Annotated in this window: 60 protein-coding genes (1 of these 60 running past the window's edge); 21 read left to right on the plus strand and 39 right to left on the minus strand. The window is 63.1% G+C overall.

Features of this window, described 5'->3' with window-relative positions; all coding sequences use genetic code 11:
• Both D9R08_RS17600 and D9R08_RS17605 read right to left on the minus strand, forming a co-directional pair.
• On the minus strand, window positions 1-123 hold a 123-nt coding region (locus D9R08_RS17600; RefSeq protein ID WP_233557566.1), incomplete at its 3' end, for a GTP-binding protein.
• A 91-nt stretch (window positions 124-214) separates the two neighbouring features.
• Window positions 215-913: a hypothetical protein gene (locus D9R08_RS17605; RefSeq protein ID WP_233557562.1), complete on the minus strand. Its 699-nt coding sequence runs from the start codon at window positions 911-913 to the stop codon at window positions 215-217.
• Between the two features lie 120 nt (window positions 914-1033).
• Between D9R08_RS17605 and D9R08_RS17610 the strand changes: the two genes are divergently transcribed.
• Complete coding sequence (locus D9R08_RS17610) at window positions 1034-2386, plus strand: cytochrome P450 (RefSeq protein WP_121899440.1); 1353 nt, start codon at window positions 1034-1036, stop codon at window positions 2384-2386.
• Between the two features lie 50 nt (window positions 2387-2436).
• Here D9R08_RS17610 and D9R08_RS17615 read toward each other — a convergent pair whose 3' ends face one another.
• From D9R08_RS17615 to D9R08_RS17625, 3 genes are read right to left on the minus strand one after another with little or no spacing between them, the layout of a single operon-like run.
• The gene (locus D9R08_RS17615) at window positions 2437-3609 is read right to left on the minus strand and encodes a M48 family metallopeptidase (RefSeq protein ID WP_121899443.1); all 1173 of its coding nucleotides are present in this window, start codon (window positions 3607-3609) and stop codon (window positions 2437-2439) included.
• Window positions 3609-4847, minus strand: coding sequence for a DUF898 family protein (locus D9R08_RS17620; RefSeq protein WP_121899445.1), 1239 nt, complete (start codon window positions 4845-4847; stop codon window positions 3609-3611). The genes D9R08_RS17615 and D9R08_RS17620 overlap by 1 nt, the downstream gene beginning before the upstream one ends.
• Window positions 4848-4856: 9 nt before the next feature.
• Entirely contained in the window at window positions 4857-7160 is a 2304-nt protein-coding gene (locus D9R08_RS17625) for a DNA topoisomerase IV subunit A (RefSeq protein WP_121899447.1), read from the minus strand.
• Window positions 7161-7304: 144 nt separating this feature from the next.
• Here D9R08_RS17625 and D9R08_RS17630 point away from each other — a divergent pair, with 144 nt between their 5' ends.
• From D9R08_RS17630 to D9R08_RS17660, 7 genes are all read left to right on the plus strand, one after another.
• Window positions 7305-7949 carry an SH3 domain-containing protein gene (locus tag D9R08_RS17630; RefSeq protein ID WP_121899449.1) on the plus strand — a complete coding sequence of 215 codons (645 nt, stop codon included), beginning with the start codon at window positions 7305-7307 and terminating at the stop codon, window positions 7947-7949.
• Between the two features lie 59 nt (window positions 7950-8008).
• The gene (locus tag D9R08_RS17635) at window positions 8009-8839 is read left to right on the plus strand and encodes an SDR family NAD(P)-dependent oxidoreductase (RefSeq protein WP_121899451.1); all 831 of its coding nucleotides are present in this window, start codon (window positions 8009-8011) and stop codon (window positions 8837-8839) included.
• A 52-nt stretch (window positions 8840-8891) separates the two neighbouring features.
• Window positions 8892-9101, plus strand: a complete 210-nt coding sequence (locus D9R08_RS17640; RefSeq protein ID WP_121899453.1) for a twin transmembrane helix small protein — start codon at window positions 8892-8894, stop codon at window positions 9099-9101.
• 5 nt (window positions 9102-9106) lie between these two features.
• The gene (locus D9R08_RS17645; protein WP_121899454.1) at window positions 9107-9679 is read left to right on the plus strand and encodes a cob(I)yrinic acid a,c-diamide adenosyltransferase; all 573 of its coding nucleotides are present in this window, start codon (window positions 9107-9109) and stop codon (window positions 9677-9679) included.
• Window positions 9680-10204: 525 nt separating this feature from the next.
• A complete protein-coding gene (trhA, locus tag D9R08_RS17650) occupies window positions 10205-10864 on the plus strand; it encodes a PAQR family membrane homeostasis protein TrhA (protein ID WP_121899455.1) in 660 nt (219 codons plus the stop codon).
• Between the two features lie 151 nt (window positions 10865-11015).
• Complete coding sequence (locus tag D9R08_RS17655; protein ID WP_121899456.1) at window positions 11016-11777, plus strand: electron transfer flavoprotein subunit beta/FixA family protein; 762 nt, start codon at window positions 11016-11018, stop codon at window positions 11775-11777.
• Window positions 11777-12706: an electron transfer flavoprotein subunit alpha/FixB family protein gene (locus tag D9R08_RS17660; protein WP_121899457.1), complete on the plus strand. Its 930-nt coding sequence runs from the start codon at window positions 11777-11779 to the stop codon at window positions 12704-12706. Before D9R08_RS17655 ends, D9R08_RS17660 begins: the two co-directional genes overlap by 1 nt.
• Before the next feature lie 58 nt (window positions 12707-12764).
• On the opposite strand, the gene D9R08_RS17665 is transcribed toward D9R08_RS17660, so the two are convergent.
• Window positions 12765-13829: a DUF6473 family protein gene (locus D9R08_RS17665; RefSeq protein ID WP_325048905.1), complete on the minus strand. Its 1065-nt coding sequence runs from the start codon at window positions 13827-13829 to the stop codon at window positions 12765-12767.
• Here D9R08_RS17665 and D9R08_RS17670 point away from each other — a divergent pair.
• Window positions 13770-14645, plus strand: a complete 876-nt coding sequence (locus tag D9R08_RS17670; protein WP_121899507.1) for a 3-hydroxybutyryl-CoA dehydrogenase — start codon at window positions 13770-13772, stop codon at window positions 14643-14645. The two genes, D9R08_RS17665 and D9R08_RS17670, sit on opposite strands and share 60 nt — an antisense overlap.
• A 57-nt stretch (window positions 14646-14702) precedes the next feature.
• Here D9R08_RS17670 and D9R08_RS17675 read toward each other — a convergent pair whose 3' ends face one another.
• From D9R08_RS17675 to D9R08_RS17705, 7 genes are all read right to left on the minus strand, one after another.
• Window positions 14703-15593 (minus strand): lysophospholipid acyltransferase family protein, encoded by an 891-nt coding sequence (locus D9R08_RS17675; protein WP_233557567.1) that lies wholly within the window; start codon window positions 15591-15593, stop codon window positions 14703-14705.
• Window positions 15594-15638: 45 nt separating this feature from the next.
• A complete protein-coding gene (locus D9R08_RS17680) occupies window positions 15639-15917 on the minus strand; it encodes an HPr family phosphocarrier protein (RefSeq protein ID WP_121899459.1) in 279 nt (92 codons plus the stop codon).
• Entirely contained in the window at window positions 15914-16306 is a 393-nt protein-coding gene (locus tag D9R08_RS17685) for a PTS sugar transporter subunit IIA (protein ID WP_121899460.1), read from the minus strand. The genes D9R08_RS17680 and D9R08_RS17685 overlap by 4 nt, the downstream gene beginning before the upstream one ends.
• 17 nt (window positions 16307-16323) lie before the next feature.
• The gene (gene rapZ / locus D9R08_RS17690; RefSeq protein ID WP_121899461.1) at window positions 16324-17205 is read right to left on the minus strand and encodes an RNase adapter RapZ; all 882 of its coding nucleotides are present in this window, start codon (window positions 17203-17205) and stop codon (window positions 16324-16326) included.
• 76 nt (window positions 17206-17281) lie between these two features.
• Window positions 17282-17761: an HPr kinase/phosphorylase gene (locus D9R08_RS17695; protein WP_121899462.1), complete on the minus strand. Its 480-nt coding sequence runs from the start codon at window positions 17759-17761 to the stop codon at window positions 17282-17284.
• Between the two features lie 4 nt (window positions 17762-17765).
• Complete coding sequence (locus D9R08_RS17700; protein ID WP_199709428.1) at window positions 17766-19475, minus strand: sensor N-terminal transmembrane domain-containing protein; 1710 nt, start codon at window positions 19473-19475, stop codon at window positions 17766-17768.
• A gap of 24 nt (window positions 19476-19499) precedes the next feature.
• Window positions 19500-20201, minus strand: coding sequence for a response regulator transcription factor (locus tag D9R08_RS17705; protein WP_121899464.1), 702 nt, complete (start codon window positions 20199-20201; stop codon window positions 19500-19502).
• A gap of 299 nt (window positions 20202-20500) precedes the next feature.
• Here D9R08_RS17705 and D9R08_RS17710 point away from each other — a divergent pair, with 299 nt between their 5' ends.
• Window positions 20501-22099, plus strand: a complete 1599-nt coding sequence (locus tag D9R08_RS17710) for a phosphoenolpyruvate carboxykinase (protein ID WP_121899465.1) — start codon at window positions 20501-20503, stop codon at window positions 22097-22099.
• 279 nt (window positions 22100-22378) lie between these two features.
• Here the strand turns inward: D9R08_RS17710 and D9R08_RS17715 are convergent, their stop codons facing one another.
• Window positions 22379-23149 (minus strand): sulfite exporter TauE/SafE family protein, encoded by a 771-nt coding sequence (locus tag D9R08_RS17715; RefSeq protein WP_121899466.1) that lies wholly within the window; start codon window positions 23147-23149, stop codon window positions 22379-22381.
• Between the two features lie 156 nt (window positions 23150-23305).
• On the opposite strand from D9R08_RS17715, the gene D9R08_RS17720 reads away from it, so the two are divergent.
• Window positions 23306-24997, plus strand: coding sequence for an acyl-CoA dehydrogenase family protein (locus tag D9R08_RS17720; protein ID WP_121899467.1), 1692 nt, complete (start codon window positions 23306-23308; stop codon window positions 24995-24997).
• A 138-nt stretch (window positions 24998-25135) separates the two neighbouring features.
• On the plus strand, window positions 25136-26254 hold the full coding sequence (locus D9R08_RS17725) for an ATP-binding protein (RefSeq protein WP_121899468.1): 1119 nt from the start codon (window positions 25136-25138) through the stop codon (window positions 26252-26254).
• Between the two features lie 106 nt (window positions 26255-26360).
• On the opposite strand, the gene recO is transcribed toward D9R08_RS17725, so the two are convergent.
• Window positions 26361-27089: a DNA repair protein RecO gene (gene recO, locus D9R08_RS17730; protein WP_121899509.1), complete on the minus strand. Its 729-nt coding sequence runs from the start codon at window positions 27087-27089 to the stop codon at window positions 26361-26363.
• Window positions 27090-27153: 64 nt separating this feature from the next.
• Between recO and D9R08_RS17735 the strand changes: the two genes are divergently transcribed.
• Window positions 27154-27768, plus strand: coding sequence for a Pr6Pr family membrane protein (locus tag D9R08_RS17735; RefSeq protein WP_121899469.1), 615 nt, complete (start codon window positions 27154-27156; stop codon window positions 27766-27768).
• Here D9R08_RS17735 and D9R08_RS17740 read toward each other — a convergent pair.
• The 12 genes from D9R08_RS17740 to folK all read right to left on the minus strand — a co-directional run bounded on the left by D9R08_RS17740 (window position 27765) and on the right by folK (window position 36939).
• Window positions 27765-28097, minus strand: coding sequence for a DUF1491 family protein (locus D9R08_RS17740; protein WP_121899470.1), 333 nt, complete (start codon window positions 28095-28097; stop codon window positions 27765-27767). The genes D9R08_RS17735 and D9R08_RS17740 overlap by 4 nt on opposite strands.
• Entirely contained in the window at window positions 28094-28999 is a 906-nt protein-coding gene (era, locus tag D9R08_RS17745; RefSeq protein WP_121899471.1) for a GTPase Era, read from the minus strand. The genes D9R08_RS17740 and era overlap by 4 nt, the downstream gene beginning before the upstream one ends.
• A gap of 47 nt (window positions 29000-29046) precedes the next feature.
• Window positions 29047-29730 (minus strand): ribonuclease III, encoded by a 684-nt coding sequence (gene rnc, locus D9R08_RS17750; RefSeq protein ID WP_121899472.1) that lies wholly within the window; start codon window positions 29728-29730, stop codon window positions 29047-29049.
• A complete protein-coding gene (gene lepB / locus D9R08_RS17755; RefSeq protein WP_121899473.1) occupies window positions 29727-30512 on the minus strand; it encodes a signal peptidase I in 786 nt (261 codons plus the stop codon). Before lepB ends, rnc begins: the two co-directional genes overlap by 4 nt.
• Before the next feature lie 61 nt (window positions 30513-30573).
• Window positions 30574-31023 (minus strand): holo-ACP synthase, encoded by a 450-nt coding sequence (gene acpS / locus D9R08_RS17760; RefSeq protein ID WP_121899474.1) that lies wholly within the window; start codon window positions 31021-31023, stop codon window positions 30574-30576.
• Window positions 31020-31652, minus strand: coding sequence for a LysE family transporter (locus D9R08_RS17765; protein WP_121899475.1), 633 nt, complete (start codon window positions 31650-31652; stop codon window positions 31020-31022). Before D9R08_RS17765 ends, acpS begins: the two co-directional genes overlap by 4 nt.
• Window positions 31649-32275, minus strand: coding sequence for a LysE family translocator (locus tag D9R08_RS17770; RefSeq protein ID WP_121899476.1), 627 nt, complete (start codon window positions 32273-32275; stop codon window positions 31649-31651). Before D9R08_RS17770 ends, D9R08_RS17765 begins: the two co-directional genes overlap by 4 nt.
• An 85-nt stretch (window positions 32276-32360) precedes the next feature.
• On the minus strand, window positions 32361-33107 hold the full coding sequence (locus D9R08_RS17775; RefSeq protein WP_121899477.1) for a pyridoxine 5'-phosphate synthase: 747 nt from the start codon (window positions 33105-33107) through the stop codon (window positions 32361-32363).
• A 39-nt stretch (window positions 33108-33146) separates the two neighbouring features.
• Window positions 33147-33776, minus strand: coding sequence for a DUF2062 domain-containing protein (locus D9R08_RS17780; RefSeq protein ID WP_121899478.1), 630 nt, complete (start codon window positions 33774-33776; stop codon window positions 33147-33149).
• A 31-nt stretch (window positions 33777-33807) separates the two neighbouring features.
• The gene (locus tag D9R08_RS17785; protein WP_121899479.1) at window positions 33808-35931 is read right to left on the minus strand and encodes a RelA/SpoT family protein; all 2124 of its coding nucleotides are present in this window, start codon (window positions 35929-35931) and stop codon (window positions 33808-33810) included.
• 28 nt (window positions 35932-35959) lie between these two features.
• The gene (rpoZ, locus tag D9R08_RS17790) at window positions 35960-36313 is read right to left on the minus strand and encodes a DNA-directed RNA polymerase subunit omega (protein WP_121899480.1); all 354 of its coding nucleotides are present in this window, start codon (window positions 36311-36313) and stop codon (window positions 35960-35962) included.
• Between the two features lie 44 nt (window positions 36314-36357).
• Entirely contained in the window at window positions 36358-36939 is a 582-nt protein-coding gene (gene folK, locus D9R08_RS17795) for a 2-amino-4-hydroxy-6-hydroxymethyldihydropteridine diphosphokinase (protein WP_121899481.1), read from the minus strand.
• Window positions 36940-37094: 155 nt separating this feature from the next.
• Between folK and D9R08_RS17800 the strand changes: the two genes are divergently transcribed.
• Window positions 37095-37670: a LabA-like NYN domain-containing protein gene (locus D9R08_RS17800; RefSeq protein WP_121899482.1), complete on the plus strand. Its 576-nt coding sequence runs from the start codon at window positions 37095-37097 to the stop codon at window positions 37668-37670.
• A gap of 122 nt (window positions 37671-37792) precedes the next feature.
• On the opposite strand, the gene D9R08_RS17805 is transcribed toward D9R08_RS17800, so the two are convergent.
• Together D9R08_RS17805 and D9R08_RS17810 are read right to left on the minus strand one after the other, a co-directional pair.
• A complete protein-coding gene (locus D9R08_RS17805) occupies window positions 37793-38257 on the minus strand; it encodes a c-type cytochrome (protein WP_199709429.1) in 465 nt (154 codons plus the stop codon).
• Window positions 38258-38344: 87 nt separating this feature from the next.
• On the minus strand, window positions 38345-38881 hold the full coding sequence (locus tag D9R08_RS17810; RefSeq protein ID WP_121899483.1) for a peroxiredoxin-like family protein: 537 nt from the start codon (window positions 38879-38881) through the stop codon (window positions 38345-38347).
• A 255-nt stretch (window positions 38882-39136) separates the two neighbouring features.
• On the opposite strand from D9R08_RS17810, the gene ispH reads away from it, so the two are divergent.
• Window positions 39137-40087 (plus strand): 4-hydroxy-3-methylbut-2-enyl diphosphate reductase, encoded by a 951-nt coding sequence (ispH, locus tag D9R08_RS17815; RefSeq protein WP_121899511.1) that lies wholly within the window; start codon window positions 39137-39139, stop codon window positions 40085-40087.
• A 251-nt stretch (window positions 40088-40338) separates the two neighbouring features.
• Here ispH and D9R08_RS17820 read toward each other — a convergent pair whose 3' ends face one another.
• Window positions 40339-40593: an excalibur calcium-binding domain-containing protein gene (locus D9R08_RS17820; RefSeq protein ID WP_121899484.1), complete on the minus strand. Its 255-nt coding sequence runs from the start codon at window positions 40591-40593 to the stop codon at window positions 40339-40341.
• A 147-nt stretch (window positions 40594-40740) separates the two neighbouring features.
• Here D9R08_RS17820 and D9R08_RS17825 point away from each other — a divergent pair, with 147 nt between their 5' ends.
• Genes D9R08_RS17825 through D9R08_RS17840 form a run of 4 tightly spaced genes read left to right on the plus strand, consistent with a single transcriptional unit; the run spans window position 40741 to window position 43335 of the window.
• Window positions 40741-41385 carry a lysophospholipid acyltransferase family protein gene (locus tag D9R08_RS17825; protein WP_121899485.1) on the plus strand — a complete coding sequence of 215 codons (645 nt, stop codon included), beginning with the start codon at window positions 40741-40743 and terminating at the stop codon, window positions 41383-41385.
• Window positions 41382-42332, plus strand: a complete 951-nt coding sequence (locus D9R08_RS17830) for a phosphatidate cytidylyltransferase (protein ID WP_121899486.1) — start codon at window positions 41382-41384, stop codon at window positions 42330-42332. Before D9R08_RS17825 ends, D9R08_RS17830 begins: the two co-directional genes overlap by 4 nt.
• Window positions 42332-42703 (plus strand): hypothetical protein, encoded by a 372-nt coding sequence (locus D9R08_RS17835; RefSeq protein ID WP_121899487.1) that lies wholly within the window; start codon window positions 42332-42334, stop codon window positions 42701-42703. The genes D9R08_RS17830 and D9R08_RS17835 overlap by 1 nt, the downstream gene beginning before the upstream one ends.
• Window positions 42700-43335: a CDP-alcohol phosphatidyltransferase family protein gene (locus tag D9R08_RS17840; RefSeq protein ID WP_121899488.1), complete on the plus strand. Its 636-nt coding sequence runs from the start codon at window positions 42700-42702 to the stop codon at window positions 43333-43335. Before D9R08_RS17835 ends, D9R08_RS17840 begins: the two co-directional genes overlap by 4 nt.
• A 15-nt stretch (window positions 43336-43350) precedes the next feature.
• Here D9R08_RS17840 and ccoS read toward each other — a convergent pair whose 3' ends face one another.
• The 8 genes from ccoS to ccoN all read right to left on the minus strand — a co-directional run bounded on the left by ccoS (window position 43351) and on the right by ccoN (window position 51672).
• Window positions 43351-43509 (minus strand): cbb3-type cytochrome oxidase assembly protein CcoS, encoded by a 159-nt coding sequence (gene ccoS, locus D9R08_RS17845; RefSeq protein WP_121899489.1) that lies wholly within the window; start codon window positions 43507-43509, stop codon window positions 43351-43353.
• Between the two features lie 8 nt (window positions 43510-43517).
• Window positions 43518-45701 (minus strand): heavy metal translocating P-type ATPase, encoded by a 2184-nt coding sequence (locus tag D9R08_RS17850; RefSeq protein ID WP_121899490.1) that lies wholly within the window; start codon window positions 45699-45701, stop codon window positions 43518-43520.
• 8 nt (window positions 45702-45709) lie between these two features.
• Window positions 45710-46186 (minus strand): FixH family protein, encoded by a 477-nt coding sequence (locus D9R08_RS17855; RefSeq protein WP_121899491.1) that lies wholly within the window; start codon window positions 46184-46186, stop codon window positions 45710-45712.
• On the minus strand, window positions 46183-47613 hold the full coding sequence (gene ccoG, locus D9R08_RS17860) for a cytochrome c oxidase accessory protein CcoG (RefSeq protein WP_121899492.1): 1431 nt from the start codon (window positions 47611-47613) through the stop codon (window positions 46183-46185). The genes D9R08_RS17855 and ccoG overlap by 4 nt, the downstream gene beginning before the upstream one ends.
• Window positions 47614-48194: 581 nt before the next feature.
• The gene (gene ccoP / locus D9R08_RS17865; RefSeq protein ID WP_121899493.1) at window positions 48195-49109 is read right to left on the minus strand and encodes a cytochrome-c oxidase, cbb3-type subunit III; all 915 of its coding nucleotides are present in this window, start codon (window positions 49107-49109) and stop codon (window positions 48195-48197) included.
• Complete coding sequence (locus tag D9R08_RS17870) at window positions 49106-49318, minus strand: cbb3-type cytochrome oxidase subunit 3 (protein WP_121899494.1); 213 nt, start codon at window positions 49316-49318, stop codon at window positions 49106-49108. Before D9R08_RS17870 ends, ccoP begins: the two co-directional genes overlap by 4 nt.
• 13 nt (window positions 49319-49331) lie before the next feature.
• Entirely contained in the window at window positions 49332-50054 is a 723-nt protein-coding gene (gene ccoO, locus D9R08_RS17875; protein ID WP_121899495.1) for a cytochrome-c oxidase, cbb3-type subunit II, read from the minus strand.
• A gap of 13 nt (window positions 50055-50067) precedes the next feature.
• Window positions 50068-51672, minus strand: coding sequence for a cytochrome-c oxidase, cbb3-type subunit I (gene ccoN / locus D9R08_RS17880; RefSeq protein ID WP_121899496.1), 1605 nt, complete (start codon window positions 51670-51672; stop codon window positions 50068-50070).
• A 203-nt stretch (window positions 51673-51875) separates the two neighbouring features.
• Here ccoN and D9R08_RS17885 point away from each other — a divergent pair, with 203 nt between their 5' ends.
• The gene (locus D9R08_RS17885; RefSeq protein ID WP_121899497.1) at window positions 51876-52715 is read left to right on the plus strand and encodes a universal stress protein; all 840 of its coding nucleotides are present in this window, start codon (window positions 51876-51878) and stop codon (window positions 52713-52715) included.
• An 805-nt stretch (window positions 52716-53520) separates the two neighbouring features.
• On the opposite strand, the gene fnrL is transcribed toward D9R08_RS17885, so the two are convergent.
• Window positions 53521-54267 (minus strand): transcriptional regulator FnrL, encoded by a 747-nt coding sequence (gene fnrL / locus D9R08_RS17895; RefSeq protein ID WP_121899498.1) that lies wholly within the window; start codon window positions 54265-54267, stop codon window positions 53521-53523.
• 83 nt (window positions 54268-54350) lie between these two features.
• On the opposite strand from fnrL, the gene hemN reads away from it, so the two are divergent.
• On the plus strand, window positions 54351-54422 hold the 5' end (the start) of the coding sequence (hemN, locus tag D9R08_RS17900) for an oxygen-independent coproporphyrinogen III oxidase (protein WP_121899499.1). Its footprint extends 1284 nt past the window's final position; 72 of the gene's 1356 nt are visible here — the first part of the coding sequence; it begins with the start codon at window positions 54351-54353; the stop codon falls past the right edge of the window.

Genomic DNA, 54422 nt, shown 5'->3' on the forward strand with positions numbered 1-54422 from the left:
ATCCTGAAAATCGCCGAACTGCTTCGTGATCGCCGCCGTCAGCGTCGTCTTGCCGTGGTCAACATGACCAATCGTCCCGATGTTCACATGCGGTTTCGAACGCTCAAACTTTTCCTTCGCCATACCCCTGACGCCTCATGATCTAGGGGGCCGTTTCGACCCCGGTTCCGTATCCGCGCGCTCGTTACCCGAGATGCGGGGGGAAAATCAAGCGTCAGTTGCTGACTGGTACCGGGCAGGGCGTGGTGTCGGTCGGAACGCAGTCTTCAGGCACACCCTCGGCGGCAGAGGCTTCGGCGACCGCCTCCGCCGGATCGGTCTCCGCCGCTTCGGCGATCGCGGCGATCTCGGCAGCATCGGCGGCCGCGGCATCGGGATCGATATTGAACCAGTCGGGGTTTTCAAGCATCCAGAGCTGGACCCGGCGGGCCGCATTCCGGGCAAGGATCTGCATCTGCTGCTCCCGCGTACGGGTAAGACCGGATCCGATGATCGACTGCGCGCTCGTGCCTTCGAAAACGGTGATCTGGTTCGGCTCTTCATGCAGCTTCGCCTCGGCCGCGTCGTCCCAGACATTGGCGGAAATCACCAGAACGGATTTCGGCGACAACAGCACCGGAATCCCGGGTATCGCCAGTGCATAGCCATCCACGTTGATCGCGATATGATAAAGCCGGTCCCCTTCATAGGCGCCGAAACGGCGGTCGATCTCGGCCTGCAGCACCGCTTCCCATTCCTCCGGCGTCGCGTTCCGGGACGGGGGAACCTGCTGCATGTTGTCGGCAACGACGATGTTGAAGGCGAGCCGGAAGTCGCCCATGTCGGGCAGATCTTCCTCCAGCGGATCGGGCGCGGCACAGGCCGACAGCAAACCAGCCAGGCCAATGGCGGCGATACGGGTCATCAGACGCATGAGGGCTCCCCCGGAAAACAGCAGCGGCCCAGCCATACCGCAGCGCGCCCCGGCACGCAACGACACCAGCGATTGACGCAGGCCGAGCCCGGCATAGATGACGGGTGAAGGAGTGTTGCGATGCCCGATCCGGTTTCGGTTCCCCTGACCACACGGCCTCTGGGTGTGCTTGAGAGTTACCGTGCCGCGCGGCGCAATATTCTGGAGATCATCCCGCTTGCGGCACTGCACCAGCCGATGATCTCGGGCCGGACAGGGCCGCAGCGCTGGCACATGCTGATGGCGCCCGCGGCGATCCGTCGGGTGCTGCTGGAAGCGGTGGAGAACTATCCCAAATCCGAGGCGACCAAATCGATCCTGAAACCTGCCATCGGCAACAGCCTGTTCATTGCCGAAGGGGCCGACTGGCGCTGGCAGCGCCGGGCGGTGGCGCCTGCGTTTTCCGCCCGGAACGTGGCCGCCCTGACCCCGGTCATGACCCGCGCCGCCGAGGCCTCCGCCAGGCGGATCGCGCAACTGGCAAGACCCGGGCGGGCGGTCAACCTGCTCGACCAGATGGTCGCAGCGACCTTTGATGTCATTTCAGAGGTCTGTTTCGGCGCCGATGGCGGGCTTGGTCAGGCTGAGGTTCACGGCGCGCTGGAGGCTTATATCGATCAGGCCGCGCGGGTCAGTGTTCTGGATGTGCTGGGGCTGCCGAACTGGCTGCCGCGGCCGGCGCGGGTTGGCGCCGCGCGCAGCCTGGCCCGGATGCAGGCGGATGCAGATGCCGCCATCACCCGCCGCCGCAAGCAAGGGCCGGGCACCGACACGAACCTTCTGGATCTGTTGCTGGACGCAGCCGACCCGGAGACGGGCCGCGCAATGACGACCGAGGAGTTGCGCGAAAACCTGCTGACCTTCATCGTGGCGGGCCATGAAACCACCGCGCTGACCCTGTCATGGGCGCTCTATCTATGCGCTTTCGACCCCGAGATACAGAACGCCGCGCGCGGTGAGGCGCAGGAGGTTCTGGGCGCCCGTCCCGCCGGGGCCGGGGATGTCGCGGCGCTTCCCCTGACCCGGCAGATCATCGAGGAGACGCTACGACTCTACCCCGCCGGAGGGTTCCTGTCGCGCACCGCCAGAGCCACCGACCGGCTTGGCGATAATGAAATCCGGCCCGGCGACACGGTGATGATCCCGGTCTACGCGCTGCATCGCCATCGCGACCTCTGGGACAGGCCGGACGCCTTCCACCCTGCCCGTTTCGATGGCCGCAGCAAGATCGACCGCTACCAGTTTCTGCCGTTCAGCGACGGTCCGCGGATCTGCATCGGGGCCAGTTTCGCGATGCAGGAAGCGGTGGTGATCCTGGCGACGCTGCTCACCCGGTTTCACTTTGCTGCCATCAGGGGGCGTGCGCCGAAGCCGGTGATGATCCTCACGCTAAGGCCCGAGGGCGGCGTGTGGCTGGAAGTGACGCCTGTCTGAGACCCCCCGCAGCGCGGGGCGCGGGCCGCGGCATTCCGGACCTTCGCCGCCTAGCCTTTGACCCCGCCCGCCAAAGGCGCAGCCACACCGCAGATGTTCTGCAATGCGGCCCATTCCTCTTGGGTCAGGATCGGCCCCGCCTCCACAAACCCGACACTGGCGGCGGCTGCAGAGGCCTCGATCCGGCTCAGAAGCTCGGGATGGGTGTTCAGATGCTGGAAGACGCCCAGTTCGATATCCAGGCCCTGATCACGCAGCCGTTCGAAAAAGACGCCGAGCGAACCGGGCGAAACACCGGCATTTGCCAGAAGCTCGTGGGCATAGGCATCGGCCCGCGCCTCCGCATCGCGGCTGTAGGACGAGGTGATCAGTTGCTGGGTCACGACTGCGGCGGCCGAACCGCCCAGAAAATCGCCATAGAGCAACCCGATGATCCCGAAGGATCCCATGCCCTGCAACACAGCCCGCATCCCGTCACGATGGGCCACATGGCCGATCTCGTGGGCGAGCACGGCGGCGACCTCCTCCGGGCTCTCCGCGGCTTCGATCAGGCCGCGGTGAAGTGTGACATGTCCGCCCGGAAGCGCGGTTGCATTCAAGGACGGATCGGACACGACGCGCGTACGCAGCGGGAAGGGCAGCACGACCCCCTGGGTCAGCCGGGCCTGCATCGCCGCCAGCGCGGCATCGCCCGCCGGGCTGCTGCATTCATGGGCGCCTCGGGCGGGATAGATCTGGTTGAAGTAGGTCTGACCCAGAGCGATCTCGGTCTGGGGAGGGATCATCTCGGCCCCCCGGTCAGCCATGAAGGGAACCAGACCGAACAGGATCGCGCCGAAGGCCGCCGCCGCGGCGCCGATCATGCCCAGAACCTTCAGCAGAGAGCCGCTCGCGGGACGCAGCGGCCTGAGTTCCGGAATTGCCAGTACCAGAACGCGCAGCGCCTCGGCCTCGCGGATCACCAGACGCGCCGGATCGGTGTCGTCGGGCGTGAAGATAAATGCATCTTCCCGCGCCTGATCTGGCACCTGCCGCATATCGGCAAGAGACCAGCGCTGCACGGTATGGGTTTCGACATCCCTCAGCTCCAGCACCGCTTCGGGCCCCTCACCCGATACCCGCAGGCTGACGCGCCTTTGTACCGGGCTGATCCCGTCATAAAGCTCGGCATAACTCATCGCGGTTTTCGCGGCGAAATCGGAGTTGCCAATGGACTGCAGCATCAGAAGGCAGCTCCCACGTCGAGCGCGTCCGCAAAGCCGCCGGCGTCGCGCGTGTCCTCGCGGTCGCGCTGGCGGATCGTCTCCAGAAGCTCGGGTTCATGAATTTCCAGCGTCTCGGCGACATGGCGGACCATGGGAAAGGTCAGGAAAAGCTGGCGGAACACGTTGTAGAATACCAGGATCAGCATCACCGCCATCGCGGAGGTCAGCACGATCAGCGTCACCGGCGGATTTTCGGCCAGATCGCTGGATGTGACCCCGACTGCGGCCATAACGCCGAACGCCAGGGCCAGGATGAGAGCGGCGGCAAGACCGCTGGCCACGCCGGTCAGGATACCGCCCAGGATATGGATCCGCACAAGGCTCCGCGTGCGGGGGTGGATATCGAATTCCAGCCCGTCGCCAAGGGTCTTCATCGACGCCATGATCCGGAAGGACGCGACCCGGTAATAAGCGGCGAAGAGAAGGATCAGAAGCCCGGCGGGATAGATCGCCAGAAACGGCCAGGTGGTGCCCGAGACATCAAAAAGCGGCATCCCGTTCGGATCCGTTCCGATCTGCCTCCAGTTGGAGTTGAGAACGCCGTAGACCATCATAGCGACGGTACCGTAAAGGCAGAGCAGAAACGGGATGACCGGGCCGTAAAGCTGCCCGAAATGGCCGAACTGCGTAAAACGCGCGGTGCCGAACCAGCTTCGGTCAGTCAGGTATTTTTCGAGCTGAAAGGTCCTGAGCGGCAGCAGCAGCCCGAAGGACAGAAGTACCAGAAGCCCGTAGAGGCAGGCGCGCCATGCATAGCCCCAGGCCCCGGGCGACATCGCGAACCGGATACCGCGCCAGCGTGAGCGCGACAGGATGTAGCGTCGCGCCCGGTAACGCGCCACGAAGATGATCGGGATCAGCGACAATGGCGCAAGCGTCAACCCGTAGATCAGAAAGGCGGACGCGCCCTGCGACGTGAAGATCGCGGCCAGCATGGCCAGGGCATTGAACAGCGCCAGATAGATCGCCAGAAGGATGATCGCGAAAAGGAATCCGATCAGCTTTTCCTGACCGGTGCCGGTATATTCCATCGGCGTACCGCCGGGGCGGACCGAGGACCAGTACCAGCGCCGGAAGCGGGTGGTCTGCCAGAAGCGGTAAAGCCCGAATGTGACGACTGTCAGCAGTCCGGTCCTGAACGCCAGTTGAAACAGGTCGCCCCTGTCTCCCGCAAACTCCGTCTTAAGTGCCGACATGGCGTCCCTTTACGTAAACCGATTATCCCGGGGAAAGCCGCGCGGGGCCATCCGGCCCGCGCTGGCGCGCTTGCCCGTCCATTCGGTCAAATCGGCCTCCGTCCGGGTGCGGCCGGCCGGATCGGACCAGCTCAGACCTTCGGACAGAGCAAAGGCGCGGGCGTCAGACAGGCCCCCGTCCTTGTACTTTTGCAGGCGCACGCCTTTGCCACGGCCCATCTCGGGCAGCTCCTCCAGCGCGAAAACCAGAACCTTGCGGTTCTCTCCCACGGTGGCGACATGATCGTCGCCCGGTGCGAGGGGCTTGCAGACCTTCGCGGTCACTTCGCCCCTGACATTCAGCACCTGTTTGCCTGCGCGGGTCTGCGCCACCACATCGGCCTGGGGCACGACAAACCCGTCGCCCGCCGAAGAGGCGACCAACAGTTTGCCGTCAGGCTGATGAATGAACAGATCCACGATTTCGACCTCATTGGGCATGTCCACCATCAGGCGGACGGGCTCCCCCATCCCACGGCCTCCAGGCAAATTTGTGGCAGAAATCGTGTAAAATCTGCCGTTGTTTCCAAAACATAGCAACTTGTCGGTGGTTTCCGCATGAAACGCGAAGCGCGGGCCATCACCGTCGCGGAACTTCAGCTCGGCGCCAAGGTCGATATGTCCCTTCATCGCGCGGATCCAGCCCATCTTGGAGCAGACCACGGTGATCGGCTCCCGCTCGATCATTGCTTCCAGCGGCACGTCCTCGACCTCGCCGGCTTCGGCGAACTGGGTGCGGCGGGCGCCGAAATCCGTGGTCTTGCCGAACTGCTTGCGGGTCTCGCGAAGCTGATCGGCGATCGTGGACCACTGAATGGTGTCGTTTTCCAGCAGATCCTCAAGGCCCGCGCGTTCCTCCATCAGGGCTTCCTGTTCGCGCAGCAGTTCGATCTCCTCCAACCGGCGCAGGGAGCGCAGGCGCATGTTCAGGATCGCTTCGGCCTGCACCTCGCTCAGTTCCCCTTCGCCGGTCGGCGGCGACACGTAGTCCGCTTCGGAAGTTGCCCGCACGAAGTCACGCCCCCAATCCTCCCGCATGAGCGCGGCCTTCGGATCCTCGTCGTAGCGGATGATGTCGATCACCCGGTCGAGGTTCAGAAACGCGATGATGAACCCTTCCAGCACCTCCAGCCGGTGGTCGATCTTCTCCATGCGGTGTTCCGACCGGCGGATCAATACATTGCGGCGGTGATCGAGGAAGGCGCGCAGCACCTCTTTCAGCGAACAGACCTTGGGCGTCTGCCCGTCGATCAGCACATTCATGTTCAGACTGAAGCGCGTCTCCAGATCGGAGTTGCGATAGAGCATGCCCATCAGCAGGTCGCGATCCACGGTCTTGGCGCGCGGTTCCAGAACGATGCGGATATCATCGGCGGATTCGTCCCGCACATCGGCGAGGATCGGGATCTTCTTGGTCTGGATCAGTTCGGCCAGCTTCTCGATCAGCTTGGATTTCTGCACCTGATAGGGAATTTCCGTGACAACGATCTGCCACTGACCCCGGCCCAGATCCTCCACCTCCCATTTCGCACGCAGCCGGAAGGCGCCGCGCCCGGTGCGGTAGGTCTCCGCCATGCTCTCGGCCGGCTCGACGATCACGCCTCCGGTCGGAAAATCGGGCCCTTTGACATAGTTCAAAAGCGTGTCGTCGCGGGCATCGGGGGTCTTGATCAGATGCAGGCAGGCCTCGATCAGCTCGTCCAGGTTGTGCGGCGGAATGTTCGTGGCCATCCCCACGGCGATGCCGGAGGAACCGTTCGCCAGAAGGTTCGGAAGCGCGGCGGGAAGCACCACGGGCTCCTGCAGAGTTCCGTCGTAATTGTCCCGGAAATCGACTGCATTCTCCGCCAGCCCTTCCAGCAAGGCCTCGGCGATCGAGGTCATGCGTGCCTCGGTGTACCGGCTGGCGGCGGGGTTGTCGCCGTCGATATTGCCGAAGTTCCCCTGCCCGTCGACCAGCGGATAGCGAATGGTGAAATCCTGTGCAAGACGCGCCATCGCGTCGTAGATCGCCGCATCCCCGTGCGGGTGATAATTGCCCATAACGTCGCCACTGATCTTCGCGGATTTGCGAAAGCCGCCGGTGGAGGCCAGACGCAACTCCCGCATCGCGAACAGAATCCGCCGATGGACAGGCTTCAGCCCGTCGCGCGCGTCGGGCAGCGCCCGGTGCATGATCGTGCTGAGAGCGTATTGCAGATATCGGGAGCCGATCGCCCGGCTGAGCGACTCGGTCAGGTCTTTTTTGTCTTCTGGCGTGTTCTGCTCGCTCATTTGATCCCCCTGATACGCAAGGACCGGTCACCCGTAAAGGAACCAAAAGCGTCCAAACGGCGTTTTTCCTCCATATCAGAATCGGTGACCCGGCAATAAGATGCCGATGTCATTTGATGAGTAACGTTTTTGAGGATTACTGCCATGATCCGCCTGACTGTATTGTTATGCGCCACACTTTACGCCGGAATGATCATTCTTCCGGAAGCTCTCGACGCCGCCGACCAGCACGACAGCGCCTCCGCCAGCCCGACCGCCGACACGCCAGCGAACAGCGCGGCGGCCGATGCGTCCGTGAACCTCGTGGCACAGAGCCTGCTGGTGCCTGCGGCAATGACCGGAGACGAACCGGCGACTGCTGAGCCGATGCTGATGACCGCATCGCTCAGCACCACGACGGACGTGCCGATCGTTTCCGAACCTGCGCGCGAGCCAGCGCCGGCGATGATCATAGAGACCGCGAATGGCGAGCGGATCGAGGTGGATGCCGTCATCAATCCCGGTCTGATCGATGCGCCGGAGATGGTCAGTATCGCCTCGATCACCCCGATGCCGGTGCAATCAAACCCGGCACCGCCCGCCGCGAAAGAGGTGGTCTATGTTACCGGAAGCCGCGTGAACATGCGTGCAGGTCCGTCAACGCAGAATCCCGTTCTGATGGCGCTGGGATACGGCACGGAGGCCGAGCTTATCGAAGAGATGCCCAATGGCTGGGTCCAGATCCGCCACATGGATTCCGGTCGCGTCGGATACATGGCCGGGCGCTTCCTGTCCCCGGATCAACCCTGACCATTGCCCTTGCCCTGCCTCTGCCCTAGGCATCGACATGCACAGGGCAAGAGGACTGCATGGCAAAATCCATCCTGATCACCGGGTGTTCATCCGGGCTGGGAGAGGACGCGGCTCGGACGCTCGCCGCACGCGGATGGCGCGTTTTCGCGACCTGTCGCAACAGCCGGGATGTGGCGCGGCTGCAAGGTGAGGGGCTGGAGAGTTTCGCGCTGGATGTGGCCGACCCGGAGAGTATCGCCGAGGGTATGGCCGAGGTTCTGCGCCGCACGGGCGGAACGCTGGACGCACTCTTCAACAATGCAGGCTACGGGTTGCCGGGCGCGATGGAGGATGTGCCGCCCGCCGCGCTGCGCGAGATATTCGAGACAAATGTCTTCGGGCTTCACGATCTGACCCGCCGCGCCGTCGCCGTGATGCGGGCGCAGGGGGGATATGGCCGCATCGTTCAGCATTCCTCCGCGCTCGGGCGGGTGCCGCTTCGCTGGCGGGGCGCCTATACCGCCACCAAACACGCCGTCGAGGGGCTGACCGACACGCTGCGGCTGGAATTGCGGGGCACGGGGATCCATGTGTCGACCCTGAATACCGGGCCCGTCAGTTCGAAGTTTCGGGTGAACTCGATCCCGGGCTTCGAGAAATGGATCGACTGGGAGACCTCCGCCATCGCGGATCTGTATCGCGATCAGCTTCTGCGCCATCTTTACGAGACGACCGGCAAGGCGACTTTCCAGTTGGAGCCGCCCGCCGTGACCGCGAAACTGATCCACGCACTGGAAGCGCCACGGCCCCGCGCGCGCTACTTCATCACCACCGCGACCTGGATAGTCGAGATCGCCCGGCGCATCCTGCCGCAGCGGGTTTTTGACTGGATGGTCGCCAAGGCCTAGTCAGGGGCCACAAACCGGCTACATCGCCCGCAATCAACGAAAAGGACGTGCCATGCTTTCCGACCCGCTTTTCATTCTCGTGACGCTGGCCTGTTTCGGGGTGCTGGTGGTGCTGCTGATGGGCATCAACTCATTCCGCATAGGCGGCGAGTACAACCGCAAGAACGCCAATAAATTCATGCGCTGGCGGTTGCTGGCGCAGTTCGTCGCGGTGCTGCTCATCCTCGTTTTCGTGCTTTTCCGTCGTCAGGCAGGGGGCTGAACCAGATGGTCGTTCTGAACAAGATATACACAAAAACCGGCGATGCCGGAGAAACCGCCCTTGGCGACGGCACCCGCGTGGCCAAGCACTCCATGCGGGTAGCAGCCTACGGGACGGTGGACGAGCTGAACGCCACGCTTGGCATGGCCCGTCTGGCCGCCGAAGGCGAGCTGGACGACAGGCTAGCCGCCATTCAGAACGATCTGTTCGATCTGGGCGCCGACCTGTGCACGCCCGGCATGGAAAAGGACGCGGACCGGGAGTATCCGCCGCTTCGCATCGCCGAAAGTCAGGTGTTGCGGCTCGAGTCCGAAATCGACGGGATGAACGCGAAACTGACTCCGCTTCGCAGCTTCATCCTGCCGGGAGGGTCTGCGCTGGCCGCGCATCTGCATGTCTGCCGGACCGTGGCTCGCCGCGCAGAACGCATCAGCGTTGAACTGGCAACGATGGAGTCGGTCAATCCGGAGGGCGTGAAATATCTCAACCGCCTGTCCGACTGGTTCTTCGTCGCCGGACGTATAGCCAATAACGACGGCAAGGACGATGTCTTGTGGGTGCCGGGGGCTAACCGCTGAACACGGGCGGCGGCCATCTCGGGGCCAGCACCACACGGACGGGCCAGGCGCGGACCGGCGCATGCCGTCTTCCCGGGGGCGGGTGGCGGCCACGGTCATGCCGGTTCCCGAAGCTCGATCGGGGTGCCAGTTGGTCGCCGTTTCGCTCACCTGCGGGTCCGCTCATCCAGATCGCACACTGTGGCGTCCGGCATGACCGGTTTTCTTTCCCTGCGAAACAATCCGTGATCCCGTCTGACGGCGCAAGGACCTTGGGTCCTCCATCCTGCCGCGGCCACGGCGGCACTTGTCATCCGGCACCAGATCGATGCCGGAAGGCCTCTAATATCAGGGGGCCTGCGCCGCAGCCCGTTTCGCGCCGAAGACTACCCGGGTTATCCCAATAACCGCCTTCCTCTGACCGCTTCTCTCCTGTTTCGGCGGAACGGCACGACCCTGCCGCTCCGGCGGTAACGTTACGGGATCGCCAATTGACGAGTGGGAATTCTGATATACTCTAAAGGTATATACAAATCAGGGCGCACCATGTTGCCACGCCGTCAGCCAGATGCCTACAGCCGCGCCGAATATGTGTCGGACGCGGTGGTGCATGTGTCGGGACTGTCGGCGGCGATGATCGGCGGTCCGGTGATGATCACACTGGCCGCCGTCTGGATTGGTGACGCCACGATCATCACGGCCACGGCTATCTACAGCGTCTGCCTGATCGCGATGCTGCTTTGCTCGGCGCTTTACAACATGATCCTGACGCCAAGCTGGCAGGATCGGCTGCGCCGCATCGACCAGTCCGCGATCTATCTCAAGATCGCAGGAACCTACACCCCGGTGCTTGTGTTGACCGGGGCCCATGCCGGGTGGTTTCTGGCGGGCATATGGGGCGTGGCGCTGGCCGGTGCCTCTATCATCCTGTTCAGCGCCCGGCGCCACCGCTACCTCGCCCTGGCGCTTTACCTGGGCCTGGGCTGGGCCGGGGTCGCCTTTGGCGGGCCGATCCTCGCGGGTCTCAGTCAGGCCGGGCTGATCCTCCTGCTGATCGGCGGGTTGACCTATACCGCCGGTGTCGTCTTCCACGTGTGGGAAAACCTGCCCTTTCACAACACAATCTGGCACGTCTTCGTTCTGGTGGCGTCGGGCGTGATTTACGCCGCCGTTCTGGTCGAGCTGGCCCACGCCGCCGGCAGTTGACGTAACATCAGAGCAACGTAACGCGGCGTCGCAAATCTCTCCTGCGTCGATTTTGGACTGTTTTCACCTGCCCAAGAACGATAACAAACCTCGGGAATGAAGGATGTGTCTGGGCCATTCCGCCCGGTGCAAGAACAGGAGTGACGTGCAGATGAAGGTGTTGGTGCCTGTGAAGCGCGTGATTGACTACAACGTGAAGGTCCGTGTGAAGGCGGACGGGTCCGGGGTCGATCTCGCCAATGTCAAAATGTCGATGAACCCATTTGACGAGATCGCCGTGGAAGAGGCCATCCGCCTGCGCGAAGCCGGCAAGGCGGAAGAGGTCGTCGCTGTATCGATCGGTGTCAAACAGGCGCAGGAAACCCTGCGCACCGCGCTGGCCATGGGCGCCGACCGGGCCATTCTGGTTATCGCCGCCGACGATGTTCACCAGGATATCGAGCCGCTGGCGGTCGCGAAAATCCTGAAAGCCGTGATCGACGAGGAACAGCCCGGGCTGGTTCTGGCCGGCAAACAGGCCATCGACAACGACATGAACGCCACCGGCCAGATGCTTGCCGCCATTCTGGGCTGGTCTCAGGCCACATTCGCGTCGGGCATCGAGATCGACGGCGACAGCGCGAAAGTCACCCGTGAGGTCGATGGCGGTTTGCAGACCATCGACGTGAAGATGCCCGCCATCGTCACGGTCGACCTGCGCCTGAACGAGCCGCGCTATGCCAGCCTGCCGAACATCATGAAAGCCAAGAAGAAACCGCTGGATGAAAAGACGGCCGCCGATTACGGCGTCGATGTCACACCCCGGCTGGAGATCCTGAAAACCGCCGAGCCCGAAAGCCGCAAGGCCGGGGTGATGGTCGGTTCGGTTGACGAACTGATTGCGAAACTCAAAGACGAAGCGGGGGTGATCTGATGGCTGTTCTGGTTCTTGCCGAAGTGACCGACGGCGCGCTGGCGATGGATGCCACCGCCAAGGCCGTGACTGCCGCGAAAGCGCTTGGCGATGTGACCCTGCTGTGCGTCGGCGCATCGGCCAAAGCCGCCTCGGAAGAGGCCAGCACCATCGACGGTGTGGCCAAGGTGCTCTGCGCCGAAGACCCGCTTTACGGCCACCGCCTGGCCGAGCCGGTCGCCGATCTGATCGTCAGCCTTGCGGGCGACTACACCCACATCACCGCACCCGCGACGACGGATGCGAAAAACATCATGCCGCGCGTTGCGGCGCTGCTCGACGTGATGGTGATCTCCGACGCGACCGCCGTGGTCGATGCCGATACGTTCGAGCGCCCGGTCTATGCGGGCAACGCGGTCCAGACAGTGAAATCCTCCGACGCCACGAAGGTCATCACCTTCCGGACCTCTACCTTCGATGCGGCGCCCACCGGCGGCGCCGCTCCGGTGGAGATGATCGGCGCCGCGGGCGATCCCGGCCTCTCCTCCTGGGTGGAAGACAAGGTCGCGGCCTCCGATCGGCCCGAACTGACCTCCGCCGGCATCGTCGTCTCCGGCGGGCGCGGCGTGGGCTCTGAAGAGCAGTTCGCGATCATCGAAGGTCTGGCCGACAAGCTGGGCGCCGCGGTCGGGGCCTCCCGCGCGGCGGTCGACAGCGGCTACGCTCCGAATGACTGGCAGGTGGGACAGACCGGCAAGGTCGTGGCCCCGGATCTTTACATCGCCGTTGGCATTTCAGGCGCGATTCAGCACCTTGCCGGCATGAAAGACAGCAAGGTCATCGTTGCGATCAACAAGGACGAGGAAGCGCCGATTTTCCAGGTCGCCGATTACGGCCTTGTTGCGGATCTTTTCGACGCCGTGCCCGAGCTGACCGAAAAACTCGGCTGACCCCGGGGCCATCGTTTCACGCTGAAAAAGCCCGTCGGTCCGACCGGCGGGCTTTTTGTCATCCGGCAAGACGTTGCGCCAGTTCCTCCGCCGCGCGGGCGTGAACCATCGGGCCCGGCAGCACCCTGGCCGCCGCCTCCTCCCGGAGCGCGAAGAACATGCCGCGGGTCGGCGTCTGCCGCTCCGCCTCCGCTGTGACCGCCAGACTGAGCGACGCGGCCTCCGCAGCCACCTCCTCCAGCATGTCCGCGGTGATGAACAGCGGGTCGCTGCCCAATGCATTCTCCCTCGGCTCCTGCTCAGGGGTATGATCGGCGATCCAGAGCAGATGCACGGGCACCTTGATCCGCCCCATCAGCTGGCGCATTCGGGCAAGCCAGGCCTGTTGCAGTTCGTCCACCACGATCCGGAACCGGTCCCTTGACAGCACCTGCAAGGTCGACAGCATGTGCCGCGTGAAATGAAACTCGGTAAAATCGACGTCCCGATAAATAGTCTGCAGCAGGCTGGAGGCTTTCAGGAACCTGTCATTGCGGCGCGGATGCACCTGATAGAACCGGTTGGTCATGTTCTGGGCCCCGGTGATTTGCAGCACCACCGCGTCGGCCCCTTCGATAGCCCCGGCGATCGCCTTGTCATTCAGGATCAGATCAAGCCCGCCATTCATCGCCCCCATATTCACCACAGGGCGATCCAGCCGATCGCCCAGTTGCTCGGGAAAGGGCGCACTGACGAACTTTCCATAGGTCTCCGACGCACCGAGACAGAGTATGTATGGTCCGCTCAGATCCTGCGCCGGACCGCGAAACATCATTTGCGAGCCGGGATACTGTACCGGCTGATATTCAAGGGGCCCATGCCCCGGTTGTGCAAAGCTCATCGCTTGGCTCCCACCTTGTTTCGACTCACCCGAGCCCAATCTCGCGCGGAGCCGTTTCCAAAGGGCTAAACGGCAAAATTGAGGAGCTTTTTCGCAGAATCCATCACGGTTCAGGGCCCTTGTGCGCAGGCGCGAACGAGGCCTATGGTGCGGCGGAAATCGGACGCGGAAAGGATGCCAGGCATGGACATTCAGAAGATCGGTATCGTCGGCGCGGGACAAATGGGCAACGGCATCGCCCATGTCTGTGCGCTTGCGGGCTATGACGTTGTTCTGAATGATATTTCCCAGGATATGCTCGACAAGGCCTTGGCCCTGATAGACCGCAATCTGGAACGCCAGGTCAGTCGCGGAAAAATCAGCGATGAAGAAAAACAGTCCGCCATGGCGCGGATTTCCACGACGCTGGTTCTGACCGAACTGGGGCCGTCAGATCTGATTATCGAAGCCGCCACGGAACGAGAGACCGTCAAGCAGGCGATCTTCGAAGATCTTTTGCCGCACCTGAAACCCGAAACGATCCTCACGTCAAACACATCCTCGATCTCGATCACTCGGCTGGCCAGCCGCACCGACAGACCCGAGAAGTTCATGGGCTTTCACTTCATGAACCCGGTGCCGGTCATGCAACTGGTCGAACTGATCCGCGGCATCGCCACCGACGAGGCGACGTTCGCCGCCTGCAAGGCGGTGGTCGATAAGCTGGGCAAGACCGCCGCCACGGCGGAGGATTTCCCCGCCTTCATCGTCAACCGGATCCTGATGCCGATGATCAACGAAGCGGTCTACACGCTCTATGAAGGCGTCGGTAATGTCCGCTCAATCGACGAATCGCTGAAACTGGGAGCCAACCATCCGATGGGGCCGCTGGAGCTTGCGGATTTCATCGGTCTGGATACCTGTCTGGCAATCATGAACGTCCTTCACGACGGGCTGGCGGACACGAAATACCGGCCCTGCCCGCTGCTCACCAAATATGTCGAGGCCGGTTGGCTTGGCCGCAAGACCGAGCGCGGGTTCTACGACTACCGTGGCGACACGCCCGTCCCGACACGGTGAATGCGGGCGGAAGCCGGTTCGCAGCGTTGGCGCGAAACCTGCGGTGCCCGGCGCAGATTACGCCTGATCGGGGTTCTCTTTCAGCGACAGCGTCCTGGCGCGCAGCCACGCCATGAACTGGCGCGGGTTTCCGATCCGCGTTTCCCAATCCGCAGGCGGTATCGGGTTGCCGATGATCGGGGCCTGCGGCTTGTCGAATGCGTGCACGACTTCATGGATCAGCATGCCCTGCCGCAATACCGGGGAAATCCGGTTGGCGATCTGATACCAGCGTGAATTGGACCCCTGGAAGAAACAGGGCACGATCGTGGCTCCGGATTTGCGGATCATCTTGGCGGTGAACACGTTCCATTCCGCCTCGATCGCGGGGCCCATCATGGTTTTCGAGGCCGCCACCACGCCGGAGGGGAACAGCGCGATCAACCCTTTGTGCTCCAGATGGTCCATGGCCTGCGCACGCATCTCGATCATCATCTTCTGCGCATCCGGCTGATGCGGGAACGGGACCGGGATCATGTAGCTGGCCGCGCTGTCGTCGATCCCTGTGAGAATGGAGCGGCTGAGAATCCGATAATCGTCACGCCGCCGCCCGATCAGGTCGGCCAGAATCATGCCATCGACAAGCCCGTGAGGATGGTTGGCGACAAACACGACCGGACCCGCCGAAGGGATGCGGTCAAGCTGCGCCTGCGGGGTCTGCAATTCTATCCCCATGGCCTTCATCGTCGCGGGCCAGAAGGCCTGACCGGACGGGGCACCGAGACGCTCGAACTCGCGCACGCGGCGCATGATCGTCAGCTTTCCGGTCATCCATTCGATGGCCTTGATGGAATGCCGCGTCAGAGCGCTGTCAAAGGAATTGGCATAGGTCAGCGTGCGGTGGTCGTACACAATGGAAGAGCGCCGGCCAACCTGCCGATTTCTGGGTTTCACACTGGGCGTGGTGATATCGGTCAACGCACCCTGTCCCCTCGGGCTTCCCTCGGCACGGGGTCAGTTGCCTTCGCCAAACTTGTCGGCCACCAGGGCTTCCAATGCATCGGCCAAGGCCTCGGCATCCGTGCCACATGTTTCAACCTCAATAGAGGTTCCTTGAGAGGCTGCCAACATCAAAAGGCCCATAATCGAGTCCCCGGCAGCACTTAGCCCATCCCGCCTAACGGTCGCCTTGGCGTCAAATTCCTCGACGACTTCGACGAATCTGGCCGAGGCGCGGGCGTGCAGCCCCTTGATGTTCACGATCTTCAGATCGCGGATGACCGGGTCGCTCATTCAGGGGCACCATCGAAGCTGTCGATGTAGCGCCGTCCGGCCTCGGCCGCGCGGTCGACTGCGATCTCGACGGGCAGATGCCGGGACTTCGCCAGCTTGATCAACATCGGCAGGTTCACACCAGTCAGGATCTTGCGGTTCTGTGGCCGGCAGGCCTTCAGCGACAGGTTGGAGGGCGATCCGCCATACATATCGGTCACCACGACCACGCCATCCCCGGTATCGACCTGATCCGCGGCTTCGCAGATCTCGAACATCCGCGCGGCCCGGTCGTCATCGGCACCGACCGGGATCGCGATTACCGCTGCCTGCTGGCCGACAACATGCTCGGTCGCGTTCAAAAGCTCCCGCGCCAGGCCTCCATGTGCAACGATAACGATACCGATCAACTCTTGTGCTTTCCGGCTTACGGCGTCTGGATTACGCCACGCCTCTCCAGTTCCCGATGTCTTTTAGACACCTGCCATCCGGCACGCGCAAGATGGGCGGCCAGGTTTTCGGCCATTGCGACCGACCGGTGTTGCCCCCCGGTACAACCGAAGGCCACATTCAGATGACTTTTGCCCTCGTCACGATAGGCGGGCAGTAGCGTTTCGATCAACTGCGTCACCTGATCGGCGAAGGCCGGAAACCGGGGATCGTCGGCGATGTAAGCCGCCACCGCAGGGTCGCGGCCATCCAGTGCGCGCAGATCGTCCCGCCAGTAGGGGTTGCGCAGGAACCGGCAGTCGAAAACCAGATCGGCACCGGTGGGCAGCCCGCGCTTGTAGGAGAATGACTGAACCGATAGCGCCAGCTTCTGCTGCCCGCCCGAGGCAAACCAGCGGTTGATCTCGGCGCGCAGGTCATGGGGCGTCATCTCGGATGTGTCGATCAGAATACCGGCGCGGGCCCGCACCGGGGCCAACAGATCCTGCTCCAGCCGGATGCCGAGCATCGGCTGGTCTTCCGGCGCCAGCGGGTGGCGACGCCGGGTTTCGGAGTAGCGGCGCTCCAAAACCTCGGCGGCACAATCGAGAAAGACCAGGTCGGCGAGGATTTCGGGATCGGCGGCAAGCCTGTCGACCGCGGCGATCAGGGCCTGTGCGCTGAAATCGCGATTTCTGGGATCCGTGCCAAGCGCCAGCGGGCGGGTGATCGGCGGGCCCTCCAGCAGCCGCGGCAGGAGGCTGAGCGGGAGATTGTCGATCGCCTCGAAGCCCAGATCCTCCAGCGCGCGGATGGCCGTGGACCGGCCTGCTCCGGACGGACCGGAGACAAAGACGACCCGCGCGGCTTCCTCCGCCATGGCGGTCAGGGCACCGTCTTCCTGTCGGGATCTGTCTGGCTCAGGCATCGGGTTCTCCACCAAGGGTGCCGGGGGCTCAAGCCACGCGTCCGCCGCGCAGATACTGGATCAGCACCGCCCAGAGCGTGGGCTGACCGGCGCCATGGATCAACTCCGCGCTGGCACCGGCCCAAGCGACCTTCCGTCGCGGCGGCAGGCGCCGATTGTCGTCGCGGCCAAGGTCCACGGCCAGCCGCAAGGGGACCGGAGCCCGGGCGAGGCCCGCGGAGAGAAGGCCCACATGCCGCGCCTCGATCATCGCGGGCGCCTCGGGCGGCGCGCTCAGCATCAGGGTCCCGTCGCGCACCGAAACCCACACACCGTCATCCGCGATAAGGTCCGCGCCATGGGCCATCAGCATCAGCGCGAGAGCCGATTTGCCGCTCCCCGACGGGCCGAGCAGCAGCACGCCCTGCCCTTGCAGGCTAACGGCAGTCCCATGGCAATGCAGGTGATCCTCGAACGCGGTGCCGCAGGTTTCCAGAGCACGGACAAGAACGGCCGCGTCCTGATCCATCGCGTCAGACCGGCAGGCCGACCACGAAACGCGCACCAAGCGGTTCGGAGGTCACGTCGGCTTCGGTCGGGCGGATGTTCTCCGCCCAGATCACCCCGCCATGCGCCTCGACAATCTGCTTGGAAATCGCAAGGCCAAGCCCGGAGTGATCGCCGAACTGCTGCACCGGGCGTTCCGAATAGAACCGGTTGAACACCTTGGTCAGCGCCTCTTCGGGGATGCCGGGGCCGGTGTCCTCGACAACGATCAGCACACGGTTTTGGCGTTTGCGCGCCCAGATACGGACCGCGTCGCCCGGCTGACAGAAGGAGATCGCATTGGTGATCAGATTGACGAACACCTGCGCCAGACGCCCCTCCAGACCATTGATGAGGATCGGTTCCGGAGGCAGATCGGCAATGAAGTCCACGCCGGACTTCTCCGCTTCTTCGCCGTGATAGCCGCTCAGGCTGTCCAGCATGCGGATCAGGTCGAACTCCTCTTCCTCCTCCTTGACCAGGTCGCTGTCGAGCCGGGATGCATTCGAGATATCGGACACCAGCCGATCCAGTCGTTTCACGTCATGTTCGATGACTTCCAGCAAGCGGTTGCGCTGATCTTCCGTCTTGGCAAGCCGCATGGTGCCGACGGCCGATTGCAGCGACGCGAGAGGGTTCTTGATCTCGTGTGAGACGTCGGCCGCGAATTGCTCGTTTGAATCGATCCGGTCATAGAGGGCGCCGACCATTCCGCGAAGCGCCCCCGACAGCCGCCCGATCTCGTCCGGCCGCCCGGTCAGGTCGGGGATGCGAACGCGAGTGGGGCTCATCTTGCGGGCGTTCTTGTCCCGGCCAAGCTCGGCGGCGGCGGAGAGATCCGACAGCGGATTGGCGATGGTCGAGGCCAGAACCAGGCTGAGACCGATCGAGACCAGCAGCGCGATCACGAACATCTGCAGAAGCTGTTCGCGTTCTGCACGCACGAGCTGGTCGATCTCGCCCGCGGCCGTGGTTACAGCGACCACACCGATCATGCCGTTGCTGCCCTCGATCGGGGTGGCCGCGGTATAGACAGTGCCGGTGGTCTCCACCCCGCGCCGCATCACGGTGCCGCCGTTCAGCGCGTAATCGATAAGCGCGCGGGCCAGTTGCTCTTCATCCGGTGGAACCGCGGGTTCGTTCTCGTTGGACAGAAGCGCGGCGATACCGTCCCAGACAGTATTGAGGAAGTCGGTGATGAGCAGCGTTCGCGGAGGCCGGTCATCATCAAGGCCCTGCACCGGGCGTACGGGGTTACGCGCAACCGTGTCGGTGGAGGCGACCAGAACCCCGGAGGACGCATATACAAAGACATCCACGCCTTCGGTCAGGCCGATGCGGCTCAGGACCTCCTCGGGGTTGATGCCGTCGCCGGTGATCAGGTCGGCGGGCGCATTTCGGGGCAGGCTCGCCTCGAACACATCGGCGATCAACTGCGCCTCGATCGCCAGCCCGCGTTCGCGTTGCAGGACAAGGCTGTCGCGAAACGGGTTCAGATAGAGTACGCCCGCGACCAGCACCACGATGGCCAGCAGGTTGAAGACAATGATCTTGCGCGCCAGAGGCGACCGCTTGAGCGAGAACATGCCGCGCCGCTGCCGCGCTGCGCGCAATTCGGATTCGACCGCACCCTGCGGCCGATCCCAGTCCTCCCCAAGCACGATATCCGCCCTGTCCCGGGCGCGCCTGTTGGTCATGGAAAGATCCGAAGCCAGGGTCATCTACTCTTCGTTGTAGCGATAGCCGATGCCATAGAGCGTCTCGATTGCGGAAAACTCGTCATCCGCCTGCCGCATCTTCTTGCGCAGCCGCTTGATATGGCTGTCGATGGTCCGGTCATCGACATAGACCTGCTCGTCATAGGCCACATCCATGAGCTGATCGCGGGATTTCACGAAACCCGGCCGCTGCGCCAATGCCTGCAGCAGCAGAAATTCGGTCACGGTCAGCGAGACATCGTTGCCTTTCCAGGTAACCGCATGGCGCAGCGGATCCATCGACAATTGTCCGCGAACCAGCACCTGGCTTTCCTCGGGCGTGTCGGTCGCGTCCGATGCGATCGCTTCCTGCCGGCGCAGGATCGAGCGGATCCGCTCGACCAGCAAACGCTGTGAAAAAGGCTTCTTCACATAGTCGTCCGCGCCCATGCGCAAGCCCATCAGTTCATCGATCTCATCATCCTTGGAGGTGAGAAAAATGACCGGAACCTTGGATTTCTGCCGCAAGCGCTGCAACAGATCCATCCCGTCCATACGCGGCATCTTGATATCCAGAACGGCAAGCTCCGGCATCCGCCGGGTGAACGCATCCAGCGCGCTCTGGCCATCATTGTATGTTTCGACCTCGAAACCCTCTGCCTCAAGGGTCATGGAAACGGAGGTCAGGATATTCCTGTCGTCATCGACAAGCGCGATCCGTGACATGCTGTCATCCTTATACTGCTCGGTTGCCTTATTTTTTCCTCATTCTCCGGTTTTCGCGCTTTAGAATCAATCTCTAACTTGCGAATCGCGTGGGCGGCGCGCTTCTATTCAGACCTTTTCGGCGTTAAAGCCGCCCTAATGGTGCAAAAATGTTTCGCTTTGGTTGCGCTAACTGTGCGGCTCTGTCCTGTTCACCGCCAAAATCGTCATGTTATATGGGCCACGCACCGGTGGGCTGACGCACTCACCGACGGGATTTCCACCCTAGGACCGGACCAATCCGGACAAGGAGCTTGCATATGAAAATCGGGCGCGTGAACCCAGCCCAGACGCTGGACCAGCAAGGCATCACAGGGCTAGGCACCGTCTATTACAACCTGCTGGAACCCGCCCTGATCGAAGAGGCGCTGAAACGCGCCGAGGGCACGCTGGGCCAGGGTGGGGCGTTGCTGGTGACCACGGGCAAGCACACGGGCCGGTCCCCGAACGACAAATTCGTGGTGCGCAGTGCATCGGTCGAAGACACGATCTGGTGGGACAACAACGCCCCGATGGAACCTGCGGCCTTCGACCGACTTCACGCCGACATGCTCAGGCACATGCAGGGCCGCGACTATTTCGTCCAGGATCTCTACGGCGGCGCCGACCCGGATCATCGGCTGGATGTGCGTCTGGTGACCGAACTGGCGTGGCACGGGCTGTTCATCCGCCATATGCTGCGCCGCCCTGAAGCCGAGGAGCTTGCCCGTTTCGTTCCGGAGTTCACGATCCTGAACTGCCCCGGGTTTCAGGCCGACCCGAACCGCCACGGATGCCGCAGCGAAACGGTTATCGCCTTGAATTTCGAGAAGAAACTGATCCTCATCGGCGGCACCGCCTATGCCGGCGAAAACAAGAAATCTGTGTTCACGCTGCTCAACTACATCCTGCCCGGCAAGGGTGTGATGGCAATGCACTGCTCGGCCAATCATGCGATCGGCAACCCCGGGGATTCGGCGGTTTTCTTCGGTCTGTCCGGAACCGGAAAAACGACGCTGAGCGCCGATCCGGGCCGGGTTTTGATCGGCGATGACGAACACGGCTGGTCCGAGAACGGCATCTTCAACTTCGAGGGCGGCTGCTACGCCAAGACCATCAACCTCAGCCCGACAGCCGAGCCCGAGATCTATGCCACCACCGGCAAGTTCGGCACGGTGATCGAAAACATGGTCTTCGACCCCGACACGTTCGATCTGGATTTCGAGGATGATAGCCTGACGGCCAATACGCGCTGTGCCTACCCGTTGCATTACATCTCGAATGCAAGCGAGACCGCACGCGCCGGGCATCCCAGCAACATCATCATGCTGACCTGCGATGCCTTCGGTGTGTTGCCGCCCATCGCCCGGCTGACGCCGGCGCAGGCAATGTACCACTTCCTGAGCGGCTTCACCTCAAAGGTGGCCGGCACCGAGCGTGGCGTGACGGAGCCGGAGCCGACCTTCTCGACCTGTTTCGGCGCGCCCTTCATGCCGCGCCGGCCCGAAGTCTATGGCAATCTTCTGCGTGAAAAGATCGACCGCCACGCCGCGACCTGCTGGCTCGTCAATACCGGCTGGACCGGCGGCGCCTACGGAACCGGTGCCCGCATGCCGATCCGCGCGACACGGGCCTTGCTCGCCGCGGCGCTGGACGGCACGCTGAACAAGGGCGCGTTCCGCCGCGATCCGAATTTCGGCTTCGAGGTGCCCGTGGAGGCGCCGGGCGTGGCCGAAGTTCTGCTCGACCCGCGCCGCACCTGGTCGGTGAACGAGGAGTACGACGCCCAGGCCGCCAAGCTGGTGCAGATGTTTGCCGACAATTTCGCGCAATACGTGCCGTTCATCGACGAGGACGTGAAAGCCGCCGCCATCGGCTAAGGCTCATCCGACCCGCTGCCCGGGATACCGGAGGCGGCGGGGATATGCCCAGACCTGCGTGAAGACAGCATTCTGCTCGTCTCAGGGCCACCGCCCACTACCCTAGACTGTGGCACTCAGTGACGGTTTTGCGAGCTTCCGAAGCCATTAACCGTCAGCTGGTATCAGCGGCATCGATCAATGCGATCAGCAGCTTCCGGGAGAACCGTTTAGGCCGCATCCTGAAAGGCATCGATTACCCCGGACTTGAACGGTTTGGGCGAGACGTTCGGAAATCCGCTAACCCATCAGACCCCGGCGGACCAGATTTGCGCCCGCCACCACCAGCACGATCAGCGTGATCTTGCGAAACACCTCCGCGTCCAGCCGGTCGCTCAGCCAGAAACCCACCTGCATGCCCAGAAAGGCCGGGATCAGCAGGGCGGCCGAAAACGGCGCGGTGACCGTGTTCAACACCCCCGATTGCAGATGCCCGATCAGCAGGCTTACCGAGCCCAGGCCATAGACCACCCCCTGCACGAGCATCTGTTTCGCCTTGGGTGTCTCAAGCGCGATCAGGTACAGCACCGTCGGCGGGCCCCAGGTTCCCGTAAGCCCGCCAAGCCCGCCGGCAAAGGCCCCTATGCCCCATTCCGCGATCCGCCGCCGCGCGGGGGGCACATGAAACCGCACCCCGAAAAGCTGGATCAGCGACAGGATCACCACCGGCACGCCCAGGATCAGATAGAATACCTGCGCCGGGATGACCGTGACGAATTGCGACACGAACAGGATCATGACGCAGACGATCAGAATGTAGCGCCAGTATTCAATCACCACCGCCCGGATCTGCGCGAGGCCGAAGCGGCCCGCTTGCAGGAAGTTCGATAACACGACCGGCAGCAGAATGCCGGCGATGGCCAGTTGCGGCTCCAGAAACAGGCTGAGCCCCGAGATCATGATCAGCGGCAGCGCAAACCCCACCGCACCCTTGACGAAGCCGGCCAGAAACGTGACCGCCAATGCCGCGAAAAAGGCCCAAAGCGGCATCAGGTTCAGCGTGTCTTCCATGGCCGGGTTCCCCTCGCGCCTTTCCTATAGCGCCGCTGCACTGCAAAACAAGTGAGACATTTTCGGTCTCTTGCGCAACGATTGTTGTATTTTTCTTGCGCTGCACCTGCAAAATCCCTAATTCCGGTCCAGACCCGTGATGACAGGAGAGCGCCCATGCCCCATGATGGACAGCCTATGCAGAGTGACAGCCCTGAAAGCGCGATTTTGCCCGATCTGCTGGCGCTGACCGGCGCGGCCGTGCCGCCGGTGGAGGCGCTGCTGGCAACCGCTACGGACCGCGTCCGCGCCATGGTCAGCGAAGACGGCAGACTCTCCGCCCCCGCGCTGGAACAGAACCAGACCGCGGCCCATGGGTTGGCATGGCTGGCCACCTACGTGGAATCACTTCGCCAGATGCAGAACTGGGCCGAGCGCCTGCAGGCCGAGGGGCGGTTCGGCGAGACCGAGGCGCTGCTCCATCAGATCGCCTTCGGCGAGTATCTCTGGCAGATCTATGGCGGCATCCCCATGAGCCAGGGCGAGATCCTGCGGATGCAGGATCTCGGACTCAGCCAGGACGACCAGCGCGGCATGATGGCTCCCGCCGTCATGACGCTGTGCCAGTCGGGCAACACGCAGGCGGCGCGGCTTCGGCTGGTGGCACTGATGCAGGAACGGACGGCAGATATCACCATTGGCGCGACGGGTCTCGACGACGAGTTGGAGATGATCCGCGCGCAGTTCCGCCGCTATGCGGTGGAGAAAGTCGAACCCTTCGCCCATGACTGGCATCTGAAGGATGAGCTGATCCCGATGACGGTGATCGGGGAACTGGCCGAAATGGGCGTCTTCGGCCTGACCATCCCGGAGGAATACGGCGGCTTCGGGCTGTCGAAAGCGTCGATGTGCGTGGTGTCCGAAGAACTCTCTCGCGGCTATATCGGCGTGGGCTCACTCGGCACCCGCTCGGAAATCGCGGCCGAGCTGATTCTGACCGGCGGCACCGATGAACAGAAGCAGAAATGGCTGCCCCGGATTGCATCGGCCGAGACCCTGCCCACGGCGGTCTTCACCGAGCCCAACACCGGCTCCGATCTGGGCAGCCTGCGCACCCGCGCGGTGAAGGACGGCGAGGATTACCGGATTACCGGCAACAAGACATGGATCACCCACGCCGCACGCACCCATGTAATGACGCTGCTGGCCCGAACCGACCCGGAGACCAGCAATTACAAGGGCCTCAGCATGTTTCTCGCGGAAAAAGAGCCGGGCGACGATGCCAATCCTTTCCCGACGGAGGGCATGACCGGCGGCGAGATCGAGGTTCTGGGCTATCGCGGCATGAAGGAGTACGAGCTTGGCTTCGACAATTTCCGCGTGAAAGGAGAGAACCTTTTGGGCGGCGTCGAGGGCCAGGGTTTCAAACATCTGATGGAAACCTTCGAAAGTGCCCGCATCCAGACCGCAGCGCGCGCCATCGGCGTGGCCCAGTCGGCGCTGGATGTCGGCCTGCAATACGCGCAGGACCGCAAGCAATTCGGAAAATCGCTGATCGCGTTCCCCCGTGTCGCCTCCAAACTCGCGATGATGGCCGTGGAAATCATGGTGGCCCGGCAACTTACCTATTTCTCCGCCGACGAGAAGGACCATGGCCGCCGGTGCGATCTGGAGGCGGGAATGGCCAAGCTGCTTGGCGCCCGCGTGGCCTGGGCCGCGGCGGATAACGCGCTGCAAATCCATGGCGGCAACGGCTTCGCACTGGAATACAAGATCTCGCGCATCCTCTGCGACGCGCGGATCCTGAACATCTTCGAAGGTGCGGCCGAGATCCAGGCGCAGGTCATCGCGCGGCGGCTTCTGGGCTAGGCACCGGGGTCGCGCGTGCCCTCGGCGGCCGGCCCTCGCCGCGATGTTCGGGCGGCGGGGCCGCCCGGCAGTCCAGTGTCGGATTATCCGCCATTATCCCTGTTTGGATAAATATCGGAAACGTGATAAAGAGGGATAATGACCAAAGCTCACTGGCATTATTCCCGCTCCGATTTCCTTGATACCGTGTTCACCATGCTGGTGAGCGGCCCGGTTCAGGCGATCTCTCTGTTCGGGCCGCGCCGGATCGGCAAGACCCAGTTCCTGCAATACGATCTTGCCCCGAGGGCCGAGATGTACGGCCATCAGGTCGCCTATGCATCCTTCTGGCAAATGCCCACGTCCCCGCTTGCGATCCTGCTTTATGAGCTGGATCAGGCACTCCGGGCGGAGCCCATCGCCAAACGTCTGGCGCGCGGCACGCTGGCGCTGTCACCCAAGTTGCGCCTGAGGGATCCGACAAGACGGGGGGAGATCGAGATCGACCTGTCGGATCTGAAGGGCAAGGCGCCTGAAGATCATCTCCTGCTTCTGGATCAGTATTGCGAGAAGCTCTCGAATGAGACGCGCCCGGCGATCCTGTTGTTTGATGAGTTTCAGGAGATCCTTTACGCGCCGGAGGCCACCGCGATCATGGCCGCGCTGCGCACTGCGCTGGACAAGCGCAAGACCGGCCTGTCCGTGGTGTTCACCGGCTCATCGCAGAGCGGATTGAAGCGGGTTTTTTCGCAGCGCGATGCCCCGTTTTTCAACTTCGCGACCGAGATCACCCTGCCGCCGCTGCCCGATGACTTCGTGACCCAGCAGTTGCGCGCGTTCCACGACACCTATCGCGGAACCATCGCGATCGACACCGCGCGCGCCGCCTTTCACGATTTTGACCGCAATCCGCTGATGTTTCAGATCTGGCTGAATGCCCTGCCGCTTAACGGCTTCGACGATGCGGCCGCCCGCCGCCAGGTCGCGCAGCAAATGGCCGAAACCGGAGGCTATGACCGAATGTGGCTGGAGCTTGCCCCGGCACAGCGCGCGATGCTGCGGCTGTTGGCCGAGGAGATCGCCCAGCCGACGGGCCAGACCGGCCATGACTTCCTGCAAAAGCTGACCGGAGAAAGCCTGACTGCCTCGCAACGGCAAAAGGCCCAGAAAGCTCTGGCGCAGCGTCATTTGATCGACAATTGGGACGGCCGATGGCAATTGACCGATCCGCTTCTGAAGGCCTGGGTCGTCGCGAGACCCGAGCGGGAGTTCACCTGATGACAAATTATCCCAAAGCCGATAATCCGGGATAATCCCGCGCCCATGCGGTGGCCTTTGCCACGCCGCACCCATTTTGCCGAGACAGGACCCGTGACTTCACCCGTCACCCCGCCGACTGACGCGCAATCAGATCGATCAGGCGTTGCCGCGCGGCGGGCAGGGGCTTCTCCCCCAGCGACAGGGCCAGATGATGGGCCAGAAAATAGCCACTAAGGTTCAGGCCATCGGCGATATCCCCCGGCTCGGCGGGGCCCTGCCCCAGAAGACAGATCGGCAGGGGCAGCAAACGGTCCGCCCACTCCCCCGCCGCCCCGCGGCTGACCGCCCGCCCGGTGCGTGGGGACACATAGGCCAGATCTTCATAAGAACCGGTCACCGCACAGGATCTCAGGTCCAGCGCAAACCCCATCTCCTCCAGCAGCCCCAACTCCCAATCCAGATAGGCCCGCGCCCAGTTTTCCGCGCCCAGACCGTCCAGCAGGGCGACCGAGCGCGCATAAAGCGCGGGGTGAGGCTCCCGTTCCGGCAGGGTAAAGGACAAGAGCGCGCAGATCGACGCAAGGCCGGCCAAGGCCAGCCGGTCAGACAGCGCCCCCGCCGCACGACCACGCAATGGCTCCACCGTGAAGGCCCCAAGATGATCCTGCAATCGTGCGCGCCATGTCACGTCCAGTTGCGCGCCGGGCTGGAGCACGGGCGTCATTTTCCGCGACGCGCCGCCACGCACCACGCCGGCATGCCGCCCCTGGGCGGCGGTGAAGACCTCGATGATCGCGGCATGTTCCCCATGCGGTCGGACCGCCAGCAAAACGCCCTCGTCGCGCCATTCCATACCGGCCATTTTCCATGCCGCGGGTCCGTTGTCCATTGCCGGGCGATCATGGCAGACTTGCCCCATGGCTGATCGCACATCCGTACCCGCCAGGTCGACGGCTGCCGTCCTTGCGCTGATGGCCCTTGGGGCGCTGTTGTTGCAGACAATCTACCTTCGGGACCGGTTCGCCCTTGGCTGGGCGGAGACGCTGTGGCTCATGGCCCTCTACTTCACGACACTCACGAACCTTCTGGCCGCCGCAAGCTTCGCGGCACTTGCCTGCGGCCGGCATTCCCGGCACCCGGGCTGGCTGCACAGCCTCGTTGTGTCGCTGATTCTTGTGGGCGGCGTCTATCACCTGCTTCTCAGCGATCTCTGGTCGCCGGACGGGATCGGGTTGATCGCCGATCACGGGCTGCACAGCGCGGTCCCTGCCGCTGCGTTTCTGTGGTGGCTTTTCTTCGCGCCTGCAGCTCCGCCGGCCCTGCGCCATCTCTGGCTGCCGCTGCTCTGGCCTGCGCTTTATACCGGATACGCCGTGCTGCGCGGCCTTGCCGAAGGGCGCTACCCCTACCCGTTTCTCGACCCGTCACTGATCGGCTGGCCGCAGGTCGCGCAGAACCTCCTCTACATCGCCGTGGTCCTGCTGGTTCTGGGCGTGGTGCTGAATGGGCTGGCCAGGATCGCCAGGCGCTAGGTCAGTCCGGGTTCGTCCAGCAAATGCCGCCCCGCCCGGTCCTCGACCTCGATCACCCAGAGATCCGGATCATAGCCCCGCTGACGCGCAAGCGCGGCCTCGACCTCGGCATCCGCACCTTCCGCCAGAACGATCCAGGCCCGCTCTCCGGTCATCAGATCGAAGGACCGCTGAAACGCTTTCGCCTGACCGTCCAGTGTATTCACCTTGATCAGAACCGTTCCCGCCGTGGCATCCCCCCTGGCGGTCACGAAGGCCGGAATATCGGCCAGCCGCAGCCGCGCCAGATAGGCATGCACCCAGAATTCCGCGGTCAGGCGCGGGGTCATGCCCCGTCCTTGAAATCCAGCCCCATCTCGGAATATCGCTCCGCCTCTTCCAACCATCCGGGCCGTACCTTGACCTGCAGGAACAGATGCACCCGGCGGCCCAAAAACGCCTCCAGTTCCTCCCGCGCCGCGGTCGAGACGGCCTTGATCGTCTCACCCTTGTTGCCCAGAACGATACCCTTGTGCCCGTCGCGCATGACATAGACGATCTGGTCGATCTTCGCCGACCCGTCCTTGCGCTCATCCCACGCCTCGGTTTCGACGGTCAGCTGATAGGGCAGTTCCTGATGCAGGCGCAGGGTCAGCTTTTCCCGCGTCATCTCCGCCGCGATCATCCGCATCGGCAAATCGGCGATCTGGTCTTCGGGGTAAAGCCACGGGCCTTCGGGGATTGCCCCGGCAAGCCACGCTTTCAGATCGTCCACGCCGTGGCCCTTCTCCGCCGAGATCAGGAAGGTCTTCTCAAACGGGAAGGCTGCGTTCATCTTTCCGGTCAGGGCCAGCAGAACCTCGGCCTTGACCCGGTCGATCTTGTTGATCGCCAGGGCAACCCGCCGCCCCTCCGCGCGCTCCGCCAGACCGTCCAGGATCGCCTGAACACCCTCGGTCAGACCGCGATGCGCCTCGATCAGCAGAACCACCACATCCGAATCCGCCGCGCCCGACCATGCGGCGGCCACCATCGCCCGGTCAAGCCGGCGGCGCGGGCGGAAAAGACCCGGGGTATCGACGAAAACGATCTGGCTGTCGCCCGCCATCGCCACACCGCGGATGCGCGCACGCGTTGTCTGCACCTTATGTGTCACGATCGAGACCTTGGCCCCGACCATCCGGTTCAGCAGCGTGGATTTGCCCGCATTCGGCTCTCCGATCAAGGCGACGAATCCGGCACGTTTGGTCATCTCACGATCCTCATTTGAAGCAAGCGGCCCGTCGCGTCGGCCTCCGGTCACGTCCCATCGATCCGCTCCAGAAGTGCCCGCGCGGCCGCCTGTTCGGCAGCGCGCTTCGCGCGCGCCTCGGCCCGTGCGCTTTCACCACTTGCCAGCCGCACCTCGATCACAAAAACCGGCGCATGGTCCGGCCCGCTGCGCGCGATCTCGACATAATCGGGCGGCATCTGTCCCCGGGCCTGCACCCATTCCTGCAAGGCGGTCTTGGCATCCCGCGCGTCAGTGTCCAGCGTCGCGATCCTGTCGGCCCATAACCGTAAAACCAGCTTTCGCGCCGCATCGAACCCGGCATCTTCATAGACCGCAGCGATCACCGCCTCCATCGCGTCGCCAAGCAGCGCGTTCTTGCGCCGCCCGCCGGTCATCATCTCGGATTTTCCCAGCTTCAGCACCGCGCCCAGATCGATCGCGCGGGCCACATCGGCGCAGGTCTCCTTGCGGACGAGCGCATTGAACCGAGGCGCCAGCGTTCCCTCAGGCGCGTGCGGGTCCTGTGCCAGAACGGCCTCGGCCATCACCAGCCCCAGCACCCGGTCCCCGAGAAATTCCAGCCGCTGATTGTCGGGCCGGGTTTCCGACGACAGCGAGGAATGCGTCAGCGCGCGGATCAACAGCGCGGGGTCGCCAAACTCGTGCCCCAGACGGGCGCAAAACGCGCTGAGATCCTTCGACAGCTTCACTCGATCGCCTGAAAGAAACGATCGCCGCGCCATGTCCAGAAATACACCATCCGGCGACCGGCAGAGGAGAAGATAACCCGATCCGCCCGGCCGATCAGGTTTTCCATCGGCACCATGCCGACGCCCCCGATGGATTGCGGGTAGCGGCTGTCCTGACTGTTGTCGCGGTTGTCGCCCATGGTGAAGAAATGGCCTTCGGGCACGGTGAAGACCGGGGTGTCATCGCCAAAGGTTCCGTCCTCGATATTCAGCACCGAATGGGAAACGCCGCCCGGCAGGGTCTCGGTGAAACGCTCTTTCAGGCAGTCGCCGCCTTCACCCACGGGGGCATTGGAACAACGCGGCGTGTGCCCGACCGGCCCTTGCAGCCCGAAGATCTCGCGGAACGGCTCTTCCGGCTCCAGCCGCGATGGCTCCCCGTTCACGAACAGGACACCATTTCGCATCTGCACCGTATCGCCGGGCAGGCCGATCACGCGCTTGATGAAATCGCTGCCATTGACCGGATGGCGGAACACGACCACATCGCCACGCTCAGGCTCCGAGCCGAAAATCCGGCCCTCGATCGGGCAGAGCGAGAACGGACAGGAATACTGCGAATAGCCATAGGCCATCTTGTTCACGAACAGAAAATCGCCGATCAGCAGCGTGTCTTTCATGCTGCCCGACGGAATCCAGAACGGCTGAAAGAACAGGGTACGGAAAACACCCGCGATCAGCAGAGCGTAGACCACGGTTTTCACCGTTTCCCAGATGGTGTCCGTCTTTGCCTCTGCCGCCATTCATCCTGCCTCGCCTAGGGCCAATTTGTTCCGCGTGTCATGATCGCTGCCCCGCCCGGTGTCAAGCAAGCCGGCGCGGCCGGGTGGGCATCGGCGGGCGCGCCGACATCTCCCGCTCGGGCAGCGCCTCGATCACCACGAAGGCCTGCGCCCAGGGGTGATCGTCGGTCAGCGTCACATGGATCACCGCGTCGTAACCCTCAGGCGTCATCCGGTCCAGCCGTTCGGCGGCCCAGCCTGTCACATGCATCACCGGTTGGCCCGTCGGCAGGTTGCTGACGGCCATGTCCTTCCAGGCGATCCCCATCCGCAGCCCCGTGCCCAACGCCTTGGAACACGCCTCCTTGGCGGCCCAGCGCTTGGCATAGACGGCGGCGGGGTCCGTCATCCGCTCGGCGCGTTTCTGTTCGATCTCTGTAAAGACACGGTTGCGGAAACGGTCGCCGAAGCGATCCAGCGTACCCTGAATCCGCTCGATATTGGCCAGATCGGTGCCGATCCCGAGGATCATTCCGCAGCCCGCCAGAACAGAAGCCGCAGACCGGCCGCTGCAAAGAACGCCGCGAACGCGGCTTCGAACCCGCGGCGGAGGCGGGCATAGGCGGCCATGACCGGCGCGACCGAAAAGATCGTCGCATAGCCAAGATAGAGCGCAAACCCCAGCGCCGCGCAGAACCCGACCACGAGGGAGGACACGGCCTGCTCCCCGCCGCCGCCAAGCGCCAGTGCCGCGACCCAGGCGAGAACCGCCTTGGGGTTGGCAAGATTGAGCGTCAGGCCGCGTCGGAAAAGCTGCCCGCGGGAGAGATCGGTGGCCACCCGAACGGCGTCTCCTGTCTCCCTGCGCAGGGCGGACTGACCAGACTTCCAGGCGAGGTAGAAAAGATAGGCCGCGCCCAGAAGCTTGAGCACCGTCAGCGCCTGCACATTTCTCGCCACAAGTGTGGCAAAGCCAAGCGCGGCGACAAGGCCCCAGACCGCAAGGCCAAACGCCAGCCCAAGGCCCAGCGCGATGCCGCCGGCGCGGCCCCTCGCCATGGAGGTGGCAGCAACGGCCAGCGTCGCCGGGCCGGGCGACCCGGCGGCGACGATGAAGGTGGCGACGGAGGTCAGCGCCGCGAGGATCGCGGGATCGCTCACGAGATCCGCGCCGTCAGAATGCGCAGGGCGGCTGCGCCGAACAGCAGCGCGAAGGCCGCATCGAACCAGCGGCCCAGCCGGGTATAGGCGCGAACGATCGGCGGGCGGGAGAACAGCAGCGCGTATCCCAGAAAAACCATCAGGCTGAGGACACCGACCGACCCGCCGATGATCGCGAAATCGCGCCACGGGGCATTTGCGGGCAAGGCGATGGAATAAAGCGATCCGAAGAACAGGATCGCCTTGGGGTTGGTCAGGTGCAGGGCCAGCCCCTTGGCGAATGCACCGCGCAGGCTGGTACCGGCGGCCTGCGCGATCGGGCTGGCCTTCGCCCCGGCCCAGGCCCGCCGCGCGGCCTTCAGCCCCAGCCAGAGCAGATATCCCGCCGCCACATACCGCATGATCTCGAAAATCCAGCCATGGGCGGCCATCACCGCGCCCAGCCCCAGAGCGGCGGCAAGCGACCATGTCCAACTGCCCAGAACGACGCCCGCCGCAAGCGCCAGCCCGTGCCGGCGCCCCGCACCCATCGACGTGCCGGCAATCGCCAGCGTCGCAGGGCCCGGACTGCCGGACGCCACCAGCGCGATCAGAAGGATCGGCACCAATGCTTCGAGACTCATGGTCCTGTCCTCGTCAGCAGCGCCGCGGCCTGGTCGATCCTTCCGTTGGGCAGGCCCGCAGGCGCAGGGGTCGTGACAGGTAGGGTCATCCTCCCCGGGCCTCGTCCATCAGCCGCCGCATTTCCGCCATGGCGGCCGGCAGCCCCACGAACACCGCCTCCCCGATCAGGAAATGGCCGATATTCAGCTCCCTGACCTCGGGCAGTGCGGCAATGGGCGTGACATTGGTGTAGCTGAGCCCGTGGCCCATATGCACTTCCAGGCCCAGATCGGCTGCATGCTTGGCGCCATCGGCAAGCCGGTTGAACTCGGCGTCCCGGGCCTCGTAGGCGCCTTCCGCATCGAGATCGCAATAGGCACCGGCATGAAGCTCGATCACCGGCGCGCCGATCCGAGACGCGGCCTCGATCTGCGCCGGGTCGGGCGCGATGAACAGCGAAACCCGGCATCCGGCATCCGCCAGCGGGCCGATGAAGCTGGCCAACCGGTTCTGATCGGCCGCAACCTCAAGCCCGCCTTCGGTCGTGCGCTCTTCGCGGCGTTCGGGAACAAGGCAGACCGCGTGCGGCCTGTGCATCAGGGCTATCGCCTGCATCTCCTCGGTCGCGGCCATTTCGAAATTGAGCGGGATCTCGATCGCCTTTAGGATCGCCGCGATATCGTCGTCGCGGATATGCCGACGGTCTTCGCGCAGATGCGCGGTGATCCCGTCGGCGCCCGCGCCCTGAGCGGCCATCGCCGCGCGCACAGGGTCGGGCAATGCGCCTCCACGCGCGTTTCGCAAGGTCGCCACGTGGTCGATGTTCACACCAAGTCTGAGTCGCTCTGCCATAGCCGGTCCTTCCTCGGGCCAACCCTAGTGTTTTGGCGGTCAGACGCCAGACTGTTCGCGCAGCTTTTTCATTTTCGCCCGGAGCTTGTTGGCCCGGCGTTTCTGATAGGCGCGGATGACCGGGACGCTCAGGTAATAGCAGACCGTGCCGCAGATCAGCCCGGGGATCACACCGCCCACCAGATAGGGGAAAAACACGTCGCGGTAGAAGGCGGCAAGCTGGTCCCAATGAGCCACATCGTCGGTGAACATCGCCACGAAATTGTTCCAGAGATCCCCCGCGGCACGATAGAATTTGGAGAAGAGGTTCCCCTCCATATTGCCGCGCATCTGCGTGCCGAGAAGGAAATGCCCGGTCTGGAGCGAGATCAGTCCGATCGGGATATATGTCAGCGGATTGCCCAGAAAGGTCGCCAGAAGGGCTGCGAGAATGTTACCGCGCATCAGCTTTGCGATGATCGCCGCCACGATGAAATGCATCCCGTAAAACGGCGTGAACACGGTGAAGGCCCCTGCGAAAATGCCCCGCGCGATGGATTCCGGCGTGCCCGGCAAGCGACGCAGCCGGTGCTTTATGTACTGAAACGCACGGGTCCAGCCGCCGCGTGGATAAACCCACTCGGCCACGACCTGCCCCCAGGGGCGATTATCGCGTCGCTTGAAAACCAAGCTTCGATCTCCTCCTCCCGTTCGGGCCGGGTCAGGGGCGGCGCTCAAGGGCGCGGTACCGCTCCATCGTGGCCACGTCGCTATCGGCCTCAACCGCCATCATCACTGCATGAAGATGCTCGGCATCTCTTACATCCAGATCGATCAACAGCCGGTAAAAATCCGGCTTCCGGTCGATGAAATGCAGGTCCGAGATATTGGCGTTCTGTTCCCCGATCAATGTGCATATCCGTCCCAGAACACCGTTATCATTGCTTAATGTCACATCTATGGTGACATTATGAACCGCCGCGTGCCGCCCTTCGGTCCAGTGCAGGTCGATCCAGCGGTCGGGCTGGTCGTCCAGTTCGGCCAGCGCCGGGCAGTCTATGGCATGCACCACGGGCCCGCGCCCGGGATAGGTGATGCCCACGATCCGTTCCCCCGGGACGGCCTGACAGCATTGCGCGCGATGGGTGACCGCGCCCGGAGGCAGGCCGATCACCGCGCGCCGGGCCTCCACCTCCCCCTCGTCGCTGCGGGCGACCAGTTCGGGGTAAAGCGCCGCAACCACGTCGCGCGCAGACAGCTCGGCGCTGCCGATCCGCGCGAGCAGCTCGTCGCCACTGTCCAGCCCGAGGGTGCGGGCCGCCGTGGCCAGCGCCTTGTCGGAAGCCTTCTTGTCCACATGCTCGAAGGCCACACGCGCCAGCTCGTGGCCCAGCTTGATGTAGCGCCCCCGATCCTCCTCGCGAAGCGAGCGGCGGATCGCCGCCTTGGCCCGGCCGGTCACGGCGATATCGATCCAGGTCGCCTGCGGGGTCTGTCCTTCGGCGGTCATGATCTCGACCGACTGGCCGTTTTTCAGACGCGTCCATAGCGGTACGCGCAGCCCGTCAACCTTGGCCCCGACACAGGAATGCCCGATCCGCGTGTGGATGGAATAGGCGAAATCAAGTGGCGTCGCCCCTTTCGGCAATTTCACCACATCGCCCTTGGGTGTGAAGCAGAAAACCTGATCGGAATACATTTCCAGCTTCACATGTTCGAGGAACTCGTCGTGATCCTCCGCCATCTCGAAGCGTTCGGTCAGATTGGCCAGCCATTTCGCGGGGTCCACGGCAAACGGGTTTTCCGCCCGCACCCCGTCACGATAGGACCAGTGGGCGGCCACACCGCTTTCGGCGACCTCGTGCATCTGCCGGGTTCTGATCTGCACCTCGACCCGTTTGCCATCCCGCCCGCTGACGGTTGTGTGGATCGAGCGGTAGCCGTTGGATTTCGGCTGGCTGATATAGTCCTTGAATCGCCCCGGCACCGAACGCCAGCGCTGATGGATCGCACCCAGAACGCGGTAGCAATCATCCTCCGACCCGGTGATCACGCGGAACCCGTAGATGTCGGACAGGCGCGAAAACGCCAGCTCCTTCTCCTGCATCTTGCGCCAGATGGAGAACGGTTTCTTGGCCCGGCCGAAAACCTCGCCGCTGACCCCGTGCTTTTCCATCACCGCCTCGATATCGTCGGTGATTTTAGGGATCACGTCGCCGCTGGCCTTCTGCAGGGTCAGGAACCGGCGGATTATGGAGTTGCGCGCCTCGGGGTTGAGCACACGAAAGGACAGATCCTCCAGCTCCTCCCGCATCCAGTGCATGCCCATGCGGCCCGCAAGCGGCGCGAAGATGTCCATCGTCTCGCGGGCCTTCTGCGCCTGTTTCTCATAGGCCATGTGCCGGATCGTCCGCATATTGTGGAGCCGGTCCGCCAGCTTGACGAGGATCACGCGCATATCCTTGGACATCGCCATGAAAAGCTTGCGGAAATTCTCCGCCTGTTTGCTTTCCCGGTTCGACAGTTCCAGATTGGTCAGCTTGGTGACGCCATCGACCAGCTCGGCGACATCGGTGCCGAAGCGTTTGGCGATCTCGGAATAGGTGCCCTTGGTGTCCTCGATCGTGTCATGCAGCAAAGCCGTTGCGATCGTCGCGTCGTCAAGCCGCTGTTCGGTCAGGATCGCCGCCACCGCCACGGGGTGGGTGAAATAGGGCTCGCCGGAATGGCGCGTCTGTCCCTCATGCATGGCGCGCGCATAGTCATAGGCGCCGACCAGCAGCGCCTCGTTGCATTTCGGATTGTAGTTCTTGACCAGGCTCAGCAGGTCAGAGGCCTCGATCATCGATCCTCCATCCGCGCCCGGACGCCGCTTATCTCTGGCCTTGCGCTTCCATCAGGGCGCGCAACATCTGTTCCTCGGTCATGTCGTCCTGCGCAGGTTTGTCCTGCTCGACACCCTGCAACAAGGCCATGGCATCCTCTTCGGGCTCGTCCACCTCGATCTGGGTCTGGTGACTTTCGATCAGACGTTCGCGCAGATCATCGGCGCGTTGGGTCTCTTCGGCGATCTCGCGCAGCGAAACGACCGGGTTCTTGTCATTGTCCCGATCGATACTCAGGGGGCTGCCGGCCGCAATCTCGCGCGCCCGGTGGGCCGCCAGCATCACCAGCTCGAACCGGTTCGGAACCTTGTCAACGCAGTCTTCAACCGTCACGCGGGCCATTCAAGAAACTCCAGCATCCTGTTTCGGGAGGGGTCAGAAACCCGTCATTTATAGCTCAAGGGCGGGAAAGGCAAGGCCCCAGCGGGCGGTTCGACTACCTCAATCGCATCGTGATCGGCCTGCGGCAGCGCATTCAACATCTCGCGCACCGTCCGTCCGGTCACCGGATGCCGCCAATCAGGCGCGATATCGGCAAGAGGGGCCAGAACGAAAATCCGCTCGCCCATGCGCGGATGCGGCAGGACCAACATCTCGGGAGCACGTCGTGCAGCGGCATCGGAGGGCAGGTTTCTCCACTCGGTCTGTGTCTCAGGGTCGGGCCAGACCCGATCGCCCAGCGCGATCAGATCGAGATCCAGCACCCGGGCTTCCCAGCGCGTCCGGCGGGTGCGGCCAAAGCCCCGCTCGATCTCATGCAAACGCGCCAGAAGCACCTGTGCATCGCCCGGCCAATCGATCGCCAGAGCGGCGTTGATGAAATCCGGCCCCGCGCCCGGAGGAAACGCAGGCGTCCGATAAAGTCGGCTGAAAACTGCCGCGACATTTTCCCCATTGGTTAATTCGGACATCGCCGCACAAACCACGGAAATCGGGGCGTTTCCTTCATGTGAAACATTTGACCCCACGGCAATGAGCGCGCGCGTAACAGAGTTATGACGGATCGGTCCTTGCGGTTGCCGGCAGTTCAACTATTTTCCTTTTCATTGCTGGCTGTTGATTTTGTCTCACTCCATTATCATTCCATGCGGCTGGCGCCACAGCTACTCACGGGATCACCCCAATGTTTTACCGAGACGAACGGCTTGCGCTGTTCATCGATGGATCGAACCTCTACGCGGCCGCCAAGGCGCTGGCGTTTGACATCGACTACAAGCTTCTGCGCCAGGAATTTATGCAGCGTGGCAAGCTTCTACGCGCCTTCTATTACACCGCCTTGCTGGAAAACGACGATTATTCGCCGATCCGGCCGCTCGTCGACTGGCTTCATTACAACGGGTTCACCATGGTCACCAAACCGGCCAAGGAGTTCACCGACAGTCAGGGGCGCCGCAAGGTCAAGGGCAATATGGATATCGAGCTGACCGTGGATGCGATGGAAATCGCCCCTCATGTCGACCATATCGTACTGTTTTCCGGCGATGGCGATTTCCGCCCTCTGGTCGCGGCGCTCCAGCGCAAGGGTGTGCGCGTCTCCGTTGTTTCGACGATTCGCAGCCAGCCGCCGATGATCGCGGACGATCTGCGCCGTCAGGCCGATAATTTCATTGAGCTGGACGAGCTCAAAGAGGTCATCGGCCGCCCTCCGCGCGAACCCCGCGAGATGGACGAACCCGAGGTCGAGACACTCGAAACCTGAGCCTGCGGCGGGGGCCTCGACGGCATCGCGGTCGGAACACTCCGCTTTCGGGCCCTAAGGGCACTAGCTCACCAAGGCATCCCCTCCCGCGCAACCTGTCCGGGCGCGAAGGCAAACCTGAGTCAACGGGCGGCGTTCGCGTTCACTTCATCATGGATCTCGATGACATTCTCGGGCCAGGTGCTCTTGATATAGGCCAGCACGGCCAGAATCTCCTCGTCGCTCAGCACCTCGCCGAAGCCGATCATGTTGCTCTGATATCCATTTCCGATCACCGCTTCGGAGCCGTATTTGGTGATCGCAAACAACATTTCGTCCGGATGATGCCAGGTGTGCCCGGTCTCGTCATGGGGCGGGGCCGGCATCAGGCCGTCCTCGCCACGGATCTGCCAGTCCCGCTCACCCTCAAGCCCTATGCCATGACAAACCGCGCAGGTCTCGGCGTAAAGGGCTGCACCCCGGTCGACCACCTCAGCATTCCGCCATTCCAGCAACCCGGGGCCTGCTTCCGCGGTGGGTTCGACCAGCACCAGCCATGCCGCCAGGGGGATCGACAGCAGCATTACACCGACAATCACACGCATCATCACACTTTCTCCATATCCTGCAAAACGAGCCGGATGCTGCTCTGCATCCTTCCCGCGCAGGAAGGTCAATTGACGAAACCGTGAGGCTCAGACGGGGCCCTGATATTCTCCGCGCGCCGGGTAGCTTTTCTCTATCGCGAAGTCGACCGCGCTCAGAAGCTCGCGGAAATGGGGCCGGACGAAGGGCATGGTCTGCACGCTCATGAAGTAAAGCGTCTGGTCCTGATTGACCAGGAACAGCCCCGGCTCCGCAAACAGGGCCGGTTCCTCGATCCCGATCGAGGTCTTGCCGCGCGAGGTGGAGATATACAGCCCCCATTCCCGCGCCTTGCCCAGGCTCAGGTCATAGCCGAACCGCAGTTTTTCGGCCCCGATCTTCTCGGCCATCCCGCGTGTGCGTTCCAGCCCGTCCGAACTGATGGCGATGCTTGCAACGCCGCGCTCGGCGAAATCGTCCACCAGCTTCTCGAACTCTGTCAGATAGGTGGCGCAAAGCGGGCAGTGGAGACCGCGGTAGAAACAGACCACGGTTCCGCGCGGGCTCGCCTGATCGGCCAGATCGAACTGGCCACCCCCCAGAAGCGGGACGATTAGATCGGGTGTTTTCTGGCGGGGCATCAGCATCTGGTCGTTTCTCCTGCCTGTCTTGAGGCGTCATTCGAAATCGTCATCCGTATCGCACGGCACGGCTCTGGCAATCGGCCGCGCATGCACCGATACGCCATGACCTGAAAGCTCATCTTATGGCTTTCAGCGTCACGCACGCATCAAACCTGCTCTCTACAGGCTGAAATCGCGATGACAAGTCCGGTTCTGCCGATCCGCCTCTAGACGCCACCGCTCCCCGGTCCTAACTTTGAACTCATGCCGGAGATGCCGATGACCAAGCCGCCCCTCACCCTCTATCTCGCCGCTCCGCGCGGTTTTTGCGCCGGTGTCGACCGGGCGATCAAGATCGTCGAGATGGCCCTGCAGAAATGGGGCGCACCGGTCTATGTGCGCCACGAGATCGTGCACAACAAATACGTGGTCGATGACCTGCGTGCCAAAGGTGCGGTCTTTGTCGAAGAACTCGATGAATGTCCCGATGACCGACCCGTCATCTTCTCCGCTCACGGGGTGCCCAAAGCCGTACCGGCCGAGGCCGCGCGACGCGAGATGCTATTTGTGGACGCAACCTGCCCGCTCGTCTCCAAGGTGCATATCGAGGCCGCTCGTCACCATGAGAACGGCTTGCAGATGATCATGATCGGCCATGCCGGACATCCCGAAACAGTGGGTACGATGGGCCAGCTTCCCGACGGTGAGGTTCTTCTGGTCGAGACGGTCGAGGATGTCGACTCTGTCCGGGTCCGTGATCCCGAGCGCCTCGCCTTCGTCACGCAGACCACGCTGTCCGTCGATGACACCGCAGATATCGTTCGCGCACTGCAGGCCCGGTTCCCGGCGATTGTGGGGCCGCACAAGGAAGATATCTGCTATGCCACCACCAACCGTCAGGAGGCGGTGAAGGCGATGGCGCCTCTCGCCGACGCGATGCTGGTTGTGGGCGCCCCGAATTCTTCCAACTCGAAACGGCTGGTCGAGGTGGGCGCGCGCGCCGGCTGCGGCTATGCCCAGTTGGTCCAGCGTGCCGACGATATCGACTGGCGCGCACTCGATGGCATTTCCTCCATCGGCGTCACCGCGGGGGCATCCGCGCCCGAGGTTCTGATCAATGAGGTGATCGACGCGTTCCGCGCAAAGTACTCGGTGACGGTCGAAATGGTTGAAACCGCCGTTGAAAATGTGGAATTCAAGGTGCCGCGGGTTTTGCGCGTCCCGGCATGAGCGATGTGCCCGCCGCCGCGCGATCATCCCAGACGGGTTAGCGAACGCCGCGCATGGCCGGCATGTCCCACGCACTATGTTCCGGCAAGCATTTGTTTCTGACCGGCATCACCTGCAGCGTCCATGATGGCGCAATGCCCTGGTCGAGATGACCAGCCATTACGTCGGGCTGGACTGCGGTGAGGTCGCGATGCTGCTCTGTCAGCGCGCCGTGTCGAGGTCAGGTTCGCCGCGCAGGTCGGGCTGGCCCTCTAGCGCTCGCAGGCCACGCCGTCCCCGTCCCGGTCAAGCCGATAGGGGTCCGGGCCGACAACGCGGATCGGTCCCGATACATAAAGCGGACCATTTCCACCGCCGCCCGCGCAATCCACATCCGGCCCATTCACCGGCAGGCACGCGCCCTGGTAGCTTGGATGGCAGGCCTGCGCACGGGCAGGCCCGGGCGCGGCAAGCGCGAAGACCGCCAGAACAGACAGGCCTATCGCATATATCGCAATTAGTTTCATGTGCAATTAATTAGTTAATAAGATGTTAATGGTCAATGTGGAACCGCCGGGCCGCCATCTCCCGCACCCGTGGGGGTAAGGCAAACCTCCCTTTCCCGGGCGCGGGATTAGTCTAGGCTCCCGCCATTAAAGCAGATTGACGGCCCTATGATTTCAGTCCTTGCCCGGTTGACGGGCGCAGCCATCATCCTCTTCGCCCGGTTCATCACCGCCGTCCGCGCCATCTGGGACGGTATCGAGCCGGTGCCGCGCCAACGCATCTATTTCGCTAACCACGCTTCCAACGGCGACACGATCCTGATCTGGACGGTTCTGCCCCCCGCGATACGGACGCGCACCCGTCCGGTGGCCGCCGCCGATTACTGGCTGCAATCGCCGTTGCGGCGTTTCATCGGGCAGGACGTGCTGAACACCGTGTTGATCGACCGCCGCCCGGACGCGCGGAACCATGACCCGATGGCCCTTATTCTGGAGGCAGTGGATGACGGCGCCTCGCTCATCATCTTCCCGGAGGGGCAGCGCAACGCCACGGATGCACCCTTGTTGCCCTTCAAAAGCGGACTCTACAACATCTCCGCCGCTCGCCCGCAGGTCGATCTGGTGCCGGTCTGGATCGAAAACCTCAACAGCGTCATGCCCAAGGGCAAGATCATCCCGATCCCATTGCTGTGCACCGTCACCTTCGGGGCGCCCATCCGGGCGGAACCGGATGAACCGCGCGAGGCGTTCCTGACCCGGGCGCAGGAGGCCGTCCTGGCCCTTGCCCCCCGGCCGGCGGAGGACCAGCAATGACAGGCCCAAACGGCGATTTCCTGTTCCTGCTTCTTGGTATCGGCGGCATTCTGGTGCTGGCCACGACCATCGGCGCCATTCTAAAGCATCGCATCGCGCCCGACGGCTCGAACCCCACGATCGAAAACCTGAATGCCCGGATCATGGCGTGGTGGGGCATGACCGCGCTTCTGGCCATCGCCTTTCTGGCCGGACGCACGGGCGTGATCATTCTCTTCGCCTTCTGCTCCTTCGCGGCCTTGCGCGAGTTCATGACGCTCACCACCAAATCGGCGGCCGATCACTGGCCCATCGCGGTCGCCTTCTTCGTCGTGCTCCCGGTGCAATACTACCTGATCTGGATCGACTGGTACGGACTCTATTCTATCTTCATCCCGGTCTATGTCTTCCTGCTGCTGCCTATCATCACGGTCCTGCAGGGGGATACGCGCAACGTCTTCATCCGCATCTCGGAGACCCAGTGGGCGCTGATGATCTGCGTCTTCTGCGCCAGCCATGTGCCCGCCCTTCTGACTCTGCAGATCGACGGGTACGAGGGCCGGAACATCCTGCTGATCGCCTTTCTGATCGTGGTCGTGCAACTCAGCGACGTCTTGCAATACACTTGGGGCAAACTGATCGGGAAGCACAAGGTCGCGCCCGCGCTCTCCCCCTCCAAGACATGGGAAGGGCTGGTGGGCGGCGTCGCCTCGGCCACGATGGCGGGAACGGCCCTGTGGTGGATCACGCCCTTTACAGTCTGGCAGGCGGCGGCCATGTCACTTGCCATTACGCTTTGCGGGTTCTTCGGCGGGCTGGTCATGTCGGCGATCAAACGTGACCGGGGCGTGAAGGACTGGGGCCACCTGATTGCGGGCCATGGCGGGTTCATAGACCGGCTGGACAGCGTGGTCTTCTCGGCGCCGATCTTCTTTCATCTGGTGCGCTATTACTGGTCGTCGGTCTGATGGCGCTGGCGGATAACTCCCTCGTCCATATGGGCGTCGGCTTCGTCCTGATGGGGGCATGGGCAGCTTATGCCAATGTTGCCCATCCTATGCCGGCACCGCTGATCGCCGGCCTTGTGCAGGGGTGCCTCACAGCCGCCATCACGCTGGTCATGAAACGCATGCTCGAAATTCTGTGCCGGCGGCTGCCAGGGCGGGGTGGTCTGATCCTGCCGCCCGTCGCCGCCTTCGCGCTCTCACTCACGCTGCTTGGCGCGATCCATACCGCCGCCGGTACGCCGGAGGTGCTGATAACGCTGGCCGTGCCCACCACCGTCGCCACGCTCTACGCAACGCTTTACACCTACAGGATCTGGAGCCGACGCCCATGACAAGCCGCCGCCCCATTGCAAGCCGCAATGTGCGGATCATTCAGGGAGCCGCCCGCCGGCTCGCTGCGAGCGATATCAGCGCCAACCAGATCTCTCAGGCCAGCATCGGATTTGCCGCCTTGGCCGCAGTTGCGTTCTGGCTATCCGGCATCGGCGGCACCGGGCTGGCCATCGCGATGCTGCTTCTGGCGGCCCTTGCGGTGCAACTGCGCCTTCTGTGTAACCTGCTCGACGGAATGGTTGCCATCGAAGGCGGCAAATCCGCGCCCGATGGGCCGTTCTGGAATGAAGCCCCCGATCGCTTGGCGGATATCCTGATACTGGCGGGTCTCGGGATGGCCGCTGGAAATCTCGCCCTCGGCCTTGTCGCCGCCACCCTTGCCGTGACAACCGCCTATCTGCGCGAGCTTGGCCGCGCCGAAGGGGCGCCCGCGGATTTCTCGGGCCCGATGGCCAAGCCGCATCGCATGGCGGCGGTCACGCTCGGCGCCGCTGTGGCAGCAATCGAACTGGCAGTAGCCGGCAGCAGCCTCAGCCTACGGGTGGTGCTCTGGATCATCATCGTTGGAGCCCTGGTCACGGTCCTTCGCCGCGCCGCCCGACTTATCGCCGAGCTGAAATCGCGATCCTAGACAGATACGCGCGCGTCAGTCCTTGGGCGCGTCGTCGTAATCATCCCTCAGGATTCGGTGCGCATCGCCGTCGGGGTCGTCGAACTGGCCCCGCTTCAGCATCCAGAAAAACGCCGCAAGGCCGACGCCACCCAGAAACAGCGAAACGGGAATGAGGATGCCGAGGACGTCCATGGAATTCCCTATTTCAGGCGCAATGCGTTCAACGACACCGTAAGCGATGACGCCGACATCGCAAGGGCCGCGATCAATGGCGTGGCAAGGCCCGCAATGGCGAATGGAACGGCCAGCACGTTATAGACGGTGGCAAGCGTGAAGTTTTCGGAAATCCGCTTGCGCGCGACCACCGAGATGCGCACCGCATCCGCGATCGGCGACAGGTCGCGGCCCAGCAACACCATGTCGGAGGCCGCGCGCGACGCATCCAGCGCCGAGGCCGGCGAGATCGAGACATGCGCGGCGGCCAGCGCGGCGGTGTCGTTCAGCCCGTCGCCCACCATCAGAACCCGCGCGCCTTCCGCCGCAAGCCCGGCGACGAACCCGGCCTTCTCGGCGGGCAGCGCCTCGGCAATCACCTCGTCGATGCCGATCTCGGCGGCGAAGCTGGAAACAGCACCCTTGGTGTCCCCCGATATCAGGACGATGCGCTTGCCCTGCGCCTTCAGCGCCTGAACCGTCTCGGCCGCGCCTGGGCGCAGGCTGTCGGTGAAGGTCAGCGGCAGCGCGTCGGCCGAACCGATCTGCAGGAAGGTCGCGGTGATGTCCGGGGGCTCGGCCCCGACCCATCCGGCCCGGCCCAGCCGCACCGGCTGCTCATGCCAGCGCGCCTCCACGCCATAACCCGGCACCTCTCGGAGATCGTCCAGCTTCGCCGGGCGCACCCCCCTGTCCCGCAAGGCCTTGCTCAACGCCTCCGCCAGTGGATGGGCGGATGCCATCGCCAGCCCGAGCGCCACCCGCATCGCTTCGGCAGGATGCCGGTCCAGCCCGACGGGCTGCGGCGCTCCAAGGGTCAGGGTACCCGTCTTGTCGAAAATCACGGTGTCAACCTCGGCCAACCGCTCCATCGCGGTTCCGTCCTTGATCAGCATACCCTTGCGGAACAGCCGACCGGAGGCCGCCGTGGTGACGGCGGGAACGGCAAGTCCAAGCGCGCAGGGGCAGGTGATGATCAGTACGGCGGCGGCGATGTTGAGCGACACGCGCAAATCCTGCGTGTAGATCCACCAGCCGATCGCCGCCAGCACGGACAGGATATGCACACCCGGCGCGTAAAGCTTGGCCGCCTGATCGGCCAGCGAAGTATAGTTGTTCCGCCCGGCCTCGGCCACGGCGACCAGATCGGCGATCCGGTGCAAAGCGGTGTCCTCGCCCGCCGCGGTTACCTCCACCATCAGCGGACCGGTCAGGTTCACTTCACCCGCGCTCACCACCGAACCGGGCCCCGCATAGGCCGGCAGGCTTTCCCCCGTCATCAGCGCGCGGTCGATCTCGGAGGCGCCGTCGGTCACCCGGCCATCCACCGGAATGCGCCCGCCGGGTTTCACGCGAACGATGTCGCCCGGCGAAAGCTCGGACACCGACACGGTTTCCTCCCTCCCGTCGCGCAGTCGGAGCGCACGGGGCACCTCAAGTGCGGCAAGTTCCTGCGCGGCTGAGCGGGCCGACGCGCGGGTGCGATAATCCAGATACCGCCCGGCCAGCAGAAAGAAGCAAAGCGCGATCGCAGCGTCGAAATAGGCATGTTTGCCTGAGTGCATCGTTTCATAAAGCGACGTACCCACCGCCAGCAGAATAGCCAGCGTGATCGGCACATCCATGTTCAGTCGCCGCACGCGAAGCGCCGACCAGGCCGACACGTAAAATGGACGGCCGCAGAAAATCACCGCCGGTATTGCGATGGCGGCCGAAATCCAGTGCATCATGTCACGGGTCGAGCCTTCGGCCCCCGACCAGACCGCGACCGACAACAGCATGACGTTCATCATCGCAAAAAACGCGACCGCCAGCCGCATCAGCAGGTCGCGGCCTCGCCTGTCGCTGTCGGTGGTGGCCAGCACACCCGGATCCAGCTCATGTGCCTCATAGCCCGCGCGCTCCAGCACCTCGACCAGATCGACCGCGGTGACACTCCTATCGGCCTGCACTGCGGCGCGTTTGAGGGTCAGGTTCACTCGCGCATCCTGCACCCCCGGCACCGCCATCAGCGCCCGCTCCACGCCCGAGATACAGCCCGCGCAATGGATGGCGGGCAAGGACAGCATCAGCCGCCCATTCCTCGGAAGTTCAGCCAGAGCCTCGGCCGCCGGGGCACCCGCACAGGCCGGACAGGCGGCGGGGCCGGGATGCTCGTAGGTGGCGGACATTTCTGCGCCTAATCCTGCAAGGTGAAGGTGATGTTATGGCGGTAATCCGTACCGTCGCGCGCGGTGCCGGTCAGCCGCAGGCGCCAGCGCCCTTCGCTGACCGAAACCGGTGCCGTGAAGGCGCCGTTGACCCGCGTCAGCTCCAGCAACTGGTCCTCTGTCTGGTTCGTGGGCCGGGTCAGAAGTGCTGTCAGCTCCGCCGGAGATACGGGCTCTCCGTCATTGTCGACCATGTTCAGAGTCAGCACATCGCCCTCGACCGAAACCGAGGCATTCCAACCAAGAGCTTCCTGCGCCGTGCGGCGCAGGTCGTAATCCTGGCTGTCGGCATAGCTCGACGAGACCTCCAGCCCGGGAAAGGTGGAAATCGCGTTATAGGCCATGAACAGGTTGACCCCGATGATCAGGCCAAAACCGCCGATGAAAATCGCCAGTACATGGCGGCCTGTCAGTTCCTTGCCGCCATCCGGTCTTTCGGAGCTCATTGATCTGCCCTTCCGTTGAAGATCGTATCCTGATGGGTCCGCGCCGTGCTGCGCAGATCCTCGACCCAGAAGCGGAACTCCGTCCGCTCGCTGGTGGCCGGCACCGACCCGACCGGTGCCGTGACATAGACCCTCTGCAGATGCGTTGTGTCGGCGGGCACATCGACGGTCAGTTCATCCGTGCCTTCCAGCGCAACCTCAAGGGGAACTTCCGAGGTGAGCGAGATGTCGAACGTGCTGTCGTCATGGCTCATGTTCCGGATGCGGATGTCATAGGTGTTGCGGATCGACCCGTCACTCATCGTCACGAATTGCGGATTGCGCACCGGGGCGACGGTCACGTCGATTTCGGAGCGGATGAACAGCATCACCACCAGGGCGACACCGATCGCCGACCACAGCACGGTGTAGAGGATCGTGCGCGGCCGGAAGATGTGCTTCCAGATGGAAACCTTCTGGTTGCCCGCCCGCTCATTGGCCTCGTCGGTCAGCGCCATATAGTCGATCAGCCCGCGGGGTTTGCCGATCTTGTCCATGATGTCGTCGCAGGCATCGATGCACAGCGCGCAGGTGATGCATTCCATCTGCTGGCCGTCGCGGATATCGATCCCCACCGGGCAAACATTCACGCACGCATTGCAGTCGATGCAATCGCCAAGCAGCTCCGCGCCTTCTGCCTTGCGATGCTTGCCGCGCGGCTCCCCTCGCCAGTCGCGATAGGCCACGGTGATAGTGTGTTCGTCCATCATCGCCGCCTGAATACGGGGCCATGGGCACATGTAGATGCAGACCTGTTCGCGCATGAACCCGCCGAAGACAAAGGTCGTCGCGGTCAGGATCGCGATGGTCGTGTAAGCGATGGGATGGGCCTGAAGCGTCACCAGATCGACCAGCAATGTGGGCGCATCGGCGAAATAGAAGACCCAGGCGCCGCCGGTCGCCACCGCGATGGCCAGCCAGACGAGATATTTGGTGAGCCTCAGCCGGACCTTCTTGAAGTCCCACTCGGCCTTCCAGAGCCGCAGGCGCGCGTTGCGGTCGCCTTCTATCCAGCGCTCGACGGTGAAAAACAGATCCGTCCAGACGGTTTGCGGGCAGGTATAGCCGCACCAGACCCGGCCAAGCGCGGAGGTGAAGAGAAACAGGCCAAGCCCCGCCATGATCAGAAGGCCCGCCACGAAATAGAACTCATGGGGCCAGATCTCGATCCAGAAGAAAAAGAACCGCCGGTTCGCCATATCGATCAGCACCGCCTGATCCGGCAGCGAAGGGCCGCGATCCCAGCGGATCCATGGGGTCAGATAATAGATCCCCAAGGTGACGATCATGATGATCCATTTGAGATTGCGGAATGGTCCCGAAACCCGCTTCGGGAACACAGGTTCGCGGGCAGCGTAGAGCTTCTGCGGCTCTTCCGTAGCACTCATGACGGGAATCGCTCCTAGGTTGTGTGGGTCCTGCGCATCTTCGGTTCTAGGGTCTGACTGGCGCAGGCTCCTTGACGTGGATCAAACCCTGATCTTCATTTAGTTGACCCGGCCAACAGATCATCTGTGGCAAAGGGTCCAAACGCTGCGACGAATGCGCCTATCCGCATTGAACCCAGCGCCCGGATCCGCGCCCAGCCCGTTGATCTGGCTGGGAAAACCCAAGCTTGATGCAACATCTTCGCAACATATGGCCCGTCCCATCGTCTACAATCGGGTGACATGCCGCACCACTGGCAGAGCGGGCCAGGCGATGGCGCCTCGCTCGGTCATTCCCGGGCGCATGTCCATGGCGCAGGCCACACCCATCATTGTTCCGAAATCTCGGCCGGGACAGGCGGAACCCTGACGCGATATACACCAATGCGGAAACCGGCCCTTACCGGGGCCGGATATCTGTCGGAACGCTGTACCGGGTGGAGGTAAGTGGGCACCGGTCCTGTAGGAAACGCGCGAACAGGACCAGGACCGGTGCCAATCCGGCGGCCGGGAGGGGCCACCGGATATCTTGAGGATGGCGTCTACTCGCCGCCACCCAGAGAGTGGACATAAACCGAAACCGCGCGCACTTCGGCTTCGCTCAGACGGCCCGCTTCAGAGGCATCCGCAGACCATGGCGGCATCACGCCGAACCGCGAGTAGCGCACTGTGTACTCGATCGCCTCTTCCGAGCCGCCGTAAAGCCAGATCGCGTCGGTCAGGTTCGGTGCGCCGAGGAACTGATCCCCCGAGCCATCGTCCATATGGCAGGAGGCGCAGTTGTTCAGATACACGTCCTCGCCAGCGGCCGCCAAAGTCGCATCGGCCTCCTGCCCTGAGATATTGCGCACATATTGCACGACGCTTGCGATCTCTTCATCGGTCAGGATCTCGTCAAAGGCCGTCATCTCGGAGTACCGCGCATCGAGGTCGTCCTCATTCCGGATCCCGTGAGAGATCGTGAAATGAATGTCGTCGATCGTGCCGCCCCAGAGCCAGTCATCATCCAGCAGGTTCGGATAGCCGGAGGCCTGAACCCCCGCCGCACCCGATCCGTGACATTGCGAACACCATGTGGCGAAGATCGCCGCGCCGCCCTGGATGGCATAGCTGTAGAGATCGGGGTTGGCGTCCGGCGTGATCTCCGACAGTTCCACCTCTGCGATCCGGGCAAGGATCGGGGCATTCATCTCTTCGAAGGTCTGAATGTCCTCCTGCACCTCGGCCCGGGTGGAGTAGCCCAGCAACCCGGGCGTCGCCCCCTGGATCAGCGGCCATGCCGGATAGGCGATCGTATAGCCGATACCCCAGATGATCGTGGCGTAGAAAGTCCACAGCCACCACCGTGGCATCGGGTTGTTGAACTCCTTGATACCGTCCCAGATATGCCCTGTGGTTTCGGGGTCACCCTCCTGCAGGATCTGCTCTTCGGGGTGCTTGGTTTTGTCGTCGGTCATTGCCGCGCCTCCTTGATCTGGGCGGGAGCAGCGTTGTCATCCGCTGCCGGCTTGTCGTCATGTCGAAACGGGATATTCGCGGTGTCGCGATGCACTTTCCGGCTGCCTGGCCGGAGCGCGAACAGGATCACGGCCACAAAGGAGGCAAACAGAAACACACCTCCCCAACTGCCTGCGAAAACCCGCATGATGGTATAGCTGTCTTCCATCCCAGGCGCCCCCTTACCGGCTCTCGTCGGGCGTGAAGGTCGAGAAATCGACCAGCGTGCCCAACATCTGCAGATAGGCGATCAGCGCATCCATCTCGGTGACTTCCGGCTGTCCGTCGAAATCGCGCTGCTGCGCCCCCGGGTACCGCTCCACGACGCCGCTATCACCGAAATCGGTTGCCTGCTGGACGAAATCCAGCTCCGCATTCTCGATCATCTCATCGGTATAGGGCACCCCGACGAACCGATGGGTTTCCATCAGATCGGCGATATAGGTGGGCCGCAAAACGTTGTCCGCAAGGAAGGCGTAGGGCGGCATCACCGATTCTGGCACCACCGATTGCGGATCGGTGAAGTGGTCCACATGCCATTCGTCCGAATAGCGGCCACCCACGCGGGCCAGATCGGGTCCGGTCCGCTTGGAGCCCCACTGGAACGGATGGTCATACTGCGACTCCGCTGCCAGTGAGTAATGACCATACCGCTCCACCTCGTCCCGCATCGGCCGGATCATCTGGGAGTGGCACACATAGCACCCCTCCCGGATGTAGATTTCCCGGCCCGCCAGTTCGAGGGGGGAGTAGGGACGCATCCCCTCCACATCCTCGATCGTGTTCTCAAGATAGAACAGCGGGGCGATTTCCACGATGCCGCCGATGGTCACGACCAGAAAGCTGAGCGTCAGCAGAAGGGTCGCGTTGGTTTCAATCTTCTTGTGTCCGTCAAGAGCTGCCATTGTCCGACCCTCCTTATTCAGCCGGAGCTGCGGCGGCGGGGGCGGCTGCCTTCGCAGGGCCTCGCGTCACAGTCATCCACAGGTTGTAGACCATGATCAGCGCACCGGTCAGGAACAGCGTCCCGCCCAGGCCACGGACCACGTACATCGGGAACTTGGCTTCGACCGTGTCGGCGAAGGAGTTCACGAGGAAGCCCTGCGCGTCGACTTCACGCCACATCAGGCCCTCCATGATCCCGGTCACCCACATCGAGGCCGCGTAGAGCACAATACCGATGGTGGCGAGCCAGTAGTGCCAGCTGACCAGTCTGAGCGAATAGAGCCGCTCCCGGTTCCACAGTTTCGGGAACAGGTAGTAGAGCATCCCGAAGGTGATCATGCCGTTCCAGCCAAGCGCGCCGGAATGCACATGCCCGATCGTCCAGTCGGTGTAGTGCGACAGCGAGTTGACCGCGCGGATCGACATCATCGGGCCTTCGAAGGTCGACATGCCGTAGAACGCGACCGAGGTCACCATCATCCGCAGGATCGGGTCGGTCCGGAGCTTGTCCCAAGCGCCCGAAAGCGTCATCAGGCCGTTGATCATCCCACCCCAGCTGGGCATCCAGAGCACGACCGAGAACACCATGCCGAGCGTCGAGGCCCAGTCGGGCAGCGCGGTGTAGTGCAGGTGGTGCGGACCAGCCCAGATATACAGGAAGATCAGCGCCCAGAAGTGAATGATCGACAGCTTGTAGCTGTAGACCGGGCGTTCGGCCTGTTTCGGGATGAAATAGTACATCATCCCGAGGAAGCCTGCGGTCAGGAAGAAGCCCACCGCGTTATGGCCGTACCACCACTGGGTCATCGCGCTCTGCACACCCGACATGACCGATACCGAGCGGGAGCCGAAGATCGAGACCGGCACCGCCAAGTTGTTGACCACATGCAGCATCGCCACGGTGACGATGAAGCTGAGAAGGAACCAGTTGGCCACGTAGATATGCGGCTCTTTACGCTTCAGGAGCGTGCCGAGGAACACCGCGAGGAAGGCCACCCAGACAATCGTCAGCCACAGGTCCACATACCATTCGGGTTCCGCATATTCGAGGCCTTGCGTGCCCCCAAGCACATAGCCTGTCGCGGCCAGCACAATGAAGAACTGGTATCCCCAGAAGACGAACCATGTCAGTCCGCCCCCCCACATCCGCGCGGCGGAGGTCCGCTGCACAATGTAGAAGGACGCCGCCAGAAGCGCGTTGCCCCCGAAGGCGAAGATCACTGCCGATGTATGCAACGGGCGCAAGCGCCCAAAATTGCCGTAGCCTTGGGTCCACTCGAAGTTGAGCTGCGGAAAGGCCAGCTGGAAGGCAATGACCACCCCCACCAGAAACCCGACGCATCCCCAGAATGCTGTGGCAATCGCGGCGGCGCGCACTGGCCCGTCCATGTATTCATGGGTTGGCACCGGCACCACAGGTTCACCGGTACGGCGGAGTTGCCAGATAAATAATCCCGCCGCCGTGACCATTACCAGGATCATATGGACCATATAGACCATATCCCGGGCGTAGCTGGCCGCGATGGCCGCGCACAGCGCGACCAGGCCAAGGATCAACAGCTTTACGTAATCAAGCATAGATCGTCCCTTCGTCTTTCACCGGTTTGTTCGACTCACATCGAGCCGTCCGGACTTGTTCCATCTGACCCCACATCGCGCAGGTGGCGCATTGCGGCCTTGATCCATGTCAAACCTGCCCCGCGATTGTGTTGACGCAGGTCAAAGCGCGACGAAGCGTCCCGGTCTAGACCGGAAAAAGCTTGCAACTGAGGAGGTTCAACATGGCCTACAAAAGCATATTGACGGTTCTGACCGACACGGATGAAGTTGGCCCGGTGCTGGAGGCCATCCTGCCGTTCGCGCGGGCCGAAGAGGCGCATCTGGATGTGCTCTGCATGGGTGTCGATCGTACGCAAACCGGCTATTACTTCGCCGGCGCCACCGCCCTCATGCATGACGAGACCCTGGCCCAGGCGCAGGCCCTGGCAACGCAGATCGAAACCGGGGCCCGTACCCTGCTTGAGCGGACGGATATCTCCTGGGGGATCGAGGCGCTGGTGACCCAGACCGCCAGCGTGGCCGGTATCGTGGCGCGCCGCGCGCGCTTCTCCGATCTTGTGGTGCTGCCCAAACCCTATGGCGAGAACCAGGCCTCGGATGCACCGGTCGTGGTCGAGGCCGCGATGTTCCAGGGTCAGGCCCCGGCGATCGTGCTGCCCGGCGGTGTTCCGGTCAAGGAGGCCCTCGATCGGATCGTGGTGGCCTGGAACGAGTCCGCCGAGGCGCTCTGTGCAGTGCGCGCCGCGCTGCCACTGTTGAAGGCCGCAAAACTGGTCAACATCCTCATCATCGACCCGCAGCGGCACGCCGCCGAAGTGTCCGATCCAGGAGCAGAGCTTAGCAAGATGCTCAGCCGCCATGGTGTGGAGGTGGAGGTTTCCATCGTGGCCCAGACCCTGCCGCGCGTTTCCGACGTTATCAACCGGCATATCCAGGACCAGAATGCCGACCTCTTGGTCATGGGGGCCTATGGTCATTCCCGTTTCCGGGAGGCGATCCTTGGCGGGGCGACCCGCAACCTTCTGGAAAACGCCGTAGTACCGGTTCTGATGGCGCATTGAAGGCCTGAACCGTCTGGACAGGGAGAAGGTCGACCGCCGGTCCCCGCATCTACGCGGACCGGCGGCGCCTCCGGCTTGCCCTTTCGCCTCAGCAATCCCTGCCGCATGCTCTGCATGGCCTCCATGACAAGACTTGCTTCTGATCCCCATCGGTCTGAAAAACACCAAAGTGGCAAAACTCGCGATCATTCTCACAAGGGTTCGCCGATTGGTAACATGCCCTGATCGCGGGAACCGACCGGCCGTTCTACGGGCTTGATGTGGAATTTCTTCGCGCCCACGACCGGCGAAATCCGGTCGCAACGCGGTTGAAGGCGCGTGTTTCGCACGACCTTTCTGCGCTGGCAGGATGGACCCCGGATGCCGTAATCTTCATAGGCGCCACAATCTGGGAGATCGGTCAGGCACCCGACATGAGCGATCCGCTGAGGGTCCAGCACGCGCGCAGCGCCGTCGGCGCGGATATATGTGGCGGTACACTGGCTATTGCCCGCGCAGGATTGCTCGACACGCTGCGCCACAGCTCTAACGACACCGGTTCCCTCACCCGGAATGCCCAGGACTATGCAGGCTCCGCGCTCTATGCCGTCACACCCGCCACTCTTCCAGAAGATCGCGTGATCACCGCACCCGGCACGGCACCGGGCAGCTTCACGGCTGAGGTGTTCAAAAAGGTGGATGTGGACCCGGACAAGGTGGCGCAGTTCAAAACGGCTATGGCCGCAGAACACGCCCAGGTTCACGTCGTTATCTTGCCTGGTGGATCAGAACGTCACCTGCCCGCCGCCGCCAGCAGCGGAGGCTGTCAGACCAGCATCCCGCCATCCGCATCGTCTCCGGTCTCGTCCATCAACAGGTCGAAATCGGGGATAGTGATGTGGCGTTTGCCCTCAAGGCGGATCACGTCATCGCGTTTCAGCGCGGACATCTGGCGGCTGACCGTTTCCAATGTGAGACCCAGATAATCGGCCATCGCTTCCCGTGTCAGCGGCAGATCGAACGAAACCTCTCCTTTTGACGGCAGGTCCTTCAGGCTGGCATCGCGCCGGGCGATGATCGACAGAAGGCTCGCGATCTTCTCGCGCGCGGTCTTGCGGCCCAGAAGCAGCATCCATTCCCGCGCCGCATCCAGTTCGTCCAGCGTCATTTCCAGAAGCCGCTGACTTATATTCGCATTCTCGGCGATCAGCTTCTGGAAAGGCGCGCGGCGGAAACAGCACAGCATCACGTCGGTCGAGGCCACAACGTCATAGGGTGCGGTATCGCGATTCGGGCGGCCCAGAAAATCGCTCGGCAGCAAGAGCCCCACCATCTGCCGCCGCCCATCCTCCATCGTCTGGGTCAGCGAGGCGACGCCTTCGATCACGGAAGCCACGAAATCCATCTTGTCGCCGGCCCAGACGACCGTCTGCCCGGCTTCGAATTTGCGGTAGTATTTTATGGACTCCAGATGCTCCAGCTCGTCGGTCTCGCACCGGGCGCAAACCGCCCTGTGTCTGATCGGGCAGTCCGCACATTCCTGCTGCGGGATGGCCAGTTGGCGATTGGGCATGTTTATCACCGCAATAGGAGCAACAGTTGACTGTATTGATCTCGATCAATTACAGCGGGGCGTTCGACTTTTAGGTTAACTTAATGGATCATCTGACGCAACTTCGCCGCCTGGGTCTGTTCGACTCGAAAGTGCCTCGGTACACGAGCTATCCG

It is taken from the genome of Rhodophyticola porphyridii, assembly GCF_003688285.1.
Classification (GTDB): Bacteria; Pseudomonadota; Alphaproteobacteria; order Rhodobacterales; family Rhodobacteraceae; genus Rhodophyticola; species Rhodophyticola porphyridii.

What these genes read in the sequence shown, in the direction of transcription:
- D9R08_RS17835 (WP_121899487.1), top strand. Translation starts at nt 42,332, where the DNA reads ATGGCGCTGGCGGATAACTCCCTCGTCCATATGGGCGTCGGCTTCGTC.
- D9R08_RS17805 (WP_199709429.1), bottom strand. Translation starts at nt 38,257, where the DNA reads ATGATGCGTGTGATTGTCGGTGTAATGCTGCTGTCGATCCCCCTGGCG.
- D9R08_RS17630 (WP_121899449.1), top strand. Translation starts at nt 7,305, where the DNA reads ATGATCCGCCTGACTGTATTGTTATGCGCCACACTTTACGCCGGAATG.
- D9R08_RS17660 (WP_121899457.1), top strand. Translation starts at nt 11,777, where the DNA reads ATGGCTGTTCTGGTTCTTGCCGAAGTGACCGACGGCGCGCTGGCGATG.
- trhA (WP_121899455.1), top strand. Translation starts at nt 10,205, where the DNA reads ATGTTGCCACGCCGTCAGCCAGATGCCTACAGCCGCGCCGAATATGTG.
- acpS (WP_121899474.1), bottom strand. Translation starts at nt 31,023, where the DNA reads ATGATCCTCGGGATCGGCACCGATCTGGCCAATATCGAGCGGATTCAG.
- D9R08_RS17670 (WP_121899507.1), top strand. Translation starts at nt 13,770, where the DNA reads ATGGACATTCAGAAGATCGGTATCGTCGGCGCGGGACAAATGGGCAAC.
- D9R08_RS17640 (WP_121899453.1), top strand. Translation starts at nt 8,892, where the DNA reads ATGCTTTCCGACCCGCTTTTCATTCTCGTGACGCTGGCCTGTTTCGGG.
- ccoG (WP_121899492.1), bottom strand. Translation starts at nt 47,613, where the DNA reads ATGAGTGCTACGGAAGAGCCGCAGAAGCTCTACGCTGCCCGCGAACCT.
- D9R08_RS17825 (WP_121899485.1), top strand. Translation starts at nt 40,741, where the DNA reads ATGATTTCAGTCCTTGCCCGGTTGACGGGCGCAGCCATCATCCTCTTC.
- era (WP_121899471.1), bottom strand. Translation starts at nt 28,999, where the DNA reads ATGACCAAACGTGCCGGATTCGTCGCCTTGATCGGAGAGCCGAATGCG.
- D9R08_RS17695 (WP_121899462.1), bottom strand. Translation starts at nt 17,761, where the DNA reads ATGGATCAGGACGCGGCCGTTCTTGTCCGTGCTCTGGAAACCTGCGGC.
- D9R08_RS17615 (WP_121899443.1), bottom strand. Translation starts at nt 3,609, where the DNA reads ATGCTGCAGTCCATTGGCAACTCCGATTTCGCCGCGAAAACCGCGATG.
- D9R08_RS17700 (WP_199709428.1), bottom strand. Translation starts at nt 19,475, where the DNA reads ATGACCAACAGGCGCGCCCGGGACAGGGCGGATATCGTGCTTGGGGAG.
- D9R08_RS17870 (WP_121899494.1), bottom strand. Translation starts at nt 49,318, where the DNA reads ATGGAAGACAGCTATACCATCATGCGGGTTTTCGCAGGCAGTTGGGGA.
- D9R08_RS17665 (WP_325048905.1), bottom strand. Translation starts at nt 13,829, where the DNA reads ATGGGCGATGCCGTTGCCCATTTGTCCCGCGCCGACGATACCGATCTT.
- D9R08_RS17605 (WP_233557562.1), bottom strand. Translation starts at nt 913, where the DNA reads ATGCGTCTGATGACCCGTATCGCCGCCATTGGCCTGGCTGGTTTGCTG.
- rpoZ (WP_121899480.1), bottom strand. Translation starts at nt 36,313, where the DNA reads ATGGCCCGCGTGACGGTTGAAGACTGCGTTGACAAGGTTCCGAACCGG.
- lepB (WP_121899473.1), bottom strand. Translation starts at nt 30,512, where the DNA reads ATGGCGGCAGAGGCAAAGACGGACACCATCTGGGAAACGGTGAAAACC.
- D9R08_RS17800 (WP_121899482.1), top strand. Translation starts at nt 37,095, where the DNA reads ATGTTTTACCGAGACGAACGGCTTGCGCTGTTCATCGATGGATCGAAC.
- D9R08_RS17715 (WP_121899466.1), bottom strand. Translation starts at nt 23,149, where the DNA reads ATGGAAGACACGCTGAACCTGATGCCGCTTTGGGCCTTTTTCGCGGCA.
- D9R08_RS17740 (WP_121899470.1), bottom strand. Translation starts at nt 28,097, where the DNA reads ATGACCCCGCGCCTGACCGCGGAATTCTGGGTGCATGCCTATCTGGCG.
- D9R08_RS17610 (WP_121899440.1), top strand. Translation starts at nt 1,034, where the DNA reads ATGCCCGATCCGGTTTCGGTTCCCCTGACCACACGGCCTCTGGGTGTG.
- recO (WP_121899509.1), bottom strand. Translation starts at nt 27,089, where the DNA reads ATGGAATGGCGCGACGAGGGCGTTTTGCTGGCGGTCCGACCGCATGGG.
- D9R08_RS17830 (WP_121899486.1), top strand. Translation starts at nt 41,382, where the DNA reads ATGACAGGCCCAAACGGCGATTTCCTGTTCCTGCTTCTTGGTATCGGC.
- ccoS (WP_121899489.1), bottom strand. Translation starts at nt 43,509, where the DNA reads ATGGACGTCCTCGGCATCCTCATTCCCGTTTCGCTGTTTCTGGGTGGC.
- D9R08_RS17710 (WP_121899465.1), top strand. Translation starts at nt 20,501, where the DNA reads ATGAAAATCGGGCGCGTGAACCCAGCCCAGACGCTGGACCAGCAAGGC.
- ccoP (WP_121899493.1), bottom strand. Translation starts at nt 49,109, where the DNA reads ATGACCGACGACAAAACCAAGCACCCCGAAGAGCAGATCCTGCAGGAG.
- D9R08_RS17855 (WP_121899491.1), bottom strand. Translation starts at nt 46,186, where the DNA reads ATGAGCTCCGAAAGACCGGATGGCGGCAAGGAACTGACAGGCCGCCAT.
- ccoN (WP_121899496.1), bottom strand. Translation starts at nt 51,672, where the DNA reads ATGCTTGATTACGTAAAGCTGTTGATCCTTGGCCTGGTCGCGCTGTGC.
- D9R08_RS17720 (WP_121899467.1), top strand. Translation starts at nt 23,306, where the DNA reads ATGCCCCATGATGGACAGCCTATGCAGAGTGACAGCCCTGAAAGCGCG.
- rapZ (WP_121899461.1), bottom strand. Translation starts at nt 17,205, where the DNA reads ATGGCGGAGGAAGCCGCGCGGGTCGTCTTTGTCTCCGGTCCGTCCGGA.
- D9R08_RS17705 (WP_121899464.1), bottom strand. Translation starts at nt 20,201, where the DNA reads ATGTCACGGATCGCGCTTGTCGATGACGACAGGAATATCCTGACCTCC.
- D9R08_RS17625 (WP_121899447.1), bottom strand. Translation starts at nt 7,160, where the DNA reads ATGAGCGAGCAGAACACGCCAGAAGACAAAAAAGACCTGACCGAGTCG.
- D9R08_RS17655 (WP_121899456.1), top strand. Translation starts at nt 11,016, where the DNA reads ATGAAGGTGTTGGTGCCTGTGAAGCGCGTGATTGACTACAACGTGAAG.
- D9R08_RS17775 (WP_121899477.1), bottom strand. Translation starts at nt 33,107, where the DNA reads ATGGCAGAGCGACTCAGACTTGGTGTGAACATCGACCACGTGGCGACC.
- D9R08_RS17810 (WP_121899483.1), bottom strand. Translation starts at nt 38,881, where the DNA reads ATGCTGATGCCCCGCCAGAAAACACCCGATCTAATCGTCCCGCTTCTG.
- D9R08_RS17785 (WP_121899479.1), bottom strand. Translation starts at nt 35,931, where the DNA reads ATGATCGAGGCCTCTGACCTGCTGAGCCTGGTCAAGAACTACAATCCG.
- D9R08_RS17820 (WP_121899484.1), bottom strand. Translation starts at nt 40,593, where the DNA reads ATGAAACTAATTGCGATATATGCGATAGGCCTGTCTGTTCTGGCGGTC.
- ispH (WP_121899511.1), top strand. Translation starts at nt 39,137, where the DNA reads ATGACCAAGCCGCCCCTCACCCTCTATCTCGCCGCTCCGCGCGGTTTT.
- D9R08_RS17885 (WP_121899497.1), top strand. Translation starts at nt 51,876, where the DNA reads ATGGCCTACAAAAGCATATTGACGGTTCTGACCGACACGGATGAAGTT.
- D9R08_RS17850 (WP_121899490.1), bottom strand. Translation starts at nt 45,701, where the DNA reads ATGTCCGCCACCTACGAGCATCCCGGCCCCGCCGCCTGTCCGGCCTGT.
- D9R08_RS17770 (WP_121899476.1), bottom strand. Translation starts at nt 32,275, where the DNA reads ATGAGTCTCGAAGCATTGGTGCCGATCCTTCTGATCGCGCTGGTGGCG.
- D9R08_RS17725 (WP_121899468.1), top strand. Translation starts at nt 25,136, where the DNA reads ATGACCAAAGCTCACTGGCATTATTCCCGCTCCGATTTCCTTGATACC.
- D9R08_RS17680 (WP_121899459.1), bottom strand. Translation starts at nt 15,917, where the DNA reads ATGAGCGACCCGGTCATCCGCGATCTGAAGATCGTGAACATCAAGGGG.
- fnrL (WP_121899498.1), bottom strand. Translation starts at nt 54,267, where the DNA reads ATGCCCAATCGCCAACTGGCCATCCCGCAGCAGGAATGTGCGGACTGC.
- D9R08_RS17635 (WP_121899451.1), top strand. Translation starts at nt 8,009, where the DNA reads ATGGCAAAATCCATCCTGATCACCGGGTGTTCATCCGGGCTGGGAGAG.
- D9R08_RS17645 (WP_121899454.1), top strand. Translation starts at nt 9,107, where the DNA reads ATGGTCGTTCTGAACAAGATATACACAAAAACCGGCGATGCCGGAGAA.
- D9R08_RS17840 (WP_121899488.1), top strand. Translation starts at nt 42,700, where the DNA reads ATGACAAGCCGCCGCCCCATTGCAAGCCGCAATGTGCGGATCATTCAG.
- D9R08_RS17735 (WP_121899469.1), top strand. Translation starts at nt 27,154, where the DNA reads ATGGCTGATCGCACATCCGTACCCGCCAGGTCGACGGCTGCCGTCCTT.
- ccoO (WP_121899495.1), bottom strand. Translation starts at nt 50,054, where the DNA reads ATGGCAGCTCTTGACGGACACAAGAAGATTGAAACCAACGCGACCCTT.
- D9R08_RS17620 (WP_121899445.1), bottom strand. Translation starts at nt 4,847, where the DNA reads ATGTCGGCACTTAAGACGGAGTTTGCGGGAGACAGGGGCGACCTGTTT.